Annotated in this window: 33 protein-coding genes and 1 pseudogene (1 of these 34 cut by a window edge); 12 read left to right on the forward strand and 22 right to left on the reverse strand. The window is 72.8% G+C overall.

Annotated features, from left to right (window positions below):
• Positions 1-1,666: the 5' portion of a DEAD/DEAH box helicase gene (locus ADK55_RS30745; protein ID WP_053683458.1), read on the reverse strand. Its footprint begins 854 nt before the window's first position; 1,666 of the gene's 2,520 nt are visible here — the first part of the coding sequence; the start codon lies at positions 1,664-1,666; the stop codon falls past the left edge of the window.
• A gap of 145 nt (positions 1,667-1,811) precedes the next feature.
• Between ADK55_RS30745 and ADK55_RS30750 the strand changes: the two genes are divergently transcribed.
• Entirely contained in the window at positions 1,812-2,603 is a 792-nt protein-coding gene (locus tag ADK55_RS30750; protein WP_053683372.1) for a metal-dependent hydrolase, read from the forward strand.
• A gap of 1,599 nt (positions 2,604-4,202) precedes the next feature.
• Here the strand turns inward: ADK55_RS30750 and ADK55_RS30755 are convergent.
• From ADK55_RS30755 to ADK55_RS30770, 4 genes are all read right to left on the reverse strand, one after another.
• Positions 4,203-5,984, reverse strand: a complete 1,782-nt coding sequence (locus tag ADK55_RS30755) for an ABC transporter ATP-binding protein (RefSeq protein ID WP_053683375.1) — start codon at positions 5,982-5,984, stop codon at positions 4,203-4,205.
• On the reverse strand, positions 5,981-7,807 hold the full coding sequence (locus ADK55_RS30760) for an ABC transporter transmembrane domain-containing protein (RefSeq protein ID WP_053683377.1): 1,827 nt from the start codon (positions 7,805-7,807) through the stop codon (positions 5,981-5,983). Before ADK55_RS30760 ends, ADK55_RS30755 begins: the two co-directional genes overlap by 4 nt.
• Positions 7,808-7,955: 148 nt before the next feature.
• Complete coding sequence (locus ADK55_RS30765) at positions 7,956-10,892, reverse strand: FAD-binding and (Fe-S)-binding domain-containing protein (protein WP_053683379.1); 2,937 nt, start codon at positions 10,890-10,892, stop codon at positions 7,956-7,958.
• A gap of 29 nt (positions 10,893-10,921) precedes the next feature.
• Positions 10,922-11,392, reverse strand: coding sequence for a MarR family winged helix-turn-helix transcriptional regulator (locus tag ADK55_RS30770; protein WP_053683381.1), 471 nt, complete (start codon positions 11,390-11,392; stop codon positions 10,922-10,924).
• Positions 11,393-11,491: 99 nt separating this feature from the next.
• Here ADK55_RS30770 and ADK55_RS30775 point away from each other — a divergent pair, with 99 nt between their 5' ends.
• The 4 genes from ADK55_RS30775 to ADK55_RS30790 all read left to right on the forward strand — a co-directional run bounded on the left by ADK55_RS30775 (position 11,492) and on the right by ADK55_RS30790 (position 15,466).
• Complete coding sequence (locus ADK55_RS30775) at positions 11,492-13,438, forward strand: ABC transporter ATP-binding protein (protein WP_053683383.1); 1,947 nt, start codon at positions 11,492-11,494, stop codon at positions 13,436-13,438.
• Between the two features lie 63 nt (positions 13,439-13,501).
• Complete coding sequence (gene mltG, locus ADK55_RS30780) at positions 13,502-14,407, forward strand: endolytic transglycosylase MltG (RefSeq protein WP_053683385.1); 906 nt, start codon at positions 13,502-13,504, stop codon at positions 14,405-14,407.
• Positions 14,408-14,463: 56 nt separating this feature from the next.
• Positions 14,464-14,967 carry a hypothetical protein gene (locus ADK55_RS30785; protein ID WP_053683387.1) on the forward strand — a complete coding sequence of 168 codons (504 nt, stop codon included), beginning with the start codon at positions 14,464-14,466 and terminating at the stop codon, positions 14,965-14,967.
• A gap of 148 nt (positions 14,968-15,115) precedes the next feature.
• Positions 15,116-15,466 carry a hypothetical protein gene (locus ADK55_RS30790; protein ID WP_159041604.1) on the forward strand — a complete coding sequence of 117 codons (351 nt, stop codon included), beginning with the start codon at positions 15,116-15,118 and terminating at the stop codon, positions 15,464-15,466.
• A 46-nt stretch (positions 15,467-15,512) separates the two neighbouring features.
• On the opposite strand, the gene ADK55_RS30795 is transcribed toward ADK55_RS30790, so the two are convergent.
• The 15 genes from ADK55_RS30795 to ADK55_RS30860 form a co-directional block, all read right to left on the reverse strand.
• Positions 15,513-16,601 carry an NAD(P)-binding domain-containing protein gene (locus tag ADK55_RS30795; protein WP_053683391.1) on the reverse strand — a complete coding sequence of 363 codons (1,089 nt, stop codon included), beginning with the start codon at positions 16,599-16,601 and terminating at the stop codon, positions 15,513-15,515.
• A gap of 109 nt (positions 16,602-16,710) precedes the next feature.
• Positions 16,711-17,805, reverse strand: coding sequence for an LLM class flavin-dependent oxidoreductase (locus ADK55_RS30800; protein WP_053683393.1), 1,095 nt, complete (start codon positions 17,803-17,805; stop codon positions 16,711-16,713).
• Entirely contained in the window at positions 17,805-18,848 is a 1,044-nt protein-coding gene (locus ADK55_RS30805; protein WP_053683395.1) for an ABC transporter substrate-binding protein, read from the reverse strand. Before ADK55_RS30805 ends, ADK55_RS30800 begins: the two co-directional genes overlap by 1 nt.
• Positions 18,849-18,918: 70 nt before the next feature.
• Positions 18,919-19,665 carry an ABC transporter ATP-binding protein gene (locus ADK55_RS30810; protein ID WP_053683397.1) on the reverse strand — a complete coding sequence of 249 codons (747 nt, stop codon included), beginning with the start codon at positions 19,663-19,665 and terminating at the stop codon, positions 18,919-18,921.
• Positions 19,638-20,522 carry an ABC transporter permease gene (locus ADK55_RS30815; RefSeq protein WP_078999594.1) on the reverse strand — a complete coding sequence of 295 codons (885 nt, stop codon included), beginning with the start codon at positions 20,520-20,522 and terminating at the stop codon, positions 19,638-19,640. Before ADK55_RS30815 ends, ADK55_RS30810 begins: the two co-directional genes overlap by 28 nt.
• 165 nt (positions 20,523-20,687) lie before the next feature.
• Complete coding sequence (locus ADK55_RS41085) at positions 20,688-20,771, reverse strand: putative leader peptide (protein WP_351373514.1); 84 nt, start codon at positions 20,769-20,771, stop codon at positions 20,688-20,690.
• Positions 20,772-20,987: 216 nt separating this feature from the next.
• Positions 20,988-21,488, reverse strand: coding sequence for a hypothetical protein (locus tag ADK55_RS30820; protein ID WP_053683462.1), 501 nt, complete (start codon positions 21,486-21,488; stop codon positions 20,988-20,990).
• 17 nt (positions 21,489-21,505) lie between these two features.
• A complete protein-coding gene (locus ADK55_RS30825; RefSeq protein ID WP_053683399.1) occupies positions 21,506-21,751 on the reverse strand; it encodes a hypothetical protein in 246 nt (81 codons plus the stop codon).
• A 236-nt stretch (positions 21,752-21,987) separates the two neighbouring features.
• Complete coding sequence (locus tag ADK55_RS30830) at positions 21,988-22,665, reverse strand: HAD family hydrolase (protein ID WP_053683401.1); 678 nt, start codon at positions 22,663-22,665, stop codon at positions 21,988-21,990.
• 46 nt (positions 22,666-22,711) lie between these two features.
• Positions 22,712-23,191, reverse strand: coding sequence for an Lrp/AsnC family transcriptional regulator (locus tag ADK55_RS30835; RefSeq protein ID WP_053683402.1), 480 nt, complete (start codon positions 23,189-23,191; stop codon positions 22,712-22,714).
• Between the two features lie 43 nt (positions 23,192-23,234).
• Positions 23,235-24,020 (reverse strand): DUF1295 domain-containing protein, encoded by a 786-nt coding sequence (locus ADK55_RS30840; protein ID WP_053683404.1) that lies wholly within the window; start codon positions 24,018-24,020, stop codon positions 23,235-23,237.
• Positions 24,017-25,225, reverse strand: a complete 1,209-nt coding sequence (locus tag ADK55_RS30845; protein ID WP_053683465.1) for an SAM-dependent methyltransferase — start codon at positions 25,223-25,225, stop codon at positions 24,017-24,019. Before ADK55_RS30845 ends, ADK55_RS30840 begins: the two co-directional genes overlap by 4 nt.
• Positions 25,226-25,230: 5 nt before the next feature.
• Complete coding sequence (locus ADK55_RS30850) at positions 25,231-25,968, reverse strand: DUF1365 domain-containing protein (RefSeq protein ID WP_053683467.1); 738 nt, start codon at positions 25,966-25,968, stop codon at positions 25,231-25,233.
• Positions 25,962-27,248: an NAD(P)/FAD-dependent oxidoreductase gene (locus ADK55_RS30855; RefSeq protein ID WP_053683406.1), complete on the reverse strand. Its 1,287-nt coding sequence runs from the start codon at positions 27,246-27,248 to the stop codon at positions 25,962-25,964. The genes ADK55_RS30850 and ADK55_RS30855 overlap by 7 nt, the downstream gene beginning before the upstream one ends.
• Positions 27,245-29,335 carry an MMPL family transporter gene (locus ADK55_RS30860; RefSeq protein ID WP_053683408.1) on the reverse strand — a complete coding sequence of 697 codons (2,091 nt, stop codon included), beginning with the start codon at positions 29,333-29,335 and terminating at the stop codon, positions 27,245-27,247. Before ADK55_RS30860 ends, ADK55_RS30855 begins: the two co-directional genes overlap by 4 nt.
• 228 nt (positions 29,336-29,563) lie before the next feature.
• Here ADK55_RS30860 and ADK55_RS30865 point away from each other — a divergent pair, with 228 nt between their 5' ends.
• Genes ADK55_RS30865 through ADK55_RS30875 form a run of 3 tightly spaced genes read left to right on the forward strand, consistent with a single transcriptional unit; the run spans position 29,564 to position 33,705 of the window.
• Positions 29,564-31,228, forward strand: a complete 1,665-nt coding sequence (locus ADK55_RS30865) for an SDR family oxidoreductase (RefSeq protein WP_234350322.1) — start codon at positions 29,564-29,566, stop codon at positions 31,226-31,228.
• A gap of 17 nt (positions 31,229-31,245) precedes the next feature.
• Entirely contained in the window at positions 31,246-32,619 is a 1,374-nt protein-coding gene (locus ADK55_RS30870) for a cryptochrome/photolyase family protein (protein ID WP_053683469.1), read from the forward strand.
• Positions 32,620-32,631: 12 nt separating this feature from the next.
• Positions 32,632-33,705, forward strand: a complete 1,074-nt coding sequence (locus ADK55_RS30875; protein ID WP_078999595.1) for a MerR family transcriptional regulator — start codon at positions 32,632-32,634, stop codon at positions 33,703-33,705.
• Positions 33,706-33,774: 69 nt separating this feature from the next.
• On the opposite strand, the gene ADK55_RS30880 is transcribed toward ADK55_RS30875, so the two are convergent.
• Positions 33,775-34,464 (reverse strand): RNA polymerase sigma factor, encoded by a 690-nt coding sequence (locus ADK55_RS30880; protein WP_234350323.1) that lies wholly within the window; start codon positions 34,462-34,464, stop codon positions 33,775-33,777.
• Between the two features lie 160 nt (positions 34,465-34,624).
• Complete coding sequence (locus tag ADK55_RS30885) at positions 34,625-35,119, reverse strand: hypothetical protein (protein ID WP_053683410.1); 495 nt, start codon at positions 35,117-35,119, stop codon at positions 34,625-34,627.
• 70 nt (positions 35,120-35,189) lie between these two features.
• Between ADK55_RS30885 and ADK55_RS30890 the strand changes: the two genes are divergently transcribed.
• From ADK55_RS30890 to ADK55_RS30905, 4 genes and pseudogenes are all read left to right on the forward strand, one after another.
• The gene (locus ADK55_RS30890; protein WP_053683413.1) at positions 35,190-35,783 is read left to right on the forward strand and encodes a histidine phosphatase family protein; all 594 of its coding nucleotides are present in this window, start codon (positions 35,190-35,192) and stop codon (positions 35,781-35,783) included.
• Positions 35,784-35,923: 140 nt separating this feature from the next.
• Positions 35,924-37,999, forward strand: a complete 2,076-nt coding sequence (locus ADK55_RS30895) for a BTAD domain-containing putative transcriptional regulator (protein ID WP_053683415.1) — start codon at positions 35,924-35,926, stop codon at positions 37,997-37,999.
• A 99-nt stretch (positions 38,000-38,098) separates the two neighbouring features.
• Positions 38,099-39,340: pseudogene (locus ADK55_RS30900) on the forward strand (IS701 family transposase); the annotation flags it as partial.
• Positions 39,341-39,545: 205 nt separating this feature from the next.
• Positions 39,546-40,169 carry an NAD(P)H-dependent oxidoreductase gene (locus ADK55_RS30905; RefSeq protein ID WP_053683417.1) on the forward strand — a complete coding sequence of 208 codons (624 nt, stop codon included), beginning with the start codon at positions 39,546-39,548 and terminating at the stop codon, positions 40,167-40,169.
• The last annotated feature ends 290 nt before the right edge of the window (positions 40,170-40,459 follow it).

The raw sequence follows: 40,459 nt of genomic DNA on the forward strand, positions 1-40,459 counted from the left end.
TCTGCTGGGCGGCCAGGATCTGGCGCGGGTCGTCCAGCGTGGACTCGACGACCGAGACCATGTCCAGCGCGTAGGAAGGGGACTCCGGGTCCAGCAGGTCGAAGGAGGCCAGCGCGAAGGTGGACAGCGGCTGGTTCAGCGCGAAGTCCTGCTGGAGATCGACGGTCAGCCGGATGGTACGGCCCTCGGCGTCCGGGGTGTCGAGCTTCTCCACGACACCGCCGTCCAGCAGCGAACGGTAGATCGCGATGGCCCGGCGGATGTGCCTCAGCTGCGCCTTGCGCGGCTCGTGGTTGTCCTCCAGCAGGTGCCGCATGGCCTTGAACGCGTCGCCGGGGCGGGCGATGACCGACAACAGCATGATGTTGGTGACCTTGAAGCGCGAGGTCAGCGCCTCCGGGTCGGCGGCGATCAACTTCTCGAACGTGGTGTCCGACCAGGCCACGAAGCCCTCGGGGGCCTTCTTGCGGACCACCTTGCGGCGCTTCTTCGGGTCGTCGCCCGCCTTCGCGAGGGCCTTCTCGTTCTCGATGACGTGCTCGGGCGCCTGCGCCACCACATAGCCCGCCGTGTCGAAGCCGGCCCGACCGGCGCGGCCGGCGATCTGGTGGAACTCGCGGGCGCGCAGCGTCCTGACCCGGGTGCCGTCGTACTTGGTGAGCGCGGTGAACAGCACGGTGCGGATGGGCACGTTGACGCCGACCCCGAGGGTGTCGGTACCGCAGATGACCTTCAGCAGGCCCGCCTGCGCCAGCTTCTCCACCAGGCGCCGGTACTTGGGCAGCATGCCCGCGTGGTGGACGCCGATGCCGTGGCGGACGTAGCGGGAGAGGTTCTGGCCGAACTTGGTGGTGAAACGGAAGTTGCCGATCAGCTCCGCGATCTTGTCCTTCTCCTCGCGGGTGCACATATTGATGCTCATCAGGGACTGCGCCCGCTCGACCGCCTGGGCCTGGGTGAAGTGCACGATGTACACCGGTGCCTGCCGGGTCTCCAACAGCTCGGTGATGGTCTCGGTGATCGGCGTGGTGACGTACTCGTACGACAGCGGGACGGGCCGGGTCGCGGAGCGGACCACCGAGGTGGGACGGCCGGTGCGCCGGGTCAGGTCCTCCTCGAACCGCTTCATGTCGCCGAGGGTCGCCGACATCAGGACGAACTGTGCCTGCGGAAGCTCCAGCAGCGGGATCTGCCAGGCCCAGCCCCGGTCCGGCTCGGCGTAGAAGTGGAACTCGTCCATGACGACCTGGCCGATGTCGGCGTACTTGCCGTCGCGCAGCGCGATGGACGCCAGCACCTCGGCGGTGCAGCAGATGACCGGGGCGTCCGAGTTCACGGAGGCGTCACCCGTCAGCATGCCGACGTTCTCGGTGCCGAAGAGCTTGCACAGGTCGAAGAACTTCTCCGACACGAGGGCCTTGATCGGCGCGGTGTAGAAGGTGACCTTGTCCTGGGCCAGCGCGGTGAAGTGCGCGCCGGCCGCCACCAGGCTCTTGCCGGAGCCGGTCGGGGTGGAGAGGACCACGTTCGCCCCGGAGACGACCTCGATCAGTGCCTCCTCCTGCGCCGGGTACAGGGTGATGCCCTGGCCCTCCGCCCACGAGGAGAAGGCCTCGAAGAGGGCATCGGGGTCGGCGTTCGGCGGGAGCTGATCAATGAGGGTCACACCCCCCATCTTGCCTGGCTTCGGACCGGATGAGGCAACCGGCGGGAGGAAAGAAGATCATCGACGGTACGCTGTGCCGTCCACACGGCCCGGACGAAACCGTCGACGGGCCCTGACCATCACAGAACCGGGGCGGGGAAACACCATGATGGGTCCGGCGCACTCACTGTCCGGCGCGGCGGCCTGGCTGGGGGTCGGCGCGGCGGCTGCGGCGGCCGGGTACCCGATGCCCTGGCCCGTCCTCGTCGTCGGCGCGCTCATCTGCGCCGGAGCGGCGCTCGCGCCCGACCTCGACCACAAGTCGGCGACGATCTCGCGCGCCTTCGGGCCCCTCTCCAAGGGCCTGTGCGAGGTGGTCGACAAGATCTCGTACGCCGTCTACAAGGCCACCCGGGCCCCGCGTGACGCCCGGCGCACCGGCGGCCACCGGACGCTGACCCACACCTGGCTCTGGGCGGTCCTGATCGGCGGCGGCTCGTCCGTCCTCGCCGTGACCGCCGATCGCTGGGGCGTCCTCGCGCTGCTCTTCGTCCACCTGGTGCTGGCCGTCGAGGGCCTGCTGTGGCGCGCGGCCCGGATGTCCAGCGATGTCCTCGTGTGGCTCCTGGGCGCCACCAGCGCCTGGATCCTGGCCGGCGTACTCGACCAGCCGGGCAACGGCGCCGGCTGGCTGTTCACCGAACCCGGCCAGGAGTACCTCTGGCTCGGCCTGCCGATCCTGCTCGGGGCCCTGGTCCACGACATCGGGGACGCGCTGACCGTCTCCGGCTGCCCGATCCTGTGGCCGCTCCCGATCGCCGGCAAGCGTTGGTACCCGATCGGCCCGCCGAAGATGATGCGGTTCCGTGCCGGCAGCTGGGTGGAGCTGAAGGTGCTGATGCCCGTGTTCATGCTGCTCGGCGGAGTGGGCGGAGCGGCCGCGCTGGGCTTCATCTGACCTCCGCGTCCCCCTTCGACACCGGCCCGAAGCGAAGCGTCAGGCGCCCTGAATCGCTCTGTTCAGCCCGTCCCCGTACGGACAATCATGTGAACCGACGAGCCGTCGGGCACGTCGGCTCACACCAAGACCGTGGGGCACATGGGCGGGGCACGGCGATCCGTCGTGCCGAAGCGGAGCGAGCAGCGGAATCCGGGGGACGAGATGAAGCGCGACAGGAACGGCGACAGGAACGGGTACGGGACGGGTACCAGGTCGGCGTTGATGGCGGGCACGGTTCTCGCCACGCTGGCGCTGACCGGCGTGGCCGTGCCGGCCCACGCGGCGACCGGGGAGCGGGCCGACGCGGCGCGACGCTGCACGCCGGGCATCCGGGTGCTGGAGTCGCTGCCGGGTCCGGGAGAGTCACCGTTCCCCTGGTCGGCCACCACCGAGGTCAAGGGACTCGGCCCCCTCGGGATGTCCGTCGGCCGCTCGCAGAACCGGCCCGTCTACTGGCTCGGCACCTCCGTCCACCGGGTGCCACTGCCCGCCGGGTACACGTCGGGCGCGGTGGAGGCAGTCAACCGGTTCGGCGTGATGGTCGGGTGGCTTCGCGGCACGGACAAGCCCCCGGTCGCCTTCCGGTACGCGTCCGGAGCGAAGGCGGTCGCCATCCTGCCCGGCGGAGAGCGGGCGAGCGACATCAACGACAAGGGACACGTCGTCGGCGAGCGGCACAGCGACCCCTGGCACGTGGTGGGAGTGGAGTGGGTGGGCACCGCCGTCCGCCGCGAGCTGGCCCTGCCCCCGCAGATCACCGGGCTGGCCGAGATCACGGGCATCAACGACGCCGGCCGGATCGTGGGACGGGGCACCGGGGTGATGGACGCGGAGTACTGGTACGAGACCGGACTCGTGTGGGCGGCCGACAAGGCCGCACCCGCGCAGGAGCTCCAGCCGTTCCACCCGGGCGACACCTACAGCACCTACCTGCCGCAGGACATCGACGAGAAGGGCCGGATCTCCGGCACCTACGAGTTCTCTCGCCTCATCACCTCCAACGGCGTGGTCTGGAAGCCGCCCTACACGGAGGTGATCACGGTCGCGAACCTCGGTGAGCGCACCCAGGGCACCTTCGAGGACGTCAGTCCGACCACCGGCGTCAGCGTCGGCACCGCCTCGGACTCGACGATGGTCGGCCCCTTCCCGCCGGAGACCGCTCCGCCGTACCAGGCCACCCTGTGGAAGGGGGCCGGCCCCACCCTGGCCCTGCCCCGTCTCGCCGCGACGGGCCACAGCGGAGCCTTCACCGTCTCCGACGACGACCGGGTCGGCGGGTACGCCGTCGACGCCAAGGACGTGATGCACCCCGTCGTCTGGACCTGCGCGTCGCACCAGGCCCACGCACCGGCGCCCACGCCGACACCGACACACGCAACACCGACACCAGCACCGACACACGCAACACCGACACACGCGCCGGCGCCGAGCCCCGGGCCGGCGCGGAAGCGCCCGACCCGCCGCCCTCACGGCTCGAACCGGCCGGCCCCGAGGGCGATCGACCGGCTCACACGACGTACGCCGTGGTTCCACTGCGGAGCCACGGCGTACGCACGGTCAGCCGTGCCAGGAGCGCCACAGCGCGGCGTACGCGCCGCCGGCCGCGACCAGCTCGTCGTGCGAACCGAGCTCGCTGATCCGGCCCTCCTCGACCACCGCGATCACATCCGCGTCGTGCGCGGTGTGCAGCCGGTGGGCGATCGCGATGACCGTACGGCCGTCCAGCACCCGGGCCAGCGAACGCTCCAGATGCCGGGCGGCACGCGGGTCCAGCAGTGAGGTCGCCTCGTCCAGCACCAGGGTGTGCGGGTCCGCCAACACCAGCCGGGCCAGCGCGATCTGCTGCGCCTGCGCGGGCGTCAGCGCCGTCGCGCCGGAACCCACCTCGGTGTCCAGTCCGGACTCCATGGCCCGGGCCCAGCCGTCCGCGTCCACCGCGCCCAGCGCCGCCCACAGTTCGGCGTCGTCCGCGCCCGTCCGTGCCAGTCGCAGGTTGTCCCGCAGCGAGCCCACGAACACGTGGTGTTCCTGGTTGACCAGCGCCACGTGCTCGCGCACCCGCTCGGCCGGCATCCGCGACAGCCGTGCCCCACCGAGGGTGACCTCCCCCGTCCGTGGCGCGTAGATGCCCGCGAGCAGCCGGCCCAGGGTGGACTTGCCGGCGCCCGAGGGGCCGACCAGCGCCATGCGGGTGCCCGGCGGCACGGCCATCGACACCCGGTGCAGGACGTCCACGCCCTCGCGGTAGCCGAAGTGGACCTCGTCCGCCCGGACGGCCCGGCCTTCCGGGGACACCGCCGAGTCACCGGCGTCGGGCTCGATCTCGCGCACGCCCACCAGCCGGGCGAGCGACACCTGCGCCACCTGCAACTCGTCGTACCAGCGCAGGATCAGGCCGATCGGATCGACCATCATCTGGGCCAGCAACGCGCCCGTCGTCAGCTGCCCGACCGACATCCAGCCCCGCAGGACGCAGTAGCCGCCGATCATCAGCACGGAGCCGAGGATCGTCACGTAGGTCACGTTGATGACGGGGAAGAGGACCGTCCGCAGGAACAGCGTGTACCGCTCCCACGCCGTCCACTCCTTGATCCGGCGGTCCGACATCGTGATTCGACGCTTCCCGAGACGGTGCGCCTCGATGGTCCGGCCCGCGTCGACGGTCTCGGTGAGCGCCGCCGCGACCGCCGCGTACCCGGCCGACTCCGACCGGTACGCCGAAGGTGCCCGGCGGAAGTACCAGCGGCAGCCGATCACCAGGATCGGCAGGGCCACCAACGCCGCCAACGCCAGCGGCGGAGCGGTCACGGCGAGCGCTCCGAAGAGCAGCCCCGCCCACACCACGCCGATGGCCAGCTGGGGCACGGCTTCGCGCATCGCGTTGCCGAGGCGGTCGATGTCGGTGGTGATCCGCGACAGCAGGTCACCGGTACCGGCCCGCTCCAGCACGCCCGGCGGCAGACCGACGGAGCGCACCAGGAAGTCCTCGCGCAGGTCGGCCAGCATCTCCTCGCCGAGCATCGCCCCGCGCAGCCGGACCTGCCGCACGAAGAGGGTCTGTACGACGAGCGCCCCCGCGAACAGCAGGGCCACGGTTCCCAGACGCAGCTCGCGGACCCCGGCCGCGAGATCGTCCACGACCCGACCCAGCAGGTACGGGCCGACCATGGACGCGATCACCGCGACCGCGTTGACCGTCACCAGGACCACGAAGGCCCGTCGGTGGCGCCGGAACAGGCCGCGCACATAGTCCCGAACGGTCGCGGACGTGCCCACGGGCAGGGTCGCGGCCGTTTCGGGGGCTGCCGGATCGTAGTCCGGCGGCGCCACGCCGATCATGCGGACTCCTCGATCTCTGTGAGTGATTCTGCGACGCGCGCCAGTTCCAGGCCCGCCGCCCGCTGTTCCCCTTCGGTCTCGCGGGTGACGACGGCCCGGTAGCGCGGTTCTCCGTGCAGCAGTTCGCGGTGCGTGCCGGCCGGCAGGGCCGTGCCCTCGTGCACGAGCACCACCCGGTCGGCGCGGTCCAGCAGCAGGGGAGAGGAGGCCAGGACCACCGTGGTGCGCCCCGCGCGCAGGGCCGCGATGCCGTCCGCGATCCGTGCCTCGGTGTGCGAGTCGACCGCCGAGGTCGGCTCGTCCAACACCAGCACCTCCGGGTCGGTGACCAGGGACCGGGCCAGGGCCAGCCGCTGACGCTGACCTCCGGACAGCGAACGGCCGCGCTCGGTGATCCGCGCGTCCATGGCGTCCTCGACCCCGTCGGGCGCCGACTGGAGCAGCGCGTCCAACACGTCGGCGCACTGGGCGGCAGCCAGCGCGGCCGAGGGCGTCACCGCACCGGACGCCGGTACGTCGAACAGCTCGCGCAGGGTCCCGGACAGCAGCACCGGATCCTTGTCCTGTACGAGGACCAGCGTGCGGGCGGTGTCCAGCGCGAGTTCGTCCAGCGCGACCCCGCCCAACAGCACCGGCGGCCCCTCGGCGGCGGCGTCCATCGGATGGCCGCCGAGCCGTTCCGCGAGCCGACCCGCGAGGTCCGGATCGCCGCACACGACGGCGGTGAACTGCCCGGCCGGGACCAACAGCCCCGTCTCCGGGTCGTACAGCTCCCCGCCCGGGGCCGGGGCCTCGGGGGCGGTCCGCGCCTCGGGCTCGCCCGCGTCGGTCCGGGTCAGCTTCAGCACCCGGGCCGCCCGCTTGGCGGAGGGACGCGAGAACGAGTACGCCATGGCGATCTCCTCCACGCTCCGCAGGGGGTAGAGGAGCAGGGACACCGCGCTGAAGACCGCGACGAGTTCGCCGACGTCGAGCCGACCGTCCAGGACCAGCGAGGAGCCGTACCAGACCACGATGATCATCAGCAGGCCCGGCAGGAACACCTGGATCGACGAGATCACCGCCCACATCCGGGCACTGCGCACGGCGGCCTCCCGCACCTCCTGGGAGGCGGCGCGGTAGCGGCCGAGGAAGAGCTCCTCGCCGCCGATCCCGCGCAGGACCCGCAGGCCCGCCACGGTGTCGGAGGCCAGCTCGGTCGCCTTGCCCGCCTTCTCGCGCTGGATGTCGGCGCGCCGGGTGGCCCGGGGGAGCAGCGGAAGGGAGGAGAGCGCCAGCAGCGGCATGCCCACGGCCACGACCACGCCGAGGGACGGCGCGTACCAGACCAGGCCGACGCAGACGAGCACGATCGCCACGGCCGCCGCGAGGAAGCGCGAGACCGCCTCGACGAACCAACCGATCTTCTCCACGTCGCCGGTGGACACCGCGACGACCTCGCCGGCCGCCACCCGCCGGGTCAGGGCGGAGCCCAACTCCGCGGTCTTGCGCGCGAGGAGCTGCTGCACGCGGGCGGCAGCGGTGATCCAGTTGGTGACGGCCGTCCGGTGCAGCATGGCGTCGCCGAGCGAGATCGCGACGCCGAGCACCGCGATCAACGCCCCGACGAGCAGCAGTCGTCGGCCGTCGCGGTCCACGACCGCCTCGACGCCGAATCCCACCGCGAAGGGCAGCCCGGCGATGCCGATGTGGTGCAACAGCCCCCAGCACAGGCTTTTGGCCTGTCCGCCGAGTTGGTTGCGCCCCAGCCACACGAGGAAGCGAGGGCCGGAGCGAGCGTCGGGTACCCCTGGGTCCGGATACGGAAGATCGCTGATCTGCATGACGCCCCATGACTGGTCGAGTGGTTCAAACCACACAAGGTTCGTCTTCCGGACTGCCCCGGGGCAATCCATTTTCCGTCGCCGACGGAGCGCGGCGCCGCGCTCCGCGGACCCGGCGCGGGGAGTCAGGCCTGGTCGCGGGTGGGGATCAGGGGCGCGTGGCGCGCTCCAGTTCGAGCAGGGCCGAGTGATAGGAGCGGCCGGTGGCCTGATCCATCCCCACCTCGCACATCCGGTTCGCCGACAGGTGGGCGTCGAAGGCGCGCGCCGTCACCTCCGCCGCCTCGCGGGCCGTGGCCGACGCGGTCAGCTCCGGGTGCAGCATGCCCCGGTCGCCCGCGAAGGCGCAGCAGCCCGCGTCGTCCGGGACCACCACCTCCTCGGCGCACGCCTCGGCGACCGCCCTGAGCGCGCCCGTGTCACCCAGATGCTCCATGGAGCAGGTCGGATGCAACACCGCCGAGCCGATGGTGCGCCGGATCTCCAGTCGCGGCAGCAGTTCCTCGGCCGCCCAGACGACGGAGTCGACGACACGCAGCTCCGCGTGCAGGGCCCGGTTGTCGTCCGTCAGGTAGGGGACCACCTCGTGCGCGATGCCCAGGGTGCAGGAGGAGGCGTCGACCACCAGCGGCAGCCGTCCGCCCGCGGTCCAGCCCCAGGCGGACTCCACCATCCGGTTGGCCATCACCCGGCTGCCGGCGTCGTGGCCCTTGGAGTGCCAGATCGTCGCGCAGCAGGTGCCGTACACGTCGCGGGGGATCCACACCGGCAGTCCGGCCCGCTCCGAGAGGGCCACCACGGCCTCCGGCAGGGAGGGTCCGGGCTCGCCCTCGGGGCCGCCGAAGATCCGGTTGACGCAGGCCGGGTAGTACACCGCGACGGCCCCCACCCGCCGGGTGTCGGGCAGCACGCGGGCCGCGGCGCCGGGGATCCGCGGCAGCCACTGCGGCACCAGATCGGGGCTCACGGCCTTGCGCGCGACGCCCGTCACGGCCCGCAGGAACCGGGCGCCGCCCCGCTGCGAGAGCGTGTCGGCGGCGGCCACGGCCAGCCGGGCGGCCGACTCGACCGTGCGGAAGTGCCGGGCGGCCAGCTCGGCGACCCGCTCCTCGCGCGGACCGTGCCGTCGGTGGCGGAAGTCCTTCATCAGGGCGCCGGTGTCGATGCCGACGGGGCAGGCGAGCTTGCAGGTGGAATCACCCGCGCAGGTGTCGACGGCGTCGTAGCCGTAGGCGTCGAGCAGCCCTTCGAGGACGGGGGAGCCGGGAGGCTGGCGCATCATCTCGCGGCGCAGCACGATCCGTTGCCGCGGCGTGGTCGTGACGTCCTCGCTGGGACAGGTCGGTTCGCAGAAGCCGCACTCGATGCACGGGTCGGCGACCGCCTCCACCCGCGGAATGGTCTTCAGCCCGCGCAGGTGGGCCCGGGGGTCACGGTCGAGGAGGACGCGCGGGGCCAGCACCAGGTCGGGGTCGATGATCCGCTTGGTGCGCCACATCAGTTCGGTGGCCTCGGGGCCCCACTCCAGCTCCAGGAAGGGGGCCATGTTGCGGCCGGTGGAGTGCTCGGCCTTCAGCGAGCCGTCGAAGCGCTCCACGGTGAGCCGGCAGAACGCGTCCATGAAGGCCGCGTACCGTGCCACGTCCGCCGGGAGGCCCGCGTCGAACGCGAGCAGGAAGTGCAGGTTGCCGTGCGCGGCGTGGCCGGCCACGGCGGCGTCGAAGCCGTGTTCGGCCTGGAGGGCGAGGAGGGCCTCGCAGGCCTCGGCGAGCCGGCCCGGCGGGACGGCGAAGTCCTCGGTGATCAGGGTGGTCCCGGGCGCGCGGGCTCCGCCGACGGCGGTGACGAAGGCCTTGCGGGCCTTCCAGTACCCGGAGATGGTGCCCGGGTCGCGGGTGAAGGCGTTCGTCACCGAGGCGACCGGGGCGACCAGCTCCAACCGTGCGAGCACTTCGGCCGCGCGCCGCTCGCAGTCGGCCCGGCCCGCCTCGTCCGGGGCGCGGAACTCCACCAGCAGCGCGGTGGTGTCCCTCGGGAGGTCGGCCCAGTCCGCGGGCACCCCCGCGACACTGACCGAGGCCCGCAGGGTGTTGCCGTCCATCACCTCGACGGCGATGGCCCCGGCCTCGTTGAAGAGCGGCACGGCGGCGGCCGCGGCGGGCAGGGACGGGAAGAACAGCAGGGCGCTCGTCAGCTCGCGGTCCAGGGGGAGCGTGTCGAAGACGACCTCCGAGATGAAGCCGAGGGTGCCCTCGGACCCCACCATCAGGCCGCGCAGGATCTCGACGGGGGTGTTGCCGTCGAGGTAGGCGTCGAGCCGGTAGCCGGTGGTGTTCTTGATCTCGTGCTTGGCGCGGATCCGGGCGGCCAGTCCCGGGTTCGCCTCGATCTCCCGCTTGATGCCCATCAGCCCGCGGCACAGGCTCGGTTCGGCGCGCGCCAGTTCCTCGTCGGCGAGCGGGTCGGCGGTGTCCACGACGGTGCCGGTGGGCAGTACCAGGGTCAGGGACGACAGCGTGCGGTACGAGTTCCTCGTGGTTCCCGCCGTCATGCCGGACGCGTTGTTCGCCACGACCCCGCCCAGGGTGCACGCGATGGCGCTCGCCGGGTCGGGGCCCAGGATCCGGCCGTGGCGGGCGAGTGCGGCATTGGCGCGCAGCACGGTGGTGCCGGGTCGGATCCGTGCCCGTAGACCGCCGTCGAGCACCTCGACGCCGGACCAGTGGCGGCGCACGTCGACCAGGATGTCCTCACCCTGGGCCTGACCGTTGAGCGAGGTCCCGGCGGCACGGAAGACCACCTCGCGCTGCTTGCCGTGAGCGTACGAGAGCACGGCGGAGACGTCGTCGATGTCCTCGGCGACCACCACGACCCGGGGCACGAACCGGTACGGCGACGCGTCCGAGGCGTACCGGACCAGGTCGGAGACCTTCCACAGCACCTTCTCGGCGCCGAGCAGCTCCGACAGGTCGGCGCGCAGCGCCTCCGGCGTGCCGCCCGCCCGCTCATCCGACACCCGATCGGGCGAAGGGGCGCCGACGTCGCGCGGCCGCAGGGCGCCGGGCCTCGGTTCCAGCAGCGGCATGGCGGCGACCCCTCGACTCGGCGGCGATCTCAGCAGGTGGGCTCCGCCGGGGCGTCCGCCAGAGCGTTCAACAGGCCACCGAGCACCCTGCGCTGTTCGGCGGTCAATGGAGCCAGGATCTCCTCTGCCGCGTCGGTTCGCGCGTTGCGCAGCCGGCGCAGCGTGGCGCGGCCGGCGTCGGTCAGCTCGATCCGGATCACCCGACGGTTCGCCGGGTCCGGCGCGCGACGTACGCACTCGGCCGCCTCCAGCCCGTCGACCAGCGTGGTGACGGCACGGGGAACCACCTCCAGGCGCGCCGCGAGATCCGCCATGCGGGGCGGTTCCGCGCCGTCGTAATGCGAGACCAGCCGCAGCAGCCTTGACTGGGCGGGAGTGATCCCGAGGGGTTCGAGATGGCGCTTTTGGATGCGGTGCAGTCGGCGGGTCAGGCGGAGCAGTTGCTCGGCGAGTACCCCGTCCGTGCTGTCCGTGCTGTCGGCTTCGGGAGCGGTGCTCATGCTGCGGTCCTCATAATGGCAAGAGTATAGGGACCAGATTCATTGTGAGTATAGGTAACAATGAGCTATGCTCATGCGAGTCTCGTCAGAAGGAGGCCCATGCGCCCCAAAGAGCCCGAGTGGTCCCCATCGAAAGAAGCCCTCGACCCCAACCGACCCGCACCGGCGGACCAGCCTCGTGAGCTGCGCCGCATCGTTTCCCTCTTCCGGCCCTACCGCGGTCGGCTCGCCGTCGTCGGCGCGCTCGTCGGCGCCTCCTCCCTCGTCGGCGTCGCCTCGCCGTTCCTGCTGAGGGAGATCCTGGACGTCGCGATCCCCCAGGGGCGGACCGGACTGCTGAGCCTGCTGGCGCTCGGCATGATCCTCACCGCGGTCGTCACCAGCGTCTTCGGCGTGCTCCAGACCCTCATATCCACCACCGTCGGCCAGCGCGTCATGCACGACCTGCGCACCGCCGTGTACGCCCAGCTCCAGCGGATGCCGTTGGCCTTCTTCACCCGCACCCGCACCGGCGAGGTGCAGTCCCGCATCGCCAACGACATCGGCGGCATGCAGGCCACCGTCACCTCCACCGCCACCTCCCTCGTCTCGAACCTGACGGCCGTGATCGCCTCGGTCGTGGCCATGCTCGCGCTGGACTGGCGCCTGACGCTCGTCTCGCTCCTGCTGCTCCCCGTCTTCGTGTGGATCAGTCGGCGGGTGGGCCGCGAGCGCAAGCGGATCACGACGCAGCGGCAGAAGCAGATGGCCTCCATGGCGGCGACGGTCACGGAGTCGCTCTCGGTCAGCGGCATCCTGCTCGGCCGGACCATGGGGCGCGCCGACTCGTTGACGCGTTCCTTCTCGGAGGAGTCCGAGAAGCTCGTCGGCCTCGAAGTGCGCTCCAGCATGGCCGGGCGCTGGCGGATGTCCACCATCGGCATCGTCATGGCCGCCATGCCCGCGCTCATCTACTGGGCGGCGGGCATCGCCCTGCAGACCGGCTCCCCCTCGCTGTCCGTCGGTACCCTCGTCGCCTTCGTCACCCTCCAGCAGGGCCTGTTCCGGCCCGCCGTGAGCCTCCTGTCGACCGGCGTGCAGATCCAGACCTCGCTCGCGCTGTTCGCCCGGATCTTCGAGTACCTCGACCTGCCGGTGGACATCACCGAGCGCCCGGACCCCGTACGGCTGGAGCGCGCCAAGGGCGAGGTTCGGCTGGAGGACGTGCACTTCGCGTACGAGGCCAAGAACGGCCCCACCCTGTCGGCGATCGACATCACCGTGCCGGCGGGCGGCTCCCTCGCGGTGGTCGGCCCGACCGGTTCCGGCAAGAGCACCCTGAGCTATCTGGTGCCCCGGCTCTACGACGTGACCGGCGGGCGGGTGGTCCTCGACGGAGTGGACGTGCGCGACCTGGACTTCGACTCGCTGGCCCGGTCCATCGGCGTGGTCTCCCAGGAGACCTACCTCTTCCACGCCTCGGTCGCCGAGAACCTGCGCTTCGCCAAGCCCGACGCCACCGACGAGGAGATCGTCGAGGCGGCCCGCGCGGCCCAGATCCACGAACACATCGATTCGCTGCCCGACGGATACGACACCCTCGTCGGCGAACGCGGCTACCGCTTCTCGGGCGGCGAGAAGCAGCGCCTGGCCATCGCCCGCACGATCCTGCGCGACCCGCCGGTGCTGATCCTCGACGAGGCCACCAGCGCGCTCGACACCCGTACGGAGCATGCGGTGCAGCGGGCCATCGACAACCTCTCCGCGGGCCGCACCACCATCACCATCGCCCATCGCCTCTCCACCGTTCGCGACGCCGACCAGATCGTCGTACTGGACGCCGGTCGAATAGCCGAGCGGGGAACGCACGAGGAACTCCTGAAGGCCGACGGCCGGTACGCCGCGCTCGTCCGGCGAGACCGGGACGCCGCCGTGCTGCCGGAGGGTGCCGTGAACGAGAAGGCCGTGAACGACACGGTCAAGGGTGAGACGGTCAAGGGTGAGACGGTCAAGGCGGCCAAGGGTGAGACGTTCGGCGACGCCGTACCGACCCCGGTAAACGTGTGACCATATGACCGGAAGGTGGGTGAGATGACGGAAATGCGGCAGTTCGCGGGTTAACGTGCCCGCATGCGTCATGAAGATCTGCCGCCACAGCGCCACCCCCGGCTCACCCGCCGGGGCAGGCTGGCGCTCCTCTTCGGCACGTTGCTCGGGCTCGGGGCCGCAGTCCTGATTCCGCTGCTGCCGGGCGAGAAAGTGCCGGAGAAACCACGCCAGTTGCTGATTCCCGAAGGCCGGCGGGCCCCGCAGGTCTACGCCGCCGTGGACAGCGCGCTCAAACTTCCCGCGGGATCCACGAAGTCGGCGGTGGCGACGGCCGGCCTGGCCCTCCCCCCGGAGGCCAAGGGCAACCCGGAGGGGTATCTCTTCCCGGCGACGTACCCGGTGACCTCGAAGTCCACTCCGGCGTCGGTGCTCGCGTACATGGTGCGGACGGCGAACGGAAAGCTGGCCACCAAGGCCGTCGCGGACGGTGCCAAGGCCCACGGAATGACCCCGTACCAGACGGCCACCCTCGCCAGCATCATCGAGGCGGAGGCCGACACCCGTGCGGACATGGGCAAGGTGGCACGGGTGGTCCACAACCGGTTGGCGAAGTCGATGCCGCTCCAGATGGACTCCACCATCAACTACGCGCTGAACCGCAACACGGTGGACACCAAACTGAGCGAGACGAAGATCGACAGTCCCTTCAACACGTACGAACGTCAGGGCCTGCCGCCCACGCCGATCGACAGCCCCGGACTGGAGGCGATGGCGGCGGCCGTCGCCCCGACTCCCGGGGACTGGCTGTTCTTCGTCACGGTCAAGCCGGGGGACACGCGCTTCTCGGCGACGTACGAGGAACACAAGAAGCACGTCGCGGACTTCAACCGGCTGCGCGCGCAGGCGGGGGCCACCCGCGCCGAGGCAGGACCTCCCGGCCGCGAGGAGACGCGACCCCCCGGACGCGGCGCCGACCCCGCGCCCTAGGTGTGTCGTCCCGGGCGGGGCGTGGGTGTGGCGGGGCGTGCGGGGATACTCCTGTAATGCTGTTGAACTGGATCGCCGAGGTGGCGGACGAGCCCCTGGCGTTGGAGCCGGATGACCGGCGGGTGGAGTGCGAGACCAACACCTGGTCGCTGACTGTGGGCGACGAGGAGAGGGGGTCGTTGTGCGTCTCCGAGGTGGTGGGTGCCTTCGAGAGGGCCGCTTCCGTCATCCGGGGACGCGTGCGCGAGCTGGGCTTTCCGGGGGTGGTGACCTTCCATGTGTGGCGCGACGAGCAAGCCGGGCAGCTCCGTTGCTCGACCGCTTCGCTGCCTTCGGACGCGTTGCCGTTCAGGAGTGCCTATGTGGCCTGCGACGATCTCGCCCCGCTCGTCGAAGGATTTCTGAACGACAACGGGCCGAGTCTCCTCGCCTGGTCGGACCTGGGCGACGTGTCGAACCTGTCGGAACAGATCGAGATCGAGGAAGAGGCCGAGATCGAGGCCGAGGCCGGGTCGGGTATCGTGCCGTTCCCCGTCTGGGTTCGCAGCGTCGGAGCCTGACGCTGCCGGGTTCCGCTCGATCCCGGATGCCGGCCGGACGGTCTTGAGCCAGGGAAAGAGCCTCCCATGACGTGTATCCGAAGGGGTCGTGCCGCGTAGATCACCGGCTTCGCTTCGGCCGCGGGCGCGGGGCCGGGGGAGCCGCTGGGTGCGGTATCGCGATGTCCCGGGCCTGTCCGGTGCGGCGAACGCCGCCGTTCGCGTGCTCGAACGGGATCGATTGTCTCCGGGCATCGTGGCAGTCGCGCTGAGCGTGTGGTCCGTGCGCGTCCTCGGCACCGGACGCCGGTGGAGGCCGTGGGAGGCCGAGTTCACTTGCCCGTGCTGTGGCGAGGGGTGGGCCCGGGACACGCTGCACGAGGCACTGGTCATGCTGCCGCCGAAGGCCGCCCGCGAACTCCGGTCGCGGGTCGACGACTTGGACGCGGTGCTAGTCGCGCGCACGCACCACGAGTCCGCGACCGACCCGGAGTTGGCGTGGTGGCACCGGAGGTGCTGACCGGTTCATCGCCGCTGACAGGGGCACGGTGGCCGGCGGGGGCCGATCAGGCGCGGCCCGCTTCGGCGGTTTCGCGGGTGAGGAGGCGGCGGATCTCGCGGACCGCCGCGCCGCCGGCCCGGTTCGCCCCGATGGTCGACGCCGACGGCCCGTAGCCGACGAGGTGGATCCGTTCGTCACGGACCGCCCTGGTGCCCTCGACGCGGATCCCGCCACCCGGCTCGCGCAGGTGTAGGGGCGCCAGGTGGTCGACGGCGGCCCGGAAGCCGGTCGCCCAGAGGATCACGTCGGCGTCCACGTGTCGCCCGTCCGCCCACGTCGCTCCGGTCGGGGTGATCAGGTCGAACATGGGGCGGCGGTCCAGGACCCCGGAGTCGAGCCCCGCCCGGACGGCGTCGGTCAGTGCCAGGCCCGTCACGCTGACCACGCTCTGCGGCGGCAGGCCTCGCCTGACCCGGTCCTCCACCAGCGCCACCGCCGCCCGACCGGCGGACTCGCCGAAGTCGCGGTCGCGGAACACGGGTGGCCGGCGGGTCACCCATGTGGTCTCCGCCGCCACCTCGGATACCTCCAGGAGGTGTTGTACCGCCGAGGTGCCACCGCCCACGACGATGACCCGGGCCCCCGCGAACTCCCGCGGCCCCGGGTAGTTCGCGGTGTGCAGCTGACGGCCCCGGAAGGTTTCCTGGCCCGGGTAGCGGGGCCAGAACGGCCGGTCCCAGGTGCCGGTGGCGTTGATCAGGGCCCGCGGCGCCCAACTGCCCGCCTCGGATTCCACCAGCAGTCGCCCGGCGGATCCCTCGCGTACGGCGGTCACGTCCACGGGCCGGCGTACGCGTATCCCGAAGCGTTCCTCGTACGCGGCGAAGTACTCCCCGATGACCTCGGAGGACGGCCGCAGCGGGTCCGCGTCCGTGAGCTCCATGCCGGGCAGTGCGTGCATGCCGTGCACCTTGCCGTAGGTGAGGGACGGCCAGCGGAACTGCCAGGCTCCCCCCGGCCGCGGCGCATGGTCCAGGACCACGTGGTCGATGCCCGCCCGGGCCAGGTGGTGAGCGCCGGACAGGCCCGCCTGCCCGGCGCCGACGACCACCACGTCGACCGCCGCCGCTTCCCGCCCCCTGAGTTCGTTCACGCTTCCACCAACCCGTGGGGGCCCGGGGATCTTCCCGACCCGATGCGGACGGGCCGACCGGGGTACGGCGCCGGGGTGGGTCGCCGGGTCCTCGTCCCCCGGCGCCGGGTCAGGGGGCGAGCAGCCCGCGGGCCGCGAGTTCCGGGGTCACGCCCTCCCCGAACCAGTACGCCTCCTCCAGGTGGGGATAGCCCGACAGGACGAAGTGTTCGATCCCGAGCGCGTGGTACTCCTCGATCCGGTCCGCCACGTCGCCGTGGCTGCCGACCAGGGCGGTACCGGCGCCGCCCCGGACCAGACCCACGCCCGCCCACAGGTTCGGCGCGATCTCCAGCTTGTCGCGCGAGCCGCCGTGCAGGGCGAGCATGCGCTGCTGGCCCACCGACTCGCTCGCGCCGAGCAGTGACTGCGCCGTCGCTATGGACGCGTCGTCCAGGTCGTCCAGCAGCCGATCCGCCGCACCCCAGGCCTCCTTGGCGGAGTCCCTGGAGATGGTGTGCAGCCGGATGCCGAACCGGACCGTACGTCCCCGCTCCTCGGCCAGCGAGCGGATCCAGTCGATCTTCTCCTTCACCTGTTGTGGGGGCTCGCCCCAGGTCAGGTACACGTCCGCGTGCTCGGCGGCGACCGGCCCGGCCGCCGCCGAGGAACCGCCGAAGAAGATCTCCGGCAGCGGGTCGGGCGGCACCGCCGTCAGTCCGCCGTCGATCCGGTAGTGCTCGCCCCGGAAGTCGTACGGCTGACCGCCCCAGACCCCCCGGACGACCGACAGGAACTCGGCGGTCCGCTCGTACCGCCGATCGTGGTCCAGGTGGTCACCGAAGCGCCGCTGCTCCGCGGAGTCCCCACCCGTCACCACGTTGAGCAGCAGCCGACCCCGGGTGATCCGCTGGTAGGTCGCGGCCATCTGCGCGGCGAGCGTCGGCGAGATCACCCCGGGCCGGAAGGCCACCAGGAACTTCAGTCGCTCGGTGTGCTGCGCGAGCGCCACCGTGGTCAACCAGGCGTCCTCGCACCAGGTACCGGTCGGGGTCAGGACCGCTTCGAAGCCGAGGCGTTCGGCGGCCTTGGCGATCTGCGCCAGGTACTCGATGTCGGGCTCGCGCACTCCGGCGGCGGCGCGGTTCTGTGCGTAGGCGTGCCGATCGACCAGGGTGCGGCCGTCGCCGCCCGTCGGCAGGAACCAGTGCAACCGGACGGTCATCAGGAGTCCTTCCCGTAGCTGCGGGCGGGGGTGGTGGAGGGCGGCAGGTCGCGGTTGAAACGGGTGTCCACGAAGTCCTTGAAGACGACCTTGCCGGGGATCAGTTTCAGTTCGGCGAAGGTGTCGGCGATCTTCTGCTCGGAGGCGACCGCCGCGTCGTCGACGGCGACGGTGACCCGGGTGCCGGTGCTGCGCTTGACGGCGTCGAAGGCGACCTCGTAGGGCAGCCCGGTCTCCTTCGACCAGACCTTCGCCCACTCCTCCGGGTGCTTGAACACCCAGTCCTGGGCGCGCTGGAGCCGCTGGAGGTAGTCCGCCACCGCCTTGCTCTTCGCCCCGTCGGCGAGGGCGGCGGGCGCCGCGACCTGGAAGCCGAGCCCGTTGACGATCCCCTCGCCGCTGGTGAGGATGCGGGCACCGGAGCGCAGAACCTGGGAGGTGTACGGGTCCCACACCGCCCAGGCGTCGACCTTGCCGCTGTTGAAGGCGGCGAGCGCGTCGGCCGGCTGGAGCAGGGTGATCCGTACGTCGGAGGGGGTCAGTCCGGCCTGTTGGAGGCTCGCGATCAACTGGAAGTGCGCCGAACTGCCCTGCGCCACCGCGATCTTCCTGCCCCGTAGTTCGGCGGGGGAGCGCAGGGACGAGTCCTTCGGAACGAGGATCGCCTCACCCTTGGAGGAGCCGTGCGTGGCGCCCACCACGCTGATCTTCGACTTGGCCGCCGCGGCGAAGACGGGTGGCGTGTTGCCCACGCCGCCGATGTCCACGGCCTTGGCGTTGACGGCCTCCAGCAGCGGCGGACCGGAGGTGAAGGTGGACCACTTGATCTGGTAGTCGAGGTTCTCCAACTCGCCGGCGGCCCGCAGCAGCGACTCCGAGCCGCCCTTCTGGTCGCCGACGTTCAGCGTGACCTTGGCCCCGCTCCCGGGGCCGTCCTCGGACGTCGCCCCCGTGTCGGCGGCGGAACTGCCACCGCAGGCGGAGAGGACCAGCGACAGCGGAATCAGCGAGGCCAGCAGGGGAAGGGAGTGACGTCGTCTCATGGTTGCTTCTCTTCGATCTCTCGTACGTGAGGGCGGGGGAATGGACGTGCGGGGCGGTGCGGAGGGGGAGTCAGACGACGCCGAGTTCGGCGAGCAGGCGTGCGCGCAACTCCGCGAAACTGCGGTCGCCCACCGCGCGCGGGCGGTCGAGCGGCACCTGGGTGTCGTAGGCGATGCGGCCCTCGTCCATCACCAGGACGCGGTCGGCCAGCAGTACCGCCTCGTCCACGTCGTGGGTGACCAGCAGCACGGCGCAGCCGCGCCGCTGCCACAACTCGGCGACCAGTTGCTGGGCCTTCAGGCGTGTCAGTGCGTCCAGGGCCCCGAACGGCTCGTCGAGCAGCAGCAGATCGGGTTCGCGGACCAACGCCCTGGCGAGGGAGGCCCGTTGGGCCTCGCCGCCCGAGAGGGTCTTGGGCCAGGCGTCGGTACGGTGCTCCAGCCCGACCTCGGCCAACGCCCGCTCGGCTCGGGCCCGTTCGGGGCGGCCGGGCAGTCCGAGCAGGACATTGCGCCAGACCCGCTTCCACGGCATCAGCCGGGGCGCCTGGAAGGCCACGGCGCGTCGCCGCGGGACCAGGACCCGACCCTCGATCTCCCGGTCCAGGCCGGCGAGGATGCGCAGCAGGGTGGACTTGCCGCACCCGCTGCGGCCCAGGAGCACGGTGAACTCCCCGGCGCGCAGGGTCAGATCGAGGCCGCCGATGACGGCCCGCCCGTCGAAGGAGCGGGTCAGGCCCTCGACCCGGACCGCCGCGGTGTCGGTCGCGTCGAGCGTGTCGGTGGTGGTCACTGGCCCGTGAAGGTCGGTCGCCATTGCAGCAGCAGCCTTTCGAGAGCGCGGACGAGGAGGTCGGCGGTGAGGCCGAGGAAGGCGTACACGACGAGGCAGACGACGATCACGTCCGTGCGGAAGAACTCGCGGGCCTGGTTCATCAGGAACCCGATGCCGGCGTCGGCGTTGATGGACTCCCCGAACACCAGGGCCAGCCAGGCGGTGGCGAGGGAGTACCGCAGCCCCGTCATGAAGCCGGGCAGCGCCCCCGGCAGCACCACGTGTCGTACGAGCCCCCAGCGGCCGAGCCCGAGCGCCCCGCCCGCCTCGATGAGTTGCTCGTCCACGCCGCGGATGCCGGCGTACACGTTCAGGTAGAGGTGGAAGGCCGTGCCGAGGGCGATCAGCGCCACCTTCGGGGCCTCCCCGATGCCCATCCAGATGATGAACAGCGGGATGAGGCCGACCCAGGGCACCGTACGCAGCATCTGCACGCTCGCGTCGATCAGATCCTCACCGAGGCGGGAGAGGCCGGAGAGCAGCGCGAGCAGGGTGCCGATCGTTCCGCCGATCACCAGGCCGATCGCGACCCGCTGGAGGGACACCCCCATCGCGGTCGGCAGGGTCCCGTCCGCGATCAGGTCCGATCCGGCGGCCGCGATGGTGGATGGCGGAGCCAGGGTGTCCGCGGGCAGTACGCCGAGGCTGCTCGCGAGCTGCCACGCGGCGAGCAGGAGCAGCGGGCCGACGGTCCGGCGCAGCCAGCGGGGCACCGATCGGCGCCGCGCGGACGTGGGGACGACCGCCACGAGGGCGGGGGAGGGCCGCCCCTCGGATCGCGTCGGCTGATCTTTCCTGGAATCACGCGATATGTCCGGCGGCGCATGGCTGATGCTCATGGGGGCTCCACGGAAGGGGAGAGGAGGGGGAGCGCGCGTCGACACGGACCCCCGAGCCGGTGCGGCAGGGCGGGTCACCCGGGCGGCGGGACTGCGCCGGCCGGCAGGGTCAGGGCACGCGAAGGCAGAGCGCGGAGCACTCGTGACGTGAAGGGAGAGAAGGCGTCAGTGGCCGCGGCGACACGCGGCTGAGGCCACCCGCAGCAGGTCGATGTGACCGCGCGTGGTGAGCAGGACTGAACGCAACATGCGGCGAAACCTAGCCGGCGGGCCGGGTTCCGGTCAATGGCGTCTCGCGCACTGGACCGGTCGTCTCCATGGGCGGGACGCCGGTCGGCCCGTCGACATCGGTTCGGCCCGACCGTCGCGCAGGGCGCTCGGGCCCACGACGAGGAGCGCGAACTCCTTTGTCTCGGCTGGAGTTCGCGCTTCCGAGTGCCCGGGCCGGTGGAACGGGCGACAGGATCAGGCGGATGCCTCGATCCAGGACGCGAGTTGCTCGGGGGTGGTGTTCGGATCGGCGACCAGGGTCGCCAGTTCGTCCTCCCGGAAGGTGGCGGTGGTGACCGCCGGGCAGCGGTGGCAGGCGTCCACCCCCGTCTGCTGCCACCACTGGCACCGGGAGCGAAGGTGGCACCGCGGGACGGCGCGGGAGTCCGCCGCGGGCGGCAGCGCCAGGACCCGCTCGACCAGGGCGCAGTCCGCGCCGCGTCGATTGACGCAGTTCGAGACGCAGTGCGAGGCGAAACGGAGTACCCGCGTCGGTTCGATTCCCTCGGGGATCGAACCGAGCACCTCCGACGCCGGAACCGGGTCCGCGAGGTAGGTCACCCGGCCTTCCGTCGCCGAGCGGACGCCGAGGACGACGGACTCGGGTGCCCGGGCCTCACCGCTCGGACACCACGTGGACGGCGTCGCCGCCGGCGCGTCCGCTTCCGGCGCGGCCCCTGTCTGGTCGGATCCCACGGTGCTCACCCGCCCCGTCAGCCGTCGATCGCGTCGTGCGATTCCACTGCCTCGCGGCCGACGGGCCCGCCGAGAGTGCCCTGGAGTCCGAGGGCCTGCTCCTCGGCGACGGCCTGCGCGAGGCTCTCGTGCAGGCCGCTCACGGAGGTGATGCGTTCCGTCGGGGCGGGCGCCGCGTTGGCCGCGCCGACCGCCGTGATCGCGATGCCCGCGGCCAGCACGATCGCGGCGCCGCCGGCCGCCAGCTTCTTGTTCGTCTTCATGGGCCTCTCCCGGTGTGGGGCGGCGGAGGTTCCACCGCTGTCCTGTACCGGCACGACCGTAGGAGGGCGCGCCGCCCCGAAGAGGCAGTTCCCAGCGGCAGTTGGAGCGGGTGCGGGAGGAAGCGGGAGGCCGCGGCCCCTCACCTCGCGGATCCCGTCGGCGTCGCCCCGGCCGCCGTTCGCCCGCCCCGCCCCGCCCCGGCCCGCCCCGGCCCGGCGATCAGGCGCCCCGGCGATCAGGCGGCCCGGTGTTCGCCCAGCCACTCGTAGGCGGTGTCGGCGCTGAACTCGCTCCGGCCGCCGCGGAAGAGCAGCCCGGCCGTCGTGAAGGCCGGGTCCCCGGCGGCGATCGGGATGTAGGGCACGGCCAGGCACTCCATGCCGGCGGCGTGCGCGGCCCGCACGCCCGGCGCCGCGTCCTCGACGACCACGCAGTCGGCCGGTTCGGCCCCGAGCCGGCGGGCCGCCTCCAGGAACACGTCCGGGGCGGGCTTGCCCTGCGGCACCTCCTCGGCGGACACCACCGTCGTCAGCAGCGCGTCCAGCCCGGTCCCGGCCAGCACCGTGTCGATGGCCTCCCGCGAGGAACCGGAGGCGACCGCCATCGGGACGCCCTCGCAGTGCAGCCGCTCCACGAACTTGCGCATCTCGGGGAAGACCTCGGTTCGGGTGCGGGCCAGCTCCAGATAGGCGGCGTTCTGTTCCGCGAGGAGCTGTTCCACCGGGGCCCGCAGCGCGTGACGCTCCTTGAGGATCTCCAGCGTCTCCATCGTGCCGATGCCGATGAAGCGCGCGTGCTGTTCCCAGGTGAAGTCGGGGATCCCGTGGTGTGCCAGGGTGCGGCGTCCGGACTCGTAGTAGTTCGGCTCGCTGTCCACGAGAGTGCCGTCGAGATCGAATATGACGGAGATCATCCGCTGTGCCCGTCCTGCCGGTCGTGTACGTTTCCCGTCCATATTGTCAGGGTTTGCGAGCGGCTCGTCCCACGGCCTCCACCAGCGGCAACACTCGGTGCGCGACCCGCTCACGCAGCGCGACCTCCGTCCGGGTGCGGACCACGCCCGGCAGCCTGATCAGGCGCTGGATGACGTCCTCCAGATGCGCGTTGTCCCGGGCCGCGACCCGGGTCAGCAGATCGCCTCCCCCGGTGATGGAGAAGGCCTCGATGATCTCCGGTACCGCCGACAGGGCGTCCCCGACCTCGTCCAGATGCCCCTGCGTGACCTCGATGTGCACGAAGGCCAGCACCGGGTGACCGAGCGCGGCGGGCGACAGCACGGGGCCGGTGCCCGTGATCACCCCGGTGCGCTCCAGGCGGTCCAGCCGGGCCTGGAGGGTGCCGCGCGCCACGCCGAGGAGCCGGGCGTACTCCCGGACGCTGGTGCGCGGCTGCTCGATCAGCAGGCGCAGGATTCGGGTGTCGAGCTCGTCCACCGCCATGCCGTGAGGGTATCCGCCCGCGACGTCCCACGGGCTCGGACACTCACCCGGTACGGCGGGGCGGCCACGGCAGGAAGCCGCTGGTCCGGGCCCGATAGGCGGCGTACCCCGGACGGTCCGCCATATGGCGTTCCAGGAGGCGTTTGCCGCTGCCCGCGATCAGCAGATACGACATGACGAGCGGGCCGATCACCGACACGGCGAACGCCGGCCAGGTCCCCCACGCGGTCAGCGACAGGCCCCACCACACACAGAAGTCGCCGAAGTAGTTCGGGTGCCGGGTCCACGACCACAGGCCCCGGTCCATGATCCGGCCCCGGTTCGCCGGATCCGCCTTGAACCGGGCCAGCTGATGGTCGCCGACCGCCTCGAAGGTGATCCCGCACAGCCACAGCGCGGTGCCCGCCGCCATCGCGAGCGCCCCCGGGCCGTCGGTGGCGTACGGGCCCGCCTGGATCGGCAGGGAGACCAGCCACACCAGAGCCGCCTGCAGCAGGTACACCATGCGCAGCGCGTACAGCTGAGGGTTGCCGGGAGCCTTGGCCAGCATCCGCTCGTACCGCGGGTCCTCGCCGTGCCCGCGCCCCCGCCACGCGATGTGCCCGGCGAGACGCAGCCCCCACAGGACCGTCAGGGCGGCCGTGAGCGGCTGCCGCCCGTCCGACATCCCGTACGTGGCCACCGCCACGGCGGCGAACGCCAGGCCCCAGGCCACGTCGACCACCCGGTGCATCCCGCGCCGGACGCCCACCGCGAAGGTGATCAGCAGGACGGCGAGCGCCACGCCCGCCGAGACCGCCAGGTTGACGCCGAAGGCTCCCCAGTTCACGACGGGCCGCCGTCCGGGGCCGTCAGCAGGATCTGGTGCACGTCCAGGTAGCCCGACGCGAAGCCGGCCTCGCAGTACGCCAGGTAGAACGTCCACATCCGGCGGAACGTCTCGTCGAAGCCCAGCGCCTCGACCCGCTCGGCCCGCTCCGCGAACCGCTCCCGCCACAGCCGCAGGGTCTGCGCGTAGTGCGCCCCGTAGTTCTCGCAGCGCTCCACCCGCAGGCGGGTGTGGGTCCGGGCCATGTCCTCCACCACCCGCACCGACGGCAGCATGCCGCCCGGGAAGATGTACTTGTGGATCCAGGTGTACGTGTCCTTCGTGGCCAGCATCCGCTCGTGCGGCATGGTGATCGCCTGGAGCGCCACCCGCCCGCCCGGGGCCGTCAGTCGGTCCAGCGCGGCGAAGTAGACCGGCCAGTACTCCGCGCCGACCGCCTCGATCATCTCCACGCTGACGATCGCGTCGTAACTGCCGGTGGCCTCGCGGTAGTCGCACAGCCGCACGTCGACGCGGTCCGTCAGCCCGGCTTCCGCGATCCGCTTCATCGCCAACTCGCGCTGCTCCCGGGAGAGGGTGAGCGTCACCACCCGGGCGCCGCGCGCCGCCGCCCGGATCGCGAGTTCGCCCCAGCCGGTGCCGATCTCCAGCAGACGGGTGCCCGGGCCGACGGCCGCCATGTCCAACAGCATGTCGATCTTGCGGTGTTGGGCGTCGGCCAGCTGGCCGGGACCGGCGGGAAGGGCGCGGAACACGGCGGACGAGTAGGTCATCGTCGGGTCGAGGAACTCGGCGAACAGTTCGTTCGACAGGTCGTAGTGCCGCCGGATGTTGGTGCGGGAGCCGTCCGGGGTGTTGCGGTCGGTGTCCGGGTGTCGGGCCGCCCACAGGCCCCGCAGCCTCTGCAGCGGCGCCGGGACCAGCCCCGCCACGTGCCCCGCCATCACGGTCAGTACCGCCACCGGATCGCGGGCGTCCCACTCCCCGGCGAGGTACGACTCGCCGAAACCGATCAGGCCCTCCGCGGTGATCCGCCGCTCGAAGGCGGCCGGGTCGTACACCGCCATCGCCGGACCGCCCTTGCCGAGGAGTTCCCCGGGCCCCATCCGGACCTGGAGCGGCAGCCGGTCGAGGGCCCGCCGGATCAGCAGCCGCCCCACGGCCGCCCGCGTGCGGGGCAGCTTCGGCACCGCCGGGAGCGTCATCGTGCTCACTTCACACCCTCCTGGGGTACGTGTCGGGGGCGCGGTCGCACCGGCAGACCGCGCAGCCACAGCCGGATGCCGTGGAAGCGGATGCCCACCGCCACCGCGGCGGTGGACCAGGGGTGGCGCAGCGACGCCCGTACGGCGCCCCACGCGCCGGCGGGCCGGCGCTCCCCCCGCACGGTCGCCGTCAGCCGCGCGCCGTCGGCCCCGCCGGCCAACTGCACCATCAGCTCCAGCCGGCCGTCCGGTTCGGGCAGCCGCATCCGGTAGCCGCCGTCCACGTCGAGGAACGGGGAGACGTAGAACTCCTTCGCCGCCCGGGCCGTTCCCCGCGCGGCCTCCGGACCGAGCAGGTAGCAGTGCCGCTCCCCGTACGTGTTGTGCACCTCGGCGACCACGTGGCGCAGCTCCCCGTCGGGGCCGTGGCACCAGTACACCGAGATCGGATTGAACACGTACCCGAACACGCGGGCGTGCGCGAGCATCGACACCCGTGAACCGGCTGGCAGCGCCGCGTCCTTCGAGACCAGGAAGCGATCGAGCCCGGCCCGGATCGTCGGCAGCCCGCCGCCGAAGTGGTCCCGCGCGTCGAAGTGGGCCAGGTGCCGCAACGGGCCCGGCAGCCGGGGGAGTTCGTCGAGGTCCACCAGCCACAGGTACGAGCGGTGGCGCAGGCCGTACGAGCGCTCGCCGGCCCGCACGTGTCGTATGTCGGCCTCGTACAGGCGGGGTTTCACCAGCTCACCCCCAGCGCCGCCGCCGCCTCCACGCCCGAGCGGCAGCCGTCCTCGTGGAACCCCCACCCGTGGTACGCGCCGGCGTAGGCCGTCACCGGCCCCGACAGCGCGGGCAGCAGACGCTGCGCGGCCACCGACTCCGGCGTGTAGACGGGGTGTTCGTAGTCCATCTCGGCCAGGACCAGGTCCGGGCGGACCCGGTCGTCGGCGTTCAGCGTCACCACGTACGGCTCCGGCGCGTCCAGACCCTGGAGCCGGTTCATGTCGTAGCTGACCCGCACGTGACCGTCCTGGGGGCGGCAGCCGGACAGCCGGTAGTTCCAGCAGCCCCGGGCCCCGGCCGCACGCGGCAGCACCGAGGCGTCGGTGTGCAGCACGGTCCGGTTGCGGGAGTAGCCGAACGCGCCCAGCGCCTCGCGTTCGGCGTCCGAGGGGTCGGCCAGCAGGCGCAGCGCCTGATCGGCGTGGACGGCGACGACCACCGAGTCGTACGCCGTGGACGTCCCGTCCGCGGTGGTGATCCGCGCGCCCTCCGCGGTGCGCTCCACGGCCCGTACGGGAGTGCCCACCCGGACCGCCCCCGTACCGAGCCGCTCGCGCAGCAGCTCCACGTACCGGGCCGAACCACCTTCGATCGTACGCCAGTTCGGTGAGCCGCCCACCGACAGCAGACCGTGATGGGCGAGGAAGCGGAACAGGTAGCGGGCGGGGTAGCGCAGCGCGGTGTCCGGCGGGCAGGACCACACCGAGGCCACCAGCGGGATGGCGAAGTGCCCGGTGAAGTACGCCCCGAACCGGCCCTGCCGCAGGAACCGGGCCAGCGTGATCTCGGGACCGGCCGACGGGGTCGCCAGCAACCGCCGGGCCTGCCGGTGGAAGGCCGGCACCTGGGCCAGCATCCGCAGGTAGGCCAGGTTCGCGGCGGCCCGCGGCTGCGCGAACAGCCCGCGCGGACCGCGCGCCCCCGCGTACTCCAGCCCACAGCCCTCGCAGTGCACCGACAGGCTCATCGTCGTCGGTCGGGTGGCCACCCCCAACTCGCCGAAGAGGCGCAACAGATGCGGGTAGGTACGGTCGTTGTGGACGATGAACCCGGAATCCACCGACCGCAGCTCGCCGTCCGTCCCCTTCAGCTCATGGGTGTGGGCGTGCCCGCCCAGCCGGTCGTCGGCCTCGTACAGGGTCACCTCGTGGGAGCGCGCCAGCACGTATGCCGCCGTCAGCCCCGAGACACCCCCGCCGACCACGGCCGTACGCGGTCGTGATCGTCCTCGCTCGTTCATCGTGTTGCCTCCTTGACCGGTACTTCGGAGCCGGAGGGGTGCTCGGATGTGTCTCCGGGCGAACCGGGCCACCAGGATTTCGGTCCGATGTCCCTGACCAGGGCAGGAACCAGCAGCGAACGCACGACGAGGGTGTCCAACAGGACGCCGAAGGCCACGATGAACGCGATCTGCGCCAGGAAGGCGAGCGGAATCACCCCCAGCGCGGCGAAGGTCGCCGCGAGGACCACACCCGCCGAGGTGATCACTCCGCCGGTGGAGGTCAGACCGCGCCGGATGCCCTCGCGGTGACCGTGCGCCACGGTCTCCTCGCGAACCCGGGACATCAGAAAGATGTTGTAGTCCACCCCGAGGGCGACCAGGAAGACGAACCCGTACAACGGGACCGAGGCGTCCGTCCCGGTGAACCCGAACACGCCCCGGAAGACGAGGGCGGACACGCCGAGCGTGGCGAGGAAGTTCAGCGCGACCGTCGCCACCAGCAACAGGGGCATCACCAGCGAGCGCAGCAACCCCGCCAGGATCACCAGGATGATCCCGAGCACCACCGGCACGATCAGGGCGCGGTCGTGGGCCGCCGTCCGCTGGGTGTCGTACTGCTGGGCCGAGTACCCGCCGACCAGCGCGTCCGCGCCCGCGACCGCGTGCACGGCGGTCCGCAACCGGCCCACCGTCTCCTTGGCCGCGTCGCTGTCGGCCGCGTCGTCCAGCGTCGCGTCGATCCGGACCCTGCCGCCGGGGCCCGGGGCGCCCACCCGCGCCGCGTCGGCGACGCCCTCGGTGGCCCGCGCGGCCGCCACCACCTCGGAGGCCCGGTCCGCGTCCGCGATCACCACGGCGGGGTTGCCCGCACCCCCCGGGAAATGCCGGCCCAGCGTGGCCTGCGCCGACACCGACGGGGCGTCGTTCACGAAGATCTCGTCGAGCGGCACCCCCTTGGAGACCAGCATCGGGGAGAGGGCCGCGCAGGCCAGCAGCCCGGCCAGGGTCACGGCCCACACCCGGCGCGGCGCCCGGTCCACCAGCGCCGCCACCCGGGTCCAGACGGGATGCGCGGCGTCGGAGGCCTTCGGGCGGGCCGGCCAGTAGGCGGCCCGGCCCGACAGGACCAGCGCGGCGGGCAGGAACGTCAACGCGGCGAGCACGGCGCAACCGATGCCGATCGCCCCCACCGGTCCCAACGCCCGGTTGTTGGTCAGGTCGCTCAGCAGGAGCGCCAGCAGGCCCAGCGCGACGGTGGCGGCGCTCGCGACGACCGGGCCCAGCGTGCGCCGCCACGCGGCCCGCATCGCCGTGAACCGGTCGGGCTCCGTCGCGAGTTCCTCCCGGAACCGGGCGGTCAGCAGCAGCGCGTAGTCCGTCGCGGCGCCGATGACCAGGATCGACAGGATGCCCTGCACCTGACCGTCCACCCGGACCAGCCCGCGATCGGCCAACGCGTACACGATCGCGCAGGCCAGGCCGAGGGCGAGCACCGCGCCGAAGACCACGATCAGGGGCAGCAGCACACTGCGGTAGACCACGAGCAGGATCACCAGGACCGTCGCCAGCGCCACCCCCAGCAGCAGTCCGTCGATGCCCGCGAAGGCGTCCCCGAGGTCCGCCTGGGTGGCGGCCGGACCGGCGATCGACACCGTGGTGCCCGGCACCTTCCCGGCCGCCCCGCGCACCCGGTCCAGTACGTCCGTCAATCCGTCACCGAGGTCCGGCCGCAGCGGCACCACACCCCGCAGGGCCTGCCCGTCCCGCGAGGCAACCGCCGGGGAGGCCGGGCCCGCGAGCCCCTCGCCCCCGGTCAGCGAGGCCAGCGCGGCGCTCGCCGTGCCCTGGACGGCGGGGGTGAGCCGGCCGCCGTCCGAGGCGGTCCACACCACGATCGCGGGCAGCGACTCGGCCTGCCGCAGGGCCCGCTGCGCCTCCACCACCCGGGTGGACTCGGCGCTGCGCGGCAGGAAGGCGGCCTGGTCGTTGGTGGCGACCTCGCCGAGCTTGCCCGCGTACGGGCCGAGCACCCCGCCGACGGCGAGCCAGCCGAGCAACAACAGGATCGGAATCACCAGGCGGGTGATCCGCGGTGACGGGCGCATGGCACTCCCGGACAAGAGGTCAGTCTGTGCTGAGGTGGTGGACGGGCCTTCTGGATCACCTTTCGGCCGGGACACGTCATTCGGATGCGCCGCTCGGGCGAGCGACGCATCCGATCGCACCGACCGGACCGAATCCCCAGTGAGGTCACGCCCACGAGATCTCCCGGCATCCCACGAGATCTTCCGTACGAGGTCCCCGACCGGGACCACCAGGAGCGGAGACGCGTCATGACAAGCCTGCGATGTCTGGTCACCGGGGCCACCGGCTACATCGGCGGCCGGCTGGTGCCCGAACTCCTCGACGCCGGCCATCAGGTCCGCTGCCTGGCCCGCTCCCCGGAGAAACTGCGCGACCACCCCTGGGCCGGCCGGGCCGAGGTGGTGCGCGGCGACGTCGTCGACCCGCGTTCGGTGGGGGACGCCCTGCACGACATCGACGTGGCCTACTACCTCGTCCACTCCCTCGGCACCGGCTCCGGCTTCGAGGACCGGGACCGCGCCGCCGCCCGGATCTTCGCCGAGCAGGCCCACGCGGCGGGGGTCCGGCGGATCGTCTACCTGGGCGGGCTCACCCCCACCGGGGTCCCGATCCGGGAACTCTCCACGCACCTGCGCTCCCGCGCCGAGGTCGGGGAGATCTTCCTGGCCTCCGCCGTCCCGGCGACCGTCCTGCGCGCCGCAGTCATCATCGGATCCGGCTCCGCCTCCTTCGAGATGCTGCGCTACCTCACCGAGCGGCTGCCCGTCATGGTCACCCCGAGCTGGGTCGGCACCCGCTGCCAGCCGATCGCCGTCCGCGACGTCCTGCGCTACCTCGTCGGCAGCGCCACGATGCCGCCCGAGGTCAGCCGGACCTTCGACATCGGCGGCCCGGACGTGGTCACGTACGAGGAGATGATGCGCCGCTACGCCTCCGTGGCCGAGCTCCCCAAACGGCTCATCCTGCGCGTCCCGATGCTCACCCCGCGACTGTCCAGCCACTGGATCGGACTGGTCACCCCGGTGCCGCGGCGCCTCGCCCGACCGCTCGCCGAATCGCTGCGCCACGAAGTGGTGTGCGAGGAGCACGACATCGCCGAGTACGTCACCGACCCGCCCGGCACGCCGTTCGGCTTCGACCAGGCCCTCGCCCTCGCCCTCCAGCGGGTCCGCGACGCCAACGTGGTCACCCGCTGGTCCTCCGCCTCCCTGCCCGGCGCCCCCAGCGACCCGCTGCCCACCGACCCCGACTGGGCCGGCGGCAGCCTGTACGAGGACAAGCGGGGACTGGACGTGGACGCCTCGCCGGACGCGCTGTGGCGGGTGGTGGAGGGCATCGGCGGGGAGAACGGCTGGTACTCCTTCCCGCTCGCCTGGGCGGTACGCGGCTGGCTCGACCGGCTCGTCGGCGGCGTCGGCATCCGGCGCGGCCGGCGCGACGCGTCCCGTCTGCGGGTGGGCGACTCGCTCGACTTCTGGCGGGTGGAAGAGATCGAACCGGGCCGGCTGCTGCGGTTGCGCGCCGAGATGCGGCTGCCCGGCCTGGCCTGGCTGGAACTGCGCGCGGAACCCGACCCGGACACGGCCCCGGAACCCGCCGCCGCAGCCCGCACCGACACCGACCACGCCCCGGGACGGACGGCGACGGCGACCGCCACGACCGGGACCGCGACGGCGGCGCGTTCCCGCTACCGCCAGCGCGCCCTGTTCCACCCCCACGGGCTGCTCGGGCACATGTACTGGTGGAGCGTCTCCCCCTTCCACGCCGTGGTCTTCGGCGGCATGGCGCGCAACATCGCCCGGGCCGCCGAGCGGCAGCCCCCCACCCCGGCCGGACGACCCGAGGGCGGCAGCGCATCCGATCCGGACCGACACGCCGAAGCACCCCACGACAACCGTCCCCCACGACCCTGACGCGGAGACGAGAAACCATGAACGTCGCGGTGGTCCTGTACACCTCGGACCTGCGCCTGCACGACCACCCACCGCTGCGCGCGGCCATGTCCTCCTGCGACCGGGTCGTGCCCCTCTTCGTCCGCGACCGGGCCATCGAGGCGGCCGGTTTCACCGCGCCCAACCGGTCGGCGTTCCTCGCCGACTCCCTCGCCGCCCTCGACGCCGGGCTGCGCGAACGCGGCGGACGTCTGGTGGTCCGTTCCGGCGAGGTCGTCGACCGGGTGTGCGCCGTCGTACGCGAGGCGGACGCCGACGAGGTGCACATGGCGGCCGGGGTCAGCGCGTACGCCCACGCCCGCGAGGAACGGCTGCGCGCCGCCCTGGAAGCCGAGGGCCGGCGGCTGTACGTCCACGACGCGGTGATCACGGCGGTCGCCCCTGGGGCCGTGCGGCCCGCCGGCGGGGACCACTTCGCCGTCTTCACCCCGTACCTGCGCCGCTGGAGCGAACTGCCCCCGCGCCCCAGCGCACCGGCCCCCCGCACGCTCCGGGTCCCCGACGACATCGACTCCGAGGCGCTGCCCGAGCGCACCGCCGTCACCGGGACCTCCCCGGGCCTCGCGCGCGGCGGCGAGCGCGAGGCCCGGCGACTGCTCTCCGGCTGGCTGAACGACGGCATCGCCCGCTACGAGGACACCCACGACGACCTCGCAGGCGACGCCACCTCCCGACTCTCCCCCCACCTGCACTTCGGCACGATCTCGCCCGTCGAGGCCGTCCAACGCTCCCGCGCGGTCGGCGGGCCGGGCGCCGAGGCCTTCGTCCGGCAACTGTGCTGGCGCGACTTCCACCACCAGGTACTGGCCGCCCGCCCCGCCGCGGCGGCCGAGGACTACCGCGCCCGCCGGGACCACTGGCGCACCGGAGCCGACGCCGAGGAGGAGATCCAGGCCTGGAAGGAGGGCCGCACCGGCTATCCGGTGGTCGACGCGGCCATGCGCCAGCTCGCCCACGAGGGCTGGATGCACAACCGCGGCCGACTGTTGGCCGCGAGCTTCCTCGCCAAGACCCTGTACGTGGACTGGCGGGCCGGCGCCCGACACTTCCTCGACCTCCTCGTGGACGGGGACCTCGCCAACAACCAGCTCAACTGGCAGTGGGTGGCCGGCACGGGCACCGACACCCGACCCAACCGGGTCCTCAACCCGGTCCGCCAAGGCCTGCGCTACGACCCCGACGGCACCTACGTGCACCGCTGGGTTCCCGAGCTCGCCGACCTGCCCGCCCCCCGGGTGCACGAGCCCTGGCGGCTGCCCGCCCCGGAACGCGCACGCTTCGACTACCCGGACCCGCTGGTCGAGCTCGCGGACGCGCTCGGCCGCTTCCGGAAAGGGCGCGGAATCGAATGAGGGCCGCCCCCCATGACCTCGTCGTATCGTGAGCGGGTGGACCCCGTGCCGCCCCACCCGCCCCAGGACCACGCCCCGGAACTGCCCGCGGCGGCGTTGAGCACCGGCGCCGTGGCCCGGCGCCTCGGGGTGTCGCCCACCACCCTGCGGTCCTGGGAGCGCCGGTACGCCATCGGCCCCGCGACCCGCGAGGACGGCCGGCACCGCCGCTGGACCGCCCAGGACATCGCCCGCCTGGAGCTGATGTGCCGGTTGACCGCCCAGGGGGTACCGCCCTCCGAGGCCGCCCGGGCCGCCGTGGGCGCCGCCCCCGCCGGCGGCGACGCCGTCCCCGAGTCGGCCGCGGTCCCGGAAACCACGGCGGCGCCGGGCGGCCCCAACGCGCTCCCGCTCGGAGAGGTCCGCCCCGAGTGCAGGGGGCTCGCCCGGGCCGCCGTACGACTCGACGCCCCGGCGGTGGAACAGCTGCTGGAGGCCGCCGTCGCGGAACACGGCCTGGTCACCGCATGGGAGGAGATCATCGCGCCGACCCTGCACGCGGTGGGCCGCAAGTGGGCCTCGGCCGGGGAACGTTACGTGGAAGTGGAGCACCTGCTCTCCTGGCACGTCTCCTGCGCGCTGCGCCGGGTACGCCCCGCCGCGGAACAACTGCGCTCCTCCCCGGTGCTGTTGGCCTGCGCGCCGGGAGAGCAACACACCCTGCCCATGGAGGCGCTGGCCGCCGTGCTCGGTGAACGGGGCCTGCCGGTGAGGATGTTCGGCGCCGCCCTGCCCGCCGAGGCCCTGCACGAGGCGGTCCGGCGCACGGGCCCGCGCGCGGCCGTCCTGTGGTCCCAGTCCCGGAGCACCGCCGACCGGCCCCTGGCGCGTTCCGTCGCCGCCATCGAGTGGGGGCTGCGCGGCGCACGCGGACACTCGGCGCTGCTGCTCGCCGGACCCGGCTGGGGCACGGGATCCCCGGACCCGCGCACCGAGCGGCTGTTCGGCCTGCGCTCGGGCCTCACCGTCATCGAGAACGCCCTGCGCCCCACGGACCACGCCGAACAGGCCACGAGGACGGGCCCGGCGACCGGGACGCGAGCGTAGACCCCTTCCGGCCCTTCCGGCCCCTCCGGCCCGCCGCCGGCCGCGGGACCGCGCGGCCGGCGCGGCCCGTCACCCGGCCGCGACCTCCGGCGTGCGGGGCGACACGGCCGGCGCCACCGACGCGCGCAGGACGCACAGGGCCCGCCGCATGTGGCTCTTGACCGTGCCCAGCGGCAGCCCCGTGCGATCCGCGATCTGGCTCTGGGTCAGGTCCCCGTAGAAGGCGAGCCGCATGACGCGCTGCTGCGCCGCCGGCAGCCGGGCCAGCTCCCCGAGGATCAACACCCGGTCCACCACCTGCTCCGGCTCCGGTCGGTCACCGGCCGCGGGCCACCGGGCGAACTCGTGGAAGGCGCGGGTGGCCGCCGCGACCGCCCGGGCCCGCCGGGTCCGGGCCTCCAGGGCGTCGGCCACCTTGTGGCGGGTGATCCCGGTCAGCCAGGCCCCGAGCCCGCCGGGGCCCGGCCGGTAGCCGCCACGGCCGCGCCAGGCGGCCAGGAACACCTGCTGGGTCACGTCCTCGGCCTCGCGGTCGTCGCCGAGCGAGCGGCGCGCCAGGGAGTGCACCAGCGGCCGCCACCGGCGGTACGCGGCCTCCATGGCGCGCTCGTCGCCCGCCGCGAAGCCGGCCGCGATGCGCGCCTCGTCCGACGCGTCGTCCTCGTACGCCAGGGTGCCCGGCGCGCCCGATGCGGAGTGCCCCCGCGGGTGCGTCCGCCGATCGCGCCGGCACGTCTGGTCGTCCATCCGGTCGTCCATGCCCCGAGCCTCGCGAGCACAGGAGCCCTCGACCAACTCGCACCGTTTCCGCATCGATTTCCGCGCCGCCGATCGACATCCGATCGACCCCCGATCCTCGATCCCGACGGCGCCGCCGATCGACGCCGATCGGCGCCGCCGCAGGGGGGACCGGCACGCGTCAGGTCGCCTCCGCGGCCCGGCCCTCGCCGGCCATGAACCGCCACACCAGCGCGTGCCCCAGCACCACCAGGAGGATCAGCAGCAGCGCCTCCGCCTGGATCCCCTTGAGGTTGACCACGTCGGCCATCTCGGGGGCGGAGCCCACCACGGCGATCAGCACGTAGAGCACGATCACACCCACCCGGTGCCACACCAGCCCCGCGCCGACGCCCTCGGCCCGGTCGCGGGCCAGCAGCCGCAGCGTGGACGCGCATCCGATGACCGCGATCACGACGAAGGAGGCCCGCCAGATCCACGGCTGCTCGGTGCCCCCCACCTGGGCGAACAGGCCCATGAGCGCCGGAAGCAGAAAGGACAGGTAGATGCCGCCGACCACCCGCCGCAGGGCGGGCGCTCGCATCCACTCGGAATGGCCCTGCACGACGTTCCACCACAGGCCGACCAGGGTGAAACAGGTGGCGGAGAACAAGGCGTAGAACGTGCTCACATCCATGACGCCCGACACTGACACGCCTGCCCGGCGACTTCGGCGACGACATGCCGGAGCGACTATCGTCCGGGGAATGAGTGACCTGATGCTGGTGAGGCATGGTGAGACGGCGTGGAGCGCCAACGGGAAGCACACCGGGCTGACGGACATCCCGCTGACCGCGCGCGGGGTCGAGGAGGCGATCTCCCTGGCCCCGTTCTTCCTGGACCGGCAGCCCGCCCTGGTGCTGACCAGCCCGCTGCGCCGCGCCGTGGCCACGGCCCAGCTCGCCGGGCTCAGTGACGGCGTCACCGACCCGGACCTGCACGAATGGGACTACGGCGGCTACGAGGGCGTGACCACCGCCGAGATCCGCGAGACCCGGCCGAACTGGTCGCTGTGGACCGACGGGGTCCCGCCCGGAGACGCCGAGCACCCCGGCGAGCAGGCCGAGCAGGTCGGGGCCCGCGCGGACCGCGCGCTGGCCCGGATCGCCGAGGTGCTGCGGGAGGACCGCGGCGACGTGGTGGTGGTCGCCCACGGCCACTTCCTGCGGGTACTGACGGCCCGCTACCTCGGGCTGCCCCCCGCCGACGGGCGACTGTTCCTGCTGCGCACCGGGACGGTCAGCCTCCTGTCGACCGAACACGAACTCCCGGTCATCGCGGGCTGGAACACCAGGCCCTGACCCTCCCGGACCTCCCCTCCCGCCTGCCGCGGACCGGCAGGACGACGAGTGACCGGCCATAAACCGCCGTGGGCCACTGTTCTCGCATCGCAGTCGCAGTCGCAGGCCGGCAGGGCACACCGTCCGGAGAGGAGCCGTCCATGGAGTCCACCGCGGTGCTCCAGCGGGACCCCGCCGCACCCGGGGGCCCCGCCTTGCGGATCGGGGTCCTCGGACCGCTCGACGTGCGTCTCGACGGCGAATCCCGTACCCCCACCGCGCCCCAGGTCCGACGGGTCCTGGCCGTGCTCCTGCTGCGCGCGGGACGGCCCGTGCCGCTCGCCGCCCTCATCGAGGAACTGTGGGAGATCGACCCGCCGCGGCTCGCCCGCAAGACCGTCCAGACGTACGTGTACCAGTTGCGCCGCGCCCTGGCCCGGCGGCCGGCCCCCGCGCACGGCCCCACCCCCGCACCGCACTCCTCCGACCGGCTGGAAACCCGTACGAACGGCTACCTGCTGCGGCTGCGCCCGGAGGAGGTGGACCTGTGGGACTTCGAACGCCGGATCGGACTGGCCCGCGTGGACCTTGACGCAGGCAACGCCCGCGAGGCCGCCGGGGCGCTGCGGGCGGCCCTCGCCCTGTGGCGCGGGGACGCCTTCGCCGACGTCCCCGCCGGCCCCGAACTCGCCTCCCGGATCAGCCGGATCGAGGCCACCCGGATCAGCGCCCTGGAGATGCGGGTCCAGGCGGACCTCCAACTCGGCCTCCACGGAGCGCTGCTCGACGAACTGCGCCGGCTCACCGCCGAGCACCCGCTCAACGAGAGGTTCGCCGCCGACCTGGTCCTCGCCGCACACCGATCCGGCCAACGCGCCACCGCCCTTGACGCGTTCACCCGGCTGCGCCGCAACCTCGTCCGGGAGCTGGGCATCGAGCCCTCCGACTGGGTCCGCAAACTCCAGCAGGAGGTGCTGAGCGCCGACCCGCGCCTCGGCGCGCCCACGCCCGCACATCTGATCCCGCCCGGCCGGCCCGCCCGGGACCTCGCCACGACGGCGCCCGCGACCCTCCCCAGGTTGACGCAACTCCCGCCCGACACACCGGATTTCGTCGGCCGCCGCCGCGAACTCGACCGGCTGCTCGCCCTGGCCGCCCCCGGGGAGGAACCCGAACGGCGCGCCGCACCCCGGATCGTCACCGTCCTCGGTGGCATCGGCACCGGCAAGAGCGTGCTGGCCGTCCGGGCCGCCCACCTGCTCAGCGGCCGCTTCCCCGACGGCCAGTTGTACGCCCGGCTGCACAGCGACCGGGAGACGCCGATCAGCCCCACGCTGATCCTGCGCTCCTTCCTGCGCGACCTGCACCTCGACTCCGTGCCCACCTCGGACGGGGACCCCGCCGGATGGGCCGAGGACGAGCTGGCCCGCAGGTTCCGCGACCACACCGCGGGCCGGGCGCTGCTCCTGCTGCTGGAGGACGCCGCGTCCGCCCGGCAGATCCTGCCGCTGCTGCCCGGCGGCAGCCGCAGCACCGTCATCACCACCTCCCGGGTCCGCCTGCCGGGACTGCCGGGCGCCGCGCACCTGACGCTCGGGCCGATGAGCACCGAGGACGGCGCCGCGCTGTTCGCCGCGGCCGTCTGCCCCGCGGGCCGGCTCCCGGGCGACCGCACGGCGGCCCGGGGGATCGTCCGGCTGATGGGTCACGTCCCGCTGGGGATCAGGGCGATGGGGGAGACCCTGGCGGCCCGTCCGATGTGGTCCACGGCCGATTTCGCCGAACGACTGGCCAACGAAGGGCAACGCCGGGTAGAACTGCGCTCGGGGACCTGGGACGTGCTGGCCCGGGTCGAACAGTCCTGCGCGCGGCTGCCCCACCCGGCGGGCCGGGCGCTCACCGTACTCAGCCGTTCCGCCCCCGGAGCCTTCGTGGTCCGGGACGCCGCGCAACTCCTCGGGGTGGCCACGAGCACCGCCGAACAGCTCCTGGGCACCCTGCTGGACCACCACGCCGTCGAACTCAACGGCCGGGTCCCCACGGGAACCCGGGAGATGTCGGTGCCGTCCTTCCGGATACCGGAACTGATCCGGCTCGCCCTCGCCGGGAACCCGGACGCCGATCCGGAACCGCGGTCCCCGACCGCCCCGGACCGGCCGGCGGCGTACGCCACGATCCGCGCGGGCACGGAGGCGGGGCTTCCCGATCCTTTGCCCCCGCTTGGTCGCCCCGCGTGAAGCTGCGTCTCCGTGGCGGCATGTGCTCAGCACAGCCGCCGCTCGGCAGACACATGCAGGCAGCTGGCCGGGCAACGCCCGGTCGGAGGGGAGACTTCCATGAGGAGCACGATCCTGCGGAGCGGCAGCACGGTCCGGAAGCAGCCGTCGGGCGATCAGCACGCCGAGTGCATCGCACGCGAGGGAACGCAACGCCCCGGTGACGAGGAGTCGGTGGTCTTCGAGTTGTGCTCGGGACTCTTCGCGTCCATGCCGCGGAGCGACCAGCGGATGAAGGCCATCCACTACGTGCGGGGCCTGTTGGGCGCCGAGGGCCGCAAGTCGATCCGCAACATTGCGACGCTGCTCGGAGGGGACGCCGCCGAGCAGAGCCTCCACCACTTCATCTCCAGCTCGACCTGGGACTGGACCCCCGTCCGGCGGGCCCTGGCCCAGCACATCGAACGGGTCTCGCCACCGCAGGCGTACGTGGTACACCCCATGATCATTCCGAAGGCCGGTGAAACCTCCGTGGGGGTCGAACGGCGCTTCGTGCCGGAGCTGGGTCAGGTCATCAACGCCCAACAGGCCGTGGGTGTCTGGGCCGCCGCCCACGACTGGAGTTCCCCCCTGCACTGGCGGCTCCACCTCACCCACCGCTGGCTGGAGGACGAGAACCGGCGCAGCCAGGCCGCCATCCCCGAGACCACCGTGCAGGAAAGCCTCGCCCAGTGCTCGGTCGAGGCCTATCTGGCGATGATCAGGGACTCCGGGCTCCCGGTCCGACCCCTGGTGATGGACGCGCGCAACGCCGACGTCCTGAGCACCGTCCACCGACTGCGGGCCGCCGGCACGCCCTGGCTGCTGCGGGTGGACCCCTCCGTACGCCTCACCGTGTTGGAACCGACCTTCCCCCGCCGCGGCGCCAGCATGACGACCCAACAGATCATGTCCACCGCCTGGCACATGCGTCAGTTGGAACCCCGCCGGGCACCCGGACCGGAGGCGCAGCTGCGCGGCATCAGGCGGCCGGGTTCGCTCGTGGCCGTCAGCGCCACCCTGACCGCCGACACCCGGCGCCCCGGCGGCCGACCCGGCGTGGCCGAGGAACTGCTGCTCCTCGGGATCTCGGACGGCGGGCAACTCCCGGCCGAACTGTGGCTCACCGACCTGACGGGGGTGCGACCGGTCGAGTTGACCCAGTTGATCCGGCTCACCCACAGGGTGGACCGGGACCTCGCCGAGGTGGCCGACCAGGTCGGCATCCGGGACTTCTCCGGCCGCTCCTTCAACGGCTGGCACCGGCACGCGACGCTCGCCTCGGCCGCGCACGCCATCGCCCTGCTCAGCGGCCGGCCGAACACCCGGCGGGCCACGGCGGAGGTGACGGACCTGACCGATCCGGCGCGCCGCGAACGGCACGGTCGGGGCTACCTGACGGACCTGGGAGGGCGACCTGACCTAGCGAGCTGAGCAGTTGACGGATAGCCCGGACGGCCATTGGCCGTGGCCGCCGGGTCCCACAGGATCGGGACATTCCAACCGATCGAACCGAGGGACCCCGGACATGACCAAGGTCGCCGTCATCTACTACTCCTCCCAGGGAAACGTCCACCAACTCGCCGTGGCCGCCGCGGCCGCCGCCGAGAAGGCGGGCGCGGAGGTGCGGTTGCGCAGGACCGCCGAGCTCACCACCGAGACGGTCGTACCCGGCAACGACACCTGGAACGCGGCATGGGAGGAGCACCTCGCCGCCGTGGCGGACATTCCCACGGCCACGCTCGACGACCTCGAATGGGCCGACGCGGTGCTGTGGGGGACCCCGGGCCGTTACGGCCTGCCCGCCGCCTCGCTCAAGCAGTTCATCGACCAGACCCTTCCCCTGCACTCCAAGCGCGGACTGCTGAACAAGGTGATGTCCTCGTTCACCTCCACCGCGACCCTGCACGGCGGTCAGGAGAGCACCCTCCTGGCCCTCAACAACGCCTTCTACCACTGGGGCGCGATCATCGTGCCGCCCGGTGTGGCCGACCCGATCCAGCTGGCCCCGACCAACGGCAACCCGTACGGCGTCAGCAGCGTCTCGCGCAACGAGGCGGGCAACGTCACCGAGGACAACCTCGCCGCCATCGAGTACCAGGCCCGCCGCACCGTCGAGATCACCGCCGCGCTCCGCAAGGGCCTCGCCTAGGTCCTGCCGTCGGGGCCCGCCCCGGCCGCGGCGCCCGGTCGCGCGCCCCGCCGCGTTGCCGGGGCACCCGAGTACGTCGCGTACACGGGCGCCCCGCCGCCGCGTGCCCGCCGCCCGCACGATCGGGGCCCATGCCGCCCCGTGCCGCGCCGTGTCCCGCCGGGCGCGGTCGGGGCCGGGCCCGTCCGCCCGGTCCCGAGCGACCCGCCCGGCCGCGCGGCGATCCCGGGGGCGATCGGCCCTCGCGCGTCCGGCCCCGTACACCCCACACCCGCGGCCCCCGCCCCCGG

The sequence above is a fragment of the Streptomyces sp. WM4235 genome, from assembly GCF_001279725.1.
Lineage (GTDB): Bacteria > Actinomycetota > Actinomycetes > Streptomycetales > Streptomycetaceae > Streptomyces.

What these genes read in the sequence shown, in the direction of transcription:
- ADK55_RS30750 (WP_053683372.1), top strand. Translation starts at nt 1,812, where the DNA reads ATGATGGGTCCGGCGCACTCACTGTCCGGCGCGGCGGCCTGGCTGGGG.
- ADK55_RS30755 (WP_053683375.1), bottom strand. Translation starts at nt 5,984, where the DNA reads ATGATCGGCGTGGCGCCGCCGGACTACGATCCGGCAGCCCCCGAAACG.
- ADK55_RS30760 (WP_053683377.1), bottom strand. Translation starts at nt 7,807, where the DNA reads ATGCAGATCAGCGATCTTCCGTATCCGGACCCAGGGGTACCCGACGCT.
- ADK55_RS30765 (WP_053683379.1), bottom strand. Translation starts at nt 10,892, where the DNA reads ATGCCGCTGCTGGAACCGAGGCCCGGCGCCCTGCGGCCGCGCGACGTC.
- ADK55_RS30770 (WP_053683381.1), bottom strand. Translation starts at nt 11,392, where the DNA reads ATGAGCACCGCTCCCGAAGCCGACAGCACGGACAGCACGGACGGGGTA.
- ADK55_RS30775 (WP_053683383.1), top strand. Translation starts at nt 11,492, where the DNA reads ATGCGCCCCAAAGAGCCCGAGTGGTCCCCATCGAAAGAAGCCCTCGAC.
- mltG (WP_053683385.1), top strand. Translation starts at nt 13,502, where the DNA reads ATGCGTCATGAAGATCTGCCGCCACAGCGCCACCCCCGGCTCACCCGC.
- ADK55_RS30785 (WP_053683387.1), top strand. Translation starts at nt 14,464, where the DNA reads ATGCTGTTGAACTGGATCGCCGAGGTGGCGGACGAGCCCCTGGCGTTG.
- ADK55_RS30800 (WP_053683393.1), bottom strand. Translation starts at nt 17,805, where the DNA reads ATGACCGTCCGGTTGCACTGGTTCCTGCCGACGGGCGGCGACGGCCGC.
- ADK55_RS30805 (WP_053683395.1), bottom strand. Translation starts at nt 18,848, where the DNA reads ATGAGACGACGTCACTCCCTTCCCCTGCTGGCCTCGCTGATTCCGCTG.
- ADK55_RS30810 (WP_053683397.1), bottom strand. Translation starts at nt 19,665, where the DNA reads ATGGCGACCGACCTTCACGGGCCAGTGACCACCACCGACACGCTCGAC.
- ADK55_RS30815 (WP_078999594.1), bottom strand. Translation starts at nt 20,522, where the DNA reads ATGAGCATCAGCCATGCGCCGCCGGACATATCGCGTGATTCCAGGAAA.
- ADK55_RS41085 (WP_351373514.1), bottom strand. Translation starts at nt 20,771, where the DNA reads ATGTTGCGTTCAGTCCTGCTCACCACGCGCGGTCACATCGACCTGCTG.
- ADK55_RS30825 (WP_053683399.1), bottom strand. Translation starts at nt 21,751, where the DNA reads ATGAAGACGAACAAGAAGCTGGCGGCCGGCGGCGCCGCGATCGTGCTG.
- ADK55_RS30830 (WP_053683401.1), bottom strand. Translation starts at nt 22,665, where the DNA reads ATGATCTCCGTCATATTCGATCTCGACGGCACTCTCGTGGACAGCGAG.
- ADK55_RS30835 (WP_053683402.1), bottom strand. Translation starts at nt 23,191, where the DNA reads ATGGCGGTGGACGAGCTCGACACCCGAATCCTGCGCCTGCTGATCGAG.
- ADK55_RS30845 (WP_053683465.1), bottom strand. Translation starts at nt 25,225, where the DNA reads ATGACGCTCCCGGCGGTGCCGAAGCTGCCCCGCACGCGGGCGGCCGTG.
- ADK55_RS30855 (WP_053683406.1), bottom strand. Translation starts at nt 27,248, where the DNA reads ATGAACGAGCGAGGACGATCACGACCGCGTACGGCCGTGGTCGGCGGG.
- ADK55_RS30860 (WP_053683408.1), bottom strand. Translation starts at nt 29,335, where the DNA reads ATGCGCCCGTCACCGCGGATCACCCGCCTGGTGATTCCGATCCTGTTG.
- ADK55_RS30865 (WP_234350322.1), top strand. Translation starts at nt 29,564, where the DNA reads ATGACAAGCCTGCGATGTCTGGTCACCGGGGCCACCGGCTACATCGGC.
- ADK55_RS30870 (WP_053683469.1), top strand. Translation starts at nt 31,246, where the DNA reads ATGAACGTCGCGGTGGTCCTGTACACCTCGGACCTGCGCCTGCACGAC.
- ADK55_RS30875 (WP_078999595.1), top strand. Translation starts at nt 32,632, where the DNA reads ATGACCTCGTCGTATCGTGAGCGGGTGGACCCCGTGCCGCCCCACCCG.
- ADK55_RS30880 (WP_234350323.1), bottom strand. Translation starts at nt 34,464, where the DNA reads ATGGACGACCGGATGGACGACCAGACGTGCCGGCGCGATCGGCGGACG.
- ADK55_RS30885 (WP_053683410.1), bottom strand. Translation starts at nt 35,119, where the DNA reads ATGGATGTGAGCACGTTCTACGCCTTGTTCTCCGCCACCTGTTTCACC.
- ADK55_RS30890 (WP_053683413.1), top strand. Translation starts at nt 35,190, where the DNA reads ATGAGTGACCTGATGCTGGTGAGGCATGGTGAGACGGCGTGGAGCGCC.
- ADK55_RS30895 (WP_053683415.1), top strand. Translation starts at nt 35,924, where the DNA reads ATGGAGTCCACCGCGGTGCTCCAGCGGGACCCCGCCGCACCCGGGGGC.
- ADK55_RS30905 (WP_053683417.1), top strand. Translation starts at nt 39,546, where the DNA reads ATGACCAAGGTCGCCGTCATCTACTACTCCTCCCAGGGAAACGTCCAC.